Origin of the sequence: Streptomyces sp. NPDC051315, assembly GCF_044455165.1 — a bacterium.
Classification (GTDB): Bacteria; Actinomycetota; Actinomycetes; order Streptomycetales; family Streptomycetaceae; genus Streptomyces.
Window position 1 is genome coordinate 1 of record NZ_JBITEN010000001.1, and the last position, 55,312, is coordinate 55,312.

General features: G+C 73.3%; 54 protein-coding genes and 1 pseudogene (1 of these 55 cut by a window edge). 20 read left to right on the top strand and 35 right to left on the bottom strand.

Going from position 1 to position 55,312, the window contains the following annotated elements; all coding sequences use genetic code 11:
- The first annotated feature begins 345 nt into the window (after nt 1-345).
- The gene (locus tag ACIBBD_RS00005) at nt 346-1,233 is read left to right on the top strand and encodes a hypothetical protein (RefSeq protein ID WP_399416931.1); all 888 of its coding nucleotides are present in this window, start codon (nt 346-348) and stop codon (nt 1,231-1,233) included.
- Between the two features lie 5 nt (nt 1,234-1,238).
- Here the strand turns inward: ACIBBD_RS00005 and ACIBBD_RS00010 are convergent, their stop codons facing one another.
- Both ACIBBD_RS00010 and ACIBBD_RS00015 read right to left on the bottom strand, forming a co-directional pair.
- Nucleotides 1,239-2,144, bottom strand: a complete 906-nt coding sequence (locus ACIBBD_RS00010; RefSeq protein ID WP_399416932.1) for an SDR family oxidoreductase — start codon at nt 2,142-2,144, stop codon at nt 1,239-1,241.
- A gap of 1 nt (nt 2,145) precedes the next feature.
- Complete coding sequence (locus tag ACIBBD_RS00015; protein WP_399416933.1) at nt 2,146-2,886, bottom strand: SDR family oxidoreductase; 741 nt, start codon at nt 2,884-2,886, stop codon at nt 2,146-2,148.
- Nucleotides 2,887-2,940: 54 nt separating this feature from the next.
- On the opposite strand from ACIBBD_RS00015, the gene ACIBBD_RS00020 reads away from it, so the two are divergent.
- From ACIBBD_RS00020 to ACIBBD_RS00035, 4 genes are read left to right on the top strand one after another with little or no spacing between them, the layout of a single operon-like run.
- On the top strand, nt 2,941-3,687 hold the full coding sequence (locus ACIBBD_RS00020; protein ID WP_399416934.1) for an enoyl-CoA hydratase family protein: 747 nt from the start codon (nt 2,941-2,943) through the stop codon (nt 3,685-3,687).
- Nucleotides 3,684-4,535, top strand: a complete 852-nt coding sequence (locus ACIBBD_RS00025; RefSeq protein WP_399416935.1) for a CoA transferase subunit A — start codon at nt 3,684-3,686, stop codon at nt 4,533-4,535. Before ACIBBD_RS00020 ends, ACIBBD_RS00025 begins: the two co-directional genes overlap by 4 nt.
- Nucleotides 4,532-5,299: a CoA-transferase subunit beta gene (locus ACIBBD_RS00030; RefSeq protein WP_399416936.1), complete on the top strand. Its 768-nt coding sequence runs from the start codon at nt 4,532-4,534 to the stop codon at nt 5,297-5,299. The genes ACIBBD_RS00025 and ACIBBD_RS00030 overlap by 4 nt, the downstream gene beginning before the upstream one ends.
- Nucleotides 5,299-6,405 carry an NAD(P)H-dependent flavin oxidoreductase gene (locus ACIBBD_RS00035; protein ID WP_399416937.1) on the top strand — a complete coding sequence of 369 codons (1,107 nt, stop codon included), beginning with the start codon at nt 5,299-5,301 and terminating at the stop codon, nt 6,403-6,405. Before ACIBBD_RS00030 ends, ACIBBD_RS00035 begins: the two co-directional genes overlap by 1 nt.
- On the opposite strand, the gene ACIBBD_RS00040 is transcribed toward ACIBBD_RS00035, so the two are convergent.
- Genes ACIBBD_RS00040 through ACIBBD_RS00050 form a run of 3 tightly spaced genes read right to left on the bottom strand, consistent with a single transcriptional unit; the run spans nt 6,389 to nt 8,989 of the window.
- Nucleotides 6,389-7,546 (bottom strand): acetyl-CoA C-acetyltransferase, encoded by a 1,158-nt coding sequence (locus ACIBBD_RS00040; RefSeq protein ID WP_399416938.1) that lies wholly within the window; start codon nt 7,544-7,546, stop codon nt 6,389-6,391. The genes ACIBBD_RS00035 and ACIBBD_RS00040 overlap by 17 nt on opposite strands.
- A gap of 17 nt (nt 7,547-7,563) precedes the next feature.
- Entirely contained in the window at nt 7,564-8,175 is a 612-nt protein-coding gene (locus ACIBBD_RS00045) for a TetR/AcrR family transcriptional regulator (protein WP_399416939.1), read from the bottom strand.
- A 22-nt stretch (nt 8,176-8,197) separates the two neighbouring features.
- Nucleotides 8,198-8,989 (bottom strand): SDR family oxidoreductase, encoded by a 792-nt coding sequence (locus tag ACIBBD_RS00050; protein ID WP_399416940.1) that lies wholly within the window; start codon nt 8,987-8,989, stop codon nt 8,198-8,200.
- Nucleotides 8,990-9,049: 60 nt separating this feature from the next.
- On the opposite strand from ACIBBD_RS00050, the gene ACIBBD_RS00055 reads away from it, so the two are divergent.
- Entirely contained in the window at nt 9,050-10,189 is a 1,140-nt protein-coding gene (locus ACIBBD_RS00055) for an acyl-CoA dehydrogenase family protein (RefSeq protein ID WP_399416941.1), read from the top strand.
- On the top strand, nt 10,189-11,139 hold the full coding sequence (locus ACIBBD_RS00060; RefSeq protein ID WP_399416942.1) for an acyl-CoA dehydrogenase family protein: 951 nt from the start codon (nt 10,189-10,191) through the stop codon (nt 11,137-11,139). Before ACIBBD_RS00055 ends, ACIBBD_RS00060 begins: the two co-directional genes overlap by 1 nt.
- 7 nt (nt 11,140-11,146) lie before the next feature.
- On the opposite strand, the gene ACIBBD_RS00065 is transcribed toward ACIBBD_RS00060, so the two are convergent.
- From ACIBBD_RS00065 to ACIBBD_RS00080, 4 genes are all read right to left on the bottom strand, one after another.
- Nucleotides 11,147-11,875: a vWA domain-containing protein gene (locus ACIBBD_RS00065; protein WP_399416943.1), complete on the bottom strand. Its 729-nt coding sequence runs from the start codon at nt 11,873-11,875 to the stop codon at nt 11,147-11,149.
- Nucleotides 11,876-12,056: 181 nt separating this feature from the next.
- Nucleotides 12,057-13,520 carry a glutamate synthase subunit beta gene (locus ACIBBD_RS00070; RefSeq protein ID WP_399416944.1) on the bottom strand — a complete coding sequence of 488 codons (1,464 nt, stop codon included), beginning with the start codon at nt 13,518-13,520 and terminating at the stop codon, nt 12,057-12,059.
- Complete coding sequence (gene gltB, locus ACIBBD_RS00075; RefSeq protein WP_399416945.1) at nt 13,513-18,114, bottom strand: glutamate synthase large subunit; 4,602 nt, start codon at nt 18,112-18,114, stop codon at nt 13,513-13,515. Before gltB ends, ACIBBD_RS00070 begins: the two co-directional genes overlap by 8 nt.
- 394 nt (nt 18,115-18,508) lie before the next feature.
- A complete protein-coding gene (locus tag ACIBBD_RS00080; protein WP_399416946.1) occupies nt 18,509-19,240 on the bottom strand; it encodes a VIT1/CCC1 transporter family protein in 732 nt (243 codons plus the stop codon).
- Between the two features lie 270 nt (nt 19,241-19,510).
- On the opposite strand from ACIBBD_RS00080, the pseudogene ACIBBD_RS00085 reads away from it, so the two are divergent.
- The 7 genes and pseudogenes from ACIBBD_RS00085 to ACIBBD_RS00115 form a co-directional block, all read left to right on the top strand.
- A pseudogene (locus ACIBBD_RS00085) lies at nt 19,511-20,518 on the top strand (ADP-ribosylglycohydrolase family protein); the annotation flags it as partial.
- A 551-nt stretch (nt 20,519-21,069) separates the two neighbouring features.
- Nucleotides 21,070-22,587, top strand: coding sequence for an ADP-ribosylglycohydrolase family protein (locus tag ACIBBD_RS00090; RefSeq protein ID WP_399417560.1), 1,518 nt, complete (start codon nt 21,070-21,072; stop codon nt 22,585-22,587).
- An 8-nt stretch (nt 22,588-22,595) separates the two neighbouring features.
- Nucleotides 22,596-23,897, top strand: coding sequence for an ADP-ribosylglycohydrolase family protein (locus ACIBBD_RS00095; RefSeq protein WP_399416947.1), 1,302 nt, complete (start codon nt 22,596-22,598; stop codon nt 23,895-23,897).
- A complete protein-coding gene (locus tag ACIBBD_RS00100; RefSeq protein WP_399416948.1) occupies nt 23,885-25,252 on the top strand; it encodes an ADP-ribosylglycohydrolase family protein in 1,368 nt (455 codons plus the stop codon). The genes ACIBBD_RS00095 and ACIBBD_RS00100 overlap by 13 nt, the downstream gene beginning before the upstream one ends.
- The gene (rbsK, locus tag ACIBBD_RS00105) at nt 25,249-26,142 is read left to right on the top strand and encodes a ribokinase (protein ID WP_399416949.1); all 894 of its coding nucleotides are present in this window, start codon (nt 25,249-25,251) and stop codon (nt 26,140-26,142) included. Before ACIBBD_RS00100 ends, rbsK begins: the two co-directional genes overlap by 4 nt.
- The gene (locus ACIBBD_RS00110; protein WP_399416950.1) at nt 26,139-27,365 is read left to right on the top strand and encodes a CaiB/BaiF CoA transferase family protein; all 1,227 of its coding nucleotides are present in this window, start codon (nt 26,139-26,141) and stop codon (nt 27,363-27,365) included. The genes rbsK and ACIBBD_RS00110 overlap by 4 nt, the downstream gene beginning before the upstream one ends.
- A complete protein-coding gene (locus tag ACIBBD_RS00115; protein WP_399416951.1) occupies nt 27,362-28,177 on the top strand; it encodes an HpcH/HpaI aldolase/citrate lyase family protein in 816 nt (271 codons plus the stop codon). The genes ACIBBD_RS00110 and ACIBBD_RS00115 overlap by 4 nt, the downstream gene beginning before the upstream one ends.
- 57 nt (nt 28,178-28,234) lie before the next feature.
- Here the strand turns inward: ACIBBD_RS00115 and lgt are convergent, their stop codons facing one another.
- From lgt to hisI, 11 genes are all read right to left on the bottom strand, one after another.
- The gene (gene lgt, locus ACIBBD_RS00120) at nt 28,235-29,254 is read right to left on the bottom strand and encodes a prolipoprotein diacylglyceryl transferase (protein ID WP_399416952.1); all 1,020 of its coding nucleotides are present in this window, start codon (nt 29,252-29,254) and stop codon (nt 28,235-28,237) included.
- Between the two features lie 82 nt (nt 29,255-29,336).
- Nucleotides 29,337-30,113 (bottom strand): DsbA family protein, encoded by a 777-nt coding sequence (locus ACIBBD_RS00125; protein ID WP_399416953.1) that lies wholly within the window; start codon nt 30,111-30,113, stop codon nt 29,337-29,339.
- An 89-nt stretch (nt 30,114-30,202) separates the two neighbouring features.
- A complete protein-coding gene (gene trpA / locus ACIBBD_RS00130) occupies nt 30,203-31,021 on the bottom strand; it encodes a tryptophan synthase subunit alpha (protein ID WP_399416954.1) in 819 nt (272 codons plus the stop codon).
- Entirely contained in the window at nt 31,018-32,304 is a 1,287-nt protein-coding gene (gene trpB / locus ACIBBD_RS00135) for a tryptophan synthase subunit beta (RefSeq protein ID WP_399416955.1), read from the bottom strand. The genes trpA and trpB overlap by 4 nt, the downstream gene beginning before the upstream one ends.
- 135 nt (nt 32,305-32,439) lie before the next feature.
- The gene (gene trpM / locus ACIBBD_RS00140) at nt 32,440-32,613 is read right to left on the bottom strand and encodes a tryptophan biosynthesis modulator TrpM (RefSeq protein ID WP_399416956.1); all 174 of its coding nucleotides are present in this window, start codon (nt 32,611-32,613) and stop codon (nt 32,440-32,442) included.
- A gap of 21 nt (nt 32,614-32,634) precedes the next feature.
- Nucleotides 32,635-33,444, bottom strand: coding sequence for an indole-3-glycerol phosphate synthase TrpC (trpC, locus tag ACIBBD_RS00145; RefSeq protein WP_399416957.1), 810 nt, complete (start codon nt 33,442-33,444; stop codon nt 32,635-32,637).
- A 138-nt stretch (nt 33,445-33,582) separates the two neighbouring features.
- Nucleotides 33,583-34,029: a DUF2752 domain-containing protein gene (locus ACIBBD_RS00150; RefSeq protein WP_399416958.1), complete on the bottom strand. Its 447-nt coding sequence runs from the start codon at nt 34,027-34,029 to the stop codon at nt 33,583-33,585.
- A gap of 81 nt (nt 34,030-34,110) precedes the next feature.
- Complete coding sequence (locus tag ACIBBD_RS00155; protein ID WP_399416959.1) at nt 34,111-34,362, bottom strand: HGxxPAAW family protein; 252 nt, start codon at nt 34,360-34,362, stop codon at nt 34,111-34,113.
- Nucleotides 34,363-34,540: 178 nt separating this feature from the next.
- Nucleotides 34,541-35,188: a TIGR02234 family membrane protein gene (locus ACIBBD_RS00160; protein ID WP_399416960.1), complete on the bottom strand. Its 648-nt coding sequence runs from the start codon at nt 35,186-35,188 to the stop codon at nt 34,541-34,543.
- 52 nt (nt 35,189-35,240) lie between these two features.
- A complete protein-coding gene (locus ACIBBD_RS00165; RefSeq protein ID WP_399416961.1) occupies nt 35,241-36,728 on the bottom strand; it encodes an anthranilate synthase component I in 1,488 nt (495 codons plus the stop codon).
- 11 nt (nt 36,729-36,739) lie between these two features.
- The gene (gene hisI, locus ACIBBD_RS00170) at nt 36,740-37,186 is read right to left on the bottom strand and encodes a phosphoribosyl-AMP cyclohydrolase (RefSeq protein ID WP_399416962.1); all 447 of its coding nucleotides are present in this window, start codon (nt 37,184-37,186) and stop codon (nt 36,740-36,742) included.
- An 82-nt stretch (nt 37,187-37,268) separates the two neighbouring features.
- Here hisI and ACIBBD_RS00175 point away from each other — a divergent pair, with 82 nt between their 5' ends.
- The gene (locus ACIBBD_RS00175; RefSeq protein ID WP_399416963.1) at nt 37,269-37,904 is read left to right on the top strand and encodes a TIGR03085 family metal-binding protein; all 636 of its coding nucleotides are present in this window, start codon (nt 37,269-37,271) and stop codon (nt 37,902-37,904) included.
- 39 nt (nt 37,905-37,943) lie between these two features.
- Here the strand turns inward: ACIBBD_RS00175 and ACIBBD_RS00180 are convergent, their stop codons facing one another.
- The 10 genes from ACIBBD_RS00180 to hisD form a co-directional block, all read right to left on the bottom strand.
- Entirely contained in the window at nt 37,944-39,188 is a 1,245-nt protein-coding gene (locus tag ACIBBD_RS00180) for an MFS transporter (RefSeq protein WP_399416964.1), read from the bottom strand.
- Nucleotides 39,189-39,197: 9 nt separating this feature from the next.
- The gene (locus tag ACIBBD_RS00185; protein WP_399416965.1) at nt 39,198-39,788 is read right to left on the bottom strand and encodes an ArsR/SmtB family transcription factor; all 591 of its coding nucleotides are present in this window, start codon (nt 39,786-39,788) and stop codon (nt 39,198-39,200) included.
- Between the two features lie 123 nt (nt 39,789-39,911).
- Nucleotides 39,912-40,667: an imidazole glycerol phosphate synthase subunit HisF gene (gene hisF, locus ACIBBD_RS00190; RefSeq protein WP_399416966.1), complete on the bottom strand. Its 756-nt coding sequence runs from the start codon at nt 40,665-40,667 to the stop codon at nt 39,912-39,914.
- Nucleotides 40,664-41,068: a RidA family protein gene (locus ACIBBD_RS00195; protein WP_399416967.1), complete on the bottom strand. Its 405-nt coding sequence runs from the start codon at nt 41,066-41,068 to the stop codon at nt 40,664-40,666. Before ACIBBD_RS00195 ends, hisF begins: the two co-directional genes overlap by 4 nt.
- A complete protein-coding gene (gene priA, locus ACIBBD_RS00200; protein WP_399416968.1) occupies nt 41,065-41,790 on the bottom strand; it encodes a bifunctional 1-(5-phosphoribosyl)-5-((5-phosphoribosylamino)methylideneamino)imidazole-4-carboxamide isomerase/phosphoribosylanthranilate isomerase PriA in 726 nt (241 codons plus the stop codon). Before priA ends, ACIBBD_RS00195 begins: the two co-directional genes overlap by 4 nt.
- Nucleotides 41,787-42,437 (bottom strand): imidazole glycerol phosphate synthase subunit HisH, encoded by a 651-nt coding sequence (gene hisH, locus ACIBBD_RS00205; RefSeq protein WP_399416969.1) that lies wholly within the window; start codon nt 42,435-42,437, stop codon nt 41,787-41,789. The genes priA and hisH overlap by 4 nt, the downstream gene beginning before the upstream one ends.
- Nucleotides 42,428-42,592 carry a hypothetical protein gene (locus ACIBBD_RS00210; RefSeq protein WP_399416970.1) on the bottom strand — a complete coding sequence of 55 codons (165 nt, stop codon included), beginning with the start codon at nt 42,590-42,592 and terminating at the stop codon, nt 42,428-42,430. The genes hisH and ACIBBD_RS00210 overlap by 10 nt, the downstream gene beginning before the upstream one ends.
- A complete protein-coding gene (gene hisB, locus ACIBBD_RS00215; protein WP_399416971.1) occupies nt 42,589-43,182 on the bottom strand; it encodes an imidazoleglycerol-phosphate dehydratase HisB in 594 nt (197 codons plus the stop codon). The genes ACIBBD_RS00210 and hisB overlap by 4 nt, the downstream gene beginning before the upstream one ends.
- Entirely contained in the window at nt 43,179-44,288 is a 1,110-nt protein-coding gene (locus tag ACIBBD_RS00220) for a histidinol-phosphate transaminase (protein ID WP_399416972.1), read from the bottom strand. Before ACIBBD_RS00220 ends, hisB begins: the two co-directional genes overlap by 4 nt.
- Complete coding sequence (gene hisD / locus ACIBBD_RS00225) at nt 44,285-45,610, bottom strand: histidinol dehydrogenase (protein ID WP_399416973.1); 1,326 nt, start codon at nt 45,608-45,610, stop codon at nt 44,285-44,287. Before hisD ends, ACIBBD_RS00220 begins: the two co-directional genes overlap by 4 nt.
- Nucleotides 45,611-45,808: 198 nt before the next feature.
- On the opposite strand from hisD, the gene ACIBBD_RS00230 reads away from it, so the two are divergent.
- The 4 genes from ACIBBD_RS00230 (at nt 45,809) to ybaK (ending at nt 50,025) form a co-directional block, all read left to right on the top strand.
- Nucleotides 45,809-47,386 carry an oxidoreductase gene (locus tag ACIBBD_RS00230; RefSeq protein WP_399416974.1) on the top strand — a complete coding sequence of 526 codons (1,578 nt, stop codon included), beginning with the start codon at nt 45,809-45,811 and terminating at the stop codon, nt 47,384-47,386.
- Between the two features lie 319 nt (nt 47,387-47,705).
- Nucleotides 47,706-48,743, top strand: a complete 1,038-nt coding sequence (locus ACIBBD_RS00235) for a hypothetical protein (protein ID WP_399416975.1) — start codon at nt 47,706-47,708, stop codon at nt 48,741-48,743.
- A gap of 11 nt (nt 48,744-48,754) precedes the next feature.
- Nucleotides 48,755-49,495: an LON peptidase substrate-binding domain-containing protein gene (locus ACIBBD_RS00240; protein WP_399416976.1), complete on the top strand. Its 741-nt coding sequence runs from the start codon at nt 48,755-48,757 to the stop codon at nt 49,493-49,495.
- 26 nt (nt 49,496-49,521) lie between these two features.
- Nucleotides 49,522-50,025: a Cys-tRNA(Pro) deacylase gene (gene ybaK, locus ACIBBD_RS00245; protein ID WP_399416977.1), complete on the top strand. Its 504-nt coding sequence runs from the start codon at nt 49,522-49,524 to the stop codon at nt 50,023-50,025.
- A gap of 275 nt (nt 50,026-50,300) precedes the next feature.
- Here the strand turns inward: ybaK and ACIBBD_RS00250 are convergent, their stop codons facing one another.
- The 4 genes from ACIBBD_RS00250 to ACIBBD_RS00265 form a co-directional block, all read right to left on the bottom strand.
- On the bottom strand, nt 50,301-50,987 hold the full coding sequence (locus ACIBBD_RS00250) for an AAA family ATPase (RefSeq protein ID WP_399416978.1): 687 nt from the start codon (nt 50,985-50,987) through the stop codon (nt 50,301-50,303).
- 34 nt (nt 50,988-51,021) lie between these two features.
- A complete protein-coding gene (locus ACIBBD_RS00255; protein ID WP_399416979.1) occupies nt 51,022-51,846 on the bottom strand; it encodes an ABC transporter permease in 825 nt (274 codons plus the stop codon).
- Nucleotides 51,847-51,919: 73 nt separating this feature from the next.
- A complete protein-coding gene (locus tag ACIBBD_RS00260) occupies nt 51,920-52,894 on the bottom strand; it encodes an ABC transporter ATP-binding protein (protein ID WP_399416980.1) in 975 nt (324 codons plus the stop codon).
- A gap of 108 nt (nt 52,895-53,002) precedes the next feature.
- Nucleotides 53,003-54,223 (bottom strand): NYN domain-containing protein, encoded by a 1,221-nt coding sequence (locus ACIBBD_RS00265; RefSeq protein ID WP_399416981.1) that lies wholly within the window; start codon nt 54,221-54,223, stop codon nt 53,003-53,005.
- Between the two features lie 224 nt (nt 54,224-54,447).
- Here ACIBBD_RS00265 and ACIBBD_RS00270 point away from each other — a divergent pair, with 224 nt between their 5' ends.
- On the top strand, nt 54,448-54,615 hold the full coding sequence (locus tag ACIBBD_RS00270) for a hypothetical protein (protein WP_399416982.1): 168 nt from the start codon (nt 54,448-54,450) through the stop codon (nt 54,613-54,615).
- Nucleotides 54,616-54,796: 181 nt separating this feature from the next.
- On the opposite strand, the gene dnaE is transcribed toward ACIBBD_RS00270, so the two are convergent.
- Nucleotides 54,797-55,312 carry the final stretch of a DNA polymerase III subunit alpha gene (gene dnaE / locus ACIBBD_RS00275; protein WP_399416983.1) on the bottom strand. Its footprint extends 3,024 nt past the window's final position, so the window shows 516 of its 3,540 coding nt (coding positions 3,025-3,540); the start codon falls outside the window, past its right edge; its stop codon occupies nt 54,797-54,799.

A 55,312-nucleotide genomic window follows, 5' to 3' on the forward strand; every position in this document is an offset into this window, starting at 1 on the left:
CCCCCCCCCCCCCCCCCCCCCCCCCCCCCCCCCCCCCCCCCCCCCCCCCCCCCCCCCCCCCCCCCCCCCCCCCCCCCCCCCCCCCCCCCCCCCCGCTCCCGCCGTCTCGCGGGTACGGGCCGCGCCGCCACGGACCGCTCCCGCCGTCTCGCGGGTGCGGGACCGTTCGGGGCAAGCCCGACCGCTTTCGCCGTCTCGCGGGTGCGGGAGCGTTCGAGGGCGCGCCGAGTGCTTCCGCCGTCCTGCCGGTGCGGGGCGCTCGTGTCGGCCGGCTTTGGGGGGCGGGTCTTCTGCGGGGGCTCGTACAGTGGGTAGCGGGTTCGCGGGCGTCTTGGGGGTGCGGGCGTGGGCAGCGGTGGAGCGGTGGAACACGGGTATCCGCATCTGGAGACGGTGCGGGGCGCCATCACGGCGCTCTACCGGCGGTTGTCCTACGACACCGTCCGTCTGTTCGACACCAGCGTGGCGCCGGTCGACGTGGCGTTCTGCGACACCGACGATCTTCACTTGGGGGCGCAGCGGGTGGCGCGGGAGCTGGTGCGGCACTTCCGGCTGCCGGATGCCCGGCTGGTCGTCGGCTTCCGCGAGATGGAGCACGCGGCGAACGTCGAACTGGCGGCGGGGCCGGAGTACTTCGTGGAGCTGAACGACCGGTTCCGTAGGCATCGGCGGGACATCGGGGCGGCTCTGGCGCACGAGATCACGCATGTGTTCCTGCACCGGCTGGATCTGTCGTTCCCGGGCACGCGCGACAACGAGATCCTGACGGACACGGCGACGACGTATCTGGGCGCGGGGTGGCTGCTGCTCGACGCCTACCGGGAGGACGCGGACTCGTCGCAGAAGCTGGGGTATCTGACTCCGGAGGAGTTCGGGTACGTGCTGGCCAAGCGAGCGGTGCTGTTCGGTGAGGATCCGTCGGTGTGGTTCACCAGTCCGCAGGCGTACACGGCGTATGTGCGGGGGCGGGACCGGGCCCGGCTCGATGAGCAGCAGCCGCCGTTGACGGCAGCGGGATGGGCCGGCCGGCGGCGCTACTTCCGGGATCGCCGTCATGCGCAGGACCGCCGGCCCGTGGCGGACGCCGTGTACGCGTTCGTGCCGGACGCCCGGGGGCCGCTGCGGGTCACGTTTCCGTGTCCGACCTGTCATCAGCGGATCGGGGTGCCGGTGCGGGGGCGGGTGCGGGCGCGGTGTGCGCTGTGCAGGACGGTGCTGGAGTGTGACACGTAGGCGGCTCAGGCCCCGTGGACCGGTGCCGGCGGCTCGGCCTCGGCGAGGAGCCTGCGTGCGGTCTCGCCGGCTTGCGCCGGGGTCCGGCGGGCTGCCTCGTCGGCGGTGGGGCCCGGGCGCCAGCCCTCCATGACCGTGATGCGGCCGCCCTCCGCCTCGAAGACCCGGCCGGTGACGCCGGTGCTCGCCGGGGAGCCGAGCCAGACGACGAGGGGGGAGACGTTGTCGGGGGCCATCGGGTCGAAGCCGGTGGCGGGGGCGGCCATGGTCTCGGCGAAGGTGTGTTCGGTCATGCGGGTGCGGGCGGCCGGGGCGATCGCGTTGACCTGGACGCCGTAGCGGGCCAGTTCGGCGGCCGCGACGAGGGTCAGGGCGACGATGCCGGCCTTCGCGGCGCTGTAGTTGGCCTGTCCGAGCGAGCCCAGCAGTCCGGCGCCGCTGCTGGTGTTGACGACGCGGGCGGTGGGGGTGCGGCCTGCCTTGGTCTCGGCCCGCCAGTGCGCGGCGGCGTGCCGGAGGGGGAGGAAGTGGCCCCTGAGGTGGACGCGTACGACGGCGTCCCAGTCGTCGTCGGTGAGGTTGACCAGCATGCGGTCGCGCAGGAAGCCGGCGTTGTTGACGAGGGTGTCGAGCCGGCCGTACGTGCGCAGTGCGGTGGTCACGAGGGAGGCGGCGCCCTCGGGTGTGGTGATGTCGTCGGTGTGTGCCACCGCCTCGCCGCCCGCGCGGCGGATCTCCTCGGCGACGCGGGCGGCCGGGGTGTCGGGGTGGGGGGTGCCGTCGAGGCCGACGCCGAGGTCGTTGACGACGACGCGGGCGCCCTCGGCGGCGAAGGCGAGGGCGTGGGAGCGGCCGAGGCCGCGGCCGGCGCCGGTGACGGCGACGACCCGTTCCGCGCAGAGTGCGCTCATCTCAGTTCTCCCTGTTGGCGGTTGCCGCGTCCAGGAACGCGGGTCGTTCGCCGCCGCCGTGGACGAGCAGGCTCGCTCCGGTGATGTAGGCGGCGGCTCGCGAGGCGAGGAAGACGGCCGCGGCGCCGACGTCGGAGGGTTCGGCGAGGCGACCGAGCGGGACGGTGCGGGAGACGGCGGCGATGCCGTCGTCGTCGCCGTAGTGGAGGGGGGACCGCTCGGTGCGGACCATGCCGACGACGAGGGTGTTGACGCGGACGTCCGGCGCCCATTCCACGGCCATCGAGCGGGCGAGGTTCTCCAGTCCCGCCTTGGCCGCTCCGTAGGCGGCCGTGCCGGGCGAGGGGCGGCTGCCGCTGACGCTGCCGATCATCACGACCGAGCCCCGGCTGCGGCGCAGGTGGTCGTGGGCGGCGAGGGAGACGGTCAGCGGGGCGAGGAGGTTGAGTTCCAGGACGCGCAGGTGCCGTTCGGCGTCGGCGTGGGCGAGGGGGCGGTGGGGGGCGCCGCCCGCGTTGTTGACGAGGACGTCGAGGCGGGGCAGCGCGGTGAAGAAGTGCCGTACGGCGTCGGCGTCGCGGACGTCCAGCGGCTGGAACCGCGTTCTGGGCACGGGGGCGTCCGGCGGGCGGCGGGCGCAGACCAGGACCTGGGCGCCGGTCTCGGCGAAGGCCCGTGCGATGCCGGCGCCGACGCCCCGGGTGCCGCCGGTGACGACCACGACCCTCCCGTTCGGCTTCATTCGCCGCTACCCTTCGTCTAACAAACGTTTGGTGGAAAGGTAGCTGATGCTTCCATGGGTGTCTCCACCTCGTCCCCGGAAAAGGGGATGTCCGTCGTCACCGTCGACTTCCCGCCGGTGAACGCGCTGCCCGCGGACGGCTGGTTCGCGCTGGCCGACGCCGTGCGCGCGGCCGGCCGTGATCCGGAGGTCCGGTGCGTGGTGCTGGCGGCCGAGGGGCGGGGGTTCAACGCGGGCGTGGACATCAAGGAGATCCAGAGGCGGGGGCGGGCCGCGCTGGCCGCCGCCAACCGGGGCTGCTTCGCGGCGTTCTCGGCGGTGTACGAGTGCGAGGTGCCCGTGGTGGCGGCGGTGCAGGGCTTCTGCTTGGGCGGGGGCGTCGGCCTGGTGGGGAACGCGGACGTGATCGTGGCGAGCGAGGACGCCGTCTTCGGCCTGCCCGAGCTGGACCGGGGGGCGCTGGGCGCCGCCACGCACCTGGCCCGGCTGGTCCCCCAGCACCTGATGCGCGCCCTGTACTTCACCTCGCGCACGGTCACGGCGGCGGAGCTGCACCGGCACGGGTCGGTGTGGCGGGTCGTCCCGCGTGACGGGCTCGCGTCGGCCGCGCGGGAGCTGGCCCGCGAGATCGCCGCCAAGGACGGTGAGCTGCTGCGGCTGGCCAAGGCCGCGCTCAACGGCATCGACCCGGTCGACGTGCGCCGCAGCTACCGCTTCGAGCAGGGTTTCACCTACGAGGCGAGCGTCACCGGGGTGGCGGACCGGATCCGTGACGGGTTCGGGAGGGAGAGCGCCGGATGAGGGACAAGACGATGACCGCCGACGAGGTGGTCTCGCGGCTGGAGAGCGGGATGACCCTCGGCATCGGCGGCTGGGGCTCGCGCCGCAAGCCGATGGCGCTGGTGCGGGCCCTGCTGCGTTCCGCCGTCACCGACCTCACGGTCGTCTCGTGCGGCGGCCCGGACGTGGGCATGCTCGCGGCCGCCGGCCGGATCCGCGAACTGGTCACCGCCTTCGTCACCCTCGACTCGATCCCGCTCGAACCGCACTACCGGGCGGCACGCGAGCGGGGCGCCCTGGAGCTGACGGAGGTCGACGAGGCGATGTTCCTGTGGGGGCTGCGCGCGGCCGCCCACCGGTTGCCCTTCCTGCCCGTGCGCGCCGGGCTCGGATCGGACGTGATGCGGGTCAACCCCGGCCTGCGCACGGTGACCTCGCCGTACGAGGACGGGGAGACGTTCGTCGCGATGCCCGCCCTGCGGCTGGACGCGGCGCTGGTGCACGTGGGGCGGGCCGACCGGCGGGGCAACGGGCAGTACCTCGGTCCGGACCCCTACTTCGACGACCTGTTCTGCGAGGCGGCCGACGCGGCCTACGTCTCCTGCGAGCGGATCGTGGACACGGCCGAGCTGACGAAGGAGGCCGCGCCGCAGACGCTGCTGATCAAGCGGCACACGGTGACGGGCGTGATCGAGACACCGCACGGCGCGCACTTCACGTCCTGCGCGCCCGACTACGGGCGGGACGAGGTGTTCCAGCGGGAGTACGCGCGCCTGCCGTGGGCGGAGTTCACCGGCCGGTTCCTGGACGGCGGGGGCGAGCAGGGGTACCGGGCGGCCGTGCGGACCTGGCACGGGGAGCGGCCGTGACCGACGTCGACCGCCACGGGGTGGGCGCCCCCGCACCCGCCCCTCTCCCGCCGCCCACCCGGGCCGAGTACTGCGTGATCGCCTGCGCCGAGGCCTGGCGGGGCGCGGGCGAGGTCCTGGCGAGTCCGATGGGGCTGGTCCCGTCCATCGGTGCGCGGCTCGCCCGGCGTACCTTCGCGCCGGAGCTGCTGCTGACCGACGGCGAGGCGATGCTGGTGGACGCGGACGGCGCCGTGGAGGGCTGGCTGCCGTACCGGCAGCACCTGGCCCTGGCGGCCGGCGGGCGGCGCCACGTGATGATGGGCGCGAGCCAGCTCGACCGGTACGGCAACCAGAACATCTCCTGCATCGGCGACTGGGCGCAGCCGAGACGGCAGCTGCTCGGGGTGCGCGGCGCGCCCGTCAACACCCTGAACCACCCGACGAGTTACTGGGTCCCGAAGCACTCCCGGCGGGTCTTCGTCGAGCGGGTCGACATGGTGTGCGGAGTGGGCTACGACCGGGCCGGCGGCGCCCGCCACCACCGTCTCGTGCGGGTCGTCACCGACCTGTGTGTCCTGGACTTCGCCACGCCCGACCGCTCGCTGCGGCTGGCGTCGCTGCATCCGGGAGTGACGGTGGAGCGGGTACGGGAGGCGACGGGGTTCGCGCTCACCGTCCCGGACGAGGTGCCGTGCACCCGCGGACCGACGGCGCAGGAGCTGCGGCTGATCCGCGAGGTGCTCGATCCGCACGGCACCCGGGCCCGCGAGGTGCCGCACTGATGGAGACCGCGCTCACCCGGCTGGTCGGGGTCCGCCACCCGATCGTGCAGACCGGGATGGGGTGGGTGGCGGGCCCCCGTCTGGTGTCGGCGGCGGCGAACGCGGGCGCGCTGGGCGTGCTGGCGTCGGCGACCATGACCGTCGACCGGCTGCGCGAGGCGGTGCGGGAGGTGAGGTCCCGTACCGACGCGCCGTTCGGGGTGAATCTCCGCGCGGACGCGGGCGACGCCGGTGACCGGGTCCGGGTCATCATCGACGAGGGGGTGCGGGTCGCGTCCTTCGCGCTCGCCCCCTCCCGCGAGCTGATCGCCGAACTGAAGGCGGCGGGCGTCGTCGTCATCCCCTCCGTCGGCGCGCGCCGGCATGCGGAGAAGGTCGCCGCGTGGGGGGCGGACGCGGTGCTCGTGCAGGGCGGGGAGGGGGGCGGGCACACCGGTGAGGTGGCGACGACGGTGCTGCTGCCGCAGGTGGTGGACGCCGTGGACGTTCCGGTCGTGGCGGCGGGCGGGTTCTTCGACGGGCGGGGCCTGGTCGCGGCGCTGGCGTACGGGGCGGCGGGGGTCGCCATGGGCACCCGGTTCCTGCTGACGTCGGACTCGACGGTGCCGGACGCGGTGAAGGCGCGGTACCTGGCGGCGACGGTACGGGACGTGACGGTGACACGGGCGGTGGACGGTCTGCCGCACCGCATGCTGCGCACGGACTTCGTCGACTCCCTGGAGCGGACCGGGCGGGCCGGGGCGCTCGTCCGGGCGCTGCGCCACGCGTCCGGCTTGCGGAGGCTGTCCGGCCTCACCTGGCGCCGGATGGTGCGCGACGGGCTCGCCATGCGGCACGGCAAGGAGCTGTCCTGGAGTCAGGTGCTGCTCGCGGCGAACACGCCGATGCTGCTGAGGTCGGCGATGGTGGACGGCCGCACGGATCTGGGGGTGATGGCGTCGGGGCAGGTCGCCGGGGTGATCGACGACCTGCCGTCGTGCGCGGAACTGGTGGAGCGGATCGTGCGGGAGGCGGAGGGCACCTTACGGTCCCTCGGGGCGCAGGAGCCGCTGCGAGCAGGACACCGCGCGGCTGCGGCCGGTGCTCGCGTCAGACCCGCTCGATGATCGTCACGTTGGCCTGTCCGCCGCCCTCGCACATGGTCTGGAGGCCGAACCGGCCGCCGGTGCGCTCCAGTTCGTGCAGCAGGGTGGTCATCAGCCGGGCGCCGGTGGCGCCGAGGGGGTGGCCGAGGGCGATAGCGCCGCCGTTGGTGTTGACCCTGGCGGGGTCCGCGCCGGTCTCCTTCAGCCAGGCCAGGACGACCGGCGCGAACGCCTCGTTGATCTCGACGAGGTCGATGTCGTCGATCGTCAGGCCGGTCTTCCTCAGGGCGTGGGCGGTGGCGGGGATGGGGGCCGTCAGCATGCGGATCGGGTCCTCGCCGCGCACGCAGAGGTGGTGCACGCGGGCCCGGGGGCGCAGCCCGTGCGCGCGGACGGCGTCCTCGGAGGCCAGCAGCAGGGCTGCGGCGCCGTCGGAGACCTGCGAGGAGCAGGCGGCGGTGATCGTGCCGCCGTCGAGGACCGGCCTGAGCGCGGCCATCTTCGCCAGGGAGGTGTCCCGGCGCGGCCCCTCGTCGACGGTGACGTCGCCGTAGGGCACGGTCTCCCGTTCGAAGCGGCCCTCGTCCATCGCGCGGACCGCCCGCTCGTGGGAGCGCAGCGCGTACTCCTCCTGGTCCGGCCGGCTGATGCCCCACGTGGCGGCGATCATCTCGGCGCCGGCGAACTGGTTGACGGGGCGGTCTCCGTAGCGGGCCCGCCAGCCCTCGCTGCCAGCGAAGGGGCCCTGGGTGAGGCCGAGCGGCTCGGCGGCCTGCCGGGTGGCGAAGGCGATCGGGATCTGCGACATGTTCTGCACGCCGCCGGCGACGACCAGGTCCTGCGTGCCGGAGAGCACGGCCTGCGCGGCGAAGTGCACCGCCTGCTGCGAGGACCCGCACTGCCGGTCCACGGTCACGCCGGGCACCTCCTCGGGCAGTCCGGCCGCCAGCCAGCAGGTGCGGGCGATGTCCCCGGCCTGCGGCCCGACGGCGTCCAGGCAGCCGAGGACGACGTCCTCGACGGCGGCCGGGTCCACGCCGGTGCGGGCCATCAGTTCCTTGAGCACATGGGCGCCGAGGTCGGCGGGGTGCACCCCGGCGAGCCCTCCCCCGCGCCGCCCCACGGGCGTGCGGACCGCTTCGACGATGTAGGCCTCGGCCATGGCGACTCCCCAGTCGGTCAGGTACGTACGGCGATCCCGTCCAGCACCATCGACAGGTACTGCCGGGCGATCTCCTCCGGGCTGTGCTGTCCGCCGGGCCGGTACCAGGAGGCGGCGACCCAGACGGTGTCGCGGACGAACCGGTAGGTGAGCCGGACGTCGAGGTCGGACCGGAAGACGCGGGCGGTGACGCCGCGCTCCAGGGTGGACAGCCACGCCTGCTCGAACCGGCGCTGCGACTCGGCGAGGAACGCGAACCGGTCCTGCGCCACCAGCTGTCTGCTCTCCTTCTGGTAGATCGCGACGGCGGCGCGGTGCCGGTCGATCTCCCGGAACGACTCGGTGACCAGCGCCTCGAGCGTCTCGCGCGGCCCGAGGCCGGCGCCCAGGACGGTGTCGTAGCCGTCCCAGAGCTCGTCGAGGAAGGTGCGCAGGATCTCCTCGAGCATCGACTCCTTGGAGTCGAAGTGGTAGTAGAGGCTGCCCGCGAGCATGCCCGCGTGGTCCGCGATCCGGCGCACGGTGGTGGCGTTGTAGCCCTGCTCGGCGAAGACCTCGGCGGCGGTGTCGAGGAGTTCGCGGCGGCGGGCGGGCGCGGCGGTCACCTGGGGTTTCTTCTTCGTAGGCACGCGCACATTGTCGCCCCCCGGCTCAGGCCCGCTGGCTGCTGACCGACACGGTCTCGCCGGTCATGTACGAGGAGTAGCCGGACGCCAGGAAGACGATCACGTTGGCCACCTCCCAGGGCTCGGCGTGGCGCCCGAACGCCTCGCGCGCGGTGAGCTCCTCCAGCAGCTCGGGCGTCGTCACCTTCGCGAGGTGGGGGTGCAGGGCGAGGCTCGGTGAGACGGCGTTGACCCGTACGCCGTGGGGTGCCGCCTCGACGGCGGCGCAGCGGGTCAGTGCCATCACGCCGGCCTTCGCCGCCGCGTAGTGCGCCTGCCCGGTCTGGGCGCGCCAGCCGGCGACGGAGGCGTTGTTGACGATCACGCCGCCGCGCGCCTGGTCGCGGAAGTGCCGCAGGGCGGCCCGGGTGCAGCGGAAGGTCCCGTTGAGCGTGACGTCCAGGACCCGGGACCACTGCTCGTCGGTCATGTCGACGAGCGTCGCGGTGCCGCCGAGTCCGGCGTTGTTGACGACGACGTCCAGGCGCCCGTGCGCCCGTACGGCCGCGTCGAACAGCGCCCGCACCTGGGCCTCGTCGGTGACGTCGCAGGCGGCCGCGGTGACCGACGCCTCGCCGAACTCCCGGGCCAGGGCCGCCCGGTGCTCCGTCAGCCGCCGTGTGTGGGCGTCGCTGATCAGTACGCGTGCGCCCTCCTCCAGGAAGCGCCGCGCGGTGGCCCCGCCGATGCCCGCGCCGGCCGCCGCCGTGATGACGGCGGTGCGTCCGCTGAGCAGCCCGTGTCCGGGGACGTACGCCGGACCCTCGACGTCTGTCATGACAGCACGCTAACCTACCAAACACTTGTTAGGGAAGGACGCCCGCGAAGGACGGTGACCGTGGACCTCTCGCTCTCCCCCGCGGACGAGGCGTTCCGGGCCGAGGCCCGCGCCTGGCTCGCCGAGCACGTGCCCGCCGCCCCGCTGCCCTCCCTGGAGACCGCCGAGGGCTTCGCCGCGCACCGCGGCTGGGAGGCCGAACTGGCCGCGGACCGCTGGTCGGTGGTCGACTGGCCGGCGCGGTACGGCGGCCGGGCCTCGGGTCTGGTCCGCTGGCTGCTCTTCGAGGAGGAGTACTACGCGGCCGGAGCCCCCGGACGCGTCAACCAGAACGGCGTCGCTCTGCTCGCGCCCACCCTCTTCGGCCACGGCACCGAGGAGCAGCGCGCCCGCGTCCTGCCGCCCATGGCCACCGGCGAGGTGATCTGGGCGCAGGCCTGGTCGGAGCCCGAGGCCGGCTCGGACCTGGCGTCCTTGAGGTCCAGGGCGGTCCGCACGGACGGCGGCTGGCTGCTCAGCGGCCAGAAGACCTGGTCCTCCCGGGCGGCCTTCGCCGACCGCGCCTTCGGCCTGTTCCGCAGCGAGCCCGGCACGCCCGAGCCCCACCAGGGCCTGACGTACCTGATGTTCGGCCTGCGGGACCCCGGCGTCACCGTCCGGCCCATCGGCCGGCTCGACGGGAAGCCGGCGTTCGCCGAGGTGTTCCTGGACGAGGTGTTCGTGCCCGACGAGGACGTGATCGGCGAGCCCGGCCAGGGCTGGCGGATCGCGATGTCGACGGCCGTCGACGAGCGCGGGCTCACCCTCCGTTCCCCGGGGCGGTTCCTCGCCTCGGCCGGCCGTCTCCACGCCCTGTGGCGGGCCCAGGGCAGCCCCCGGTGCGCCGGGAGGGGCGTCGCCGACGCCCTGATCGACGCCCGCGCCTACCAGCTGTTCACGTACGCCGCCGCCTCCCGCGTCCTGGCGGGCGAGGCGCTCGGGCCGGAGTCCAGCCTGAACAAGGTCTTCTGGTCCGAGTACGACATCGCGCTGCACGAGACGGCCCTGGACCTGCTGGGCCGGGACGGCGAGACGGCGGACACCGACTGGTCGCAGGGGTACGTCTTCTCCCTCGCCGGCCCCATCTACGCGGGGGCGAACGAGATCCAGCGCGACCTCATCGCCGAACGCCTGCTCGGCCTGCCGAAGGGACGCCGCTGATGCGCTTCCTCCTCGACGCCGACCAGCGGGCCTTCGCCGGCGCGTTGCACGCGATGCTCAGGTCCGCGGACACGCCCTCGGCGGTACGGGACTGGAGCCGCGGCGACCCCACGGGCGGCCGCGCGCTGTGGTCCCGTATCGCCGAGGCCGGTGTCTTCGGCCTGGCGGTCCCGGAGGAGTACGGGGGAGCGGGCGCGCGGCCCGTGGAACTCGCCGTCGCCTTCGTCGAACTGGGGCGCCACGCGGTGCCGGGACCCCTCGTGGAGACGGTGACGGCGGCCGTGCTGCTCGCCGGGACGCCGCACGCCGGACGGTTCCTGCCGGGGCTCGCGGCCGGCGAGGCGATGGCGACGCTGGCGCACGGCGACGCCTACGCCGTGGACGCGGACCTGGCGACCCACCGCTTCTCCCTCACCCCCGACGGCCTCCACCTGGCCGCCGGCCACGGACCGGTCCGCCCCTCCCTCGACCCCGCCCGCCGCCTCGCGCCCCTTCTCGCGGGCGGCGAACTGCTCACCGCGCGGCCGCCCTGGCCGCACGCCCTCCGCTGGGCCCGGCTCGCCACCGCCGCACAGGCCCTCGGTGTGGGGCTCGCGCTCCTCGACCGGACCGTGGCCCACGTCCTGCGGCGGGTGCAGTTCGGGGTTCCCACCGGCTCGTTCCAGGCGGTCAAGCACCGGCTGGCGGACGCCACGATCGCGCTGGAGTTCGCGCGCCCCCTGGTTCTCGGCGCGGCGCTGACCATGACTGCGGCCGACGTGGCCGCCGCGAAGGCCCGCGCCTGCGAAGCCGCGTACACCACGGCCCGTACGGCGCTGCAACTGCACGGCGCGATCGGCTACACGGCGGAGTACGACCTGTCCCTCTGGCTGACCAGGGCCCGCGCGCTGCGCACCGCGTGGGGCAGCCCCGACGAGTGCCGTGCGGAGGTGCTCGGCGCCCGCGTCTGACCGCGCGTCACGCGCCCGGCCGGACGATCCCCTGCGCCCGGGCCGCCACCAGCCACGTGGGGAACTCCCCCACGAGCCGGTCGTACAGCTCCGCGTCCGGCACCCTCCGGGGGTCCTGACCGGCATGGAAGAAGCCGGCGTTGTCGACGACGCGCCGGTCCGGCACGGACAGCTCGTCGAGCTTGCGCAGGTAGTCGAACTGCCGGCTGCCCGGGTCGCCGAAGCCGATGAACTGCCAGAACAGCGGTAGCCGCGCCGCCTTGCACAGGTACCGCTCCGCGGCGAGCTTGTTGACCGGGCCGCCGTCGGTCTGGAAGACGACCAGGGCGGGCGCGGTGGAACCGCTGTCGAGGTAGTGGTCGATGACGGCGTCCATCGCGAGGTGGTAGCTGGTCCTGCCCATGTGGCCGAGGCCCGCCACGATCCGCTCGATCCGCCCCCGGTGGTCGGCGAGGGCGATGTCGGTGACGGCGTCGACGTCCGTGGAGAAGAACACGACCGGCACCCTGCCGTCGTCGTCCAGGTGCGCGGACAGCCCCAGCACGCGGTCGGCGAGCGCCTGCACACTGCCGTCCTGGTAGTACGGCTTCATGGACCCCGAGTAGTCGACCACGAGGTAGACGGCGGCCCGCAGTCCGTCCAGGCCGTGCTGGGTGAGGGAGACACCGGCGGTCTTGTACAGGCTGACGAGCGCGGGCGCCGTCTCCTGGACCTTGCTGAGACTGATCGCGACCATGGGGCACACCCTCCCACACCCGGACATGTGACAGCGCCTGCCCGGTCGTCCGGTCGGGGACTGTGGGGCAGGCGCCGTCTGGGGGGAGGCCCGGGGAGTGCATCCCCCCGGGCGTCCCGCCCGTACGCCGTTGTACGGGGCGTCTGTGGGTGACCGTCAGGTCACGGGTCCGTCGGGACCGTCAGACCATCAGCGCGCGGTCCGTCGGCCGGATCGGGGCCGGCAGGTCGCTGGTGCCGGTCAGGAAGCGGTCGACGCCGCGGGCGGCCGAGCGGCCCTCCGCGATCGCCCACACGATGAGGGACTGGCCGCGGCCGGCGTCACCGGCGACGAACACGCCCGGCACGTTGGTCTGGAAGTCGGCGTCGCGGGCGACGTTGCCGCGTTCGTCGAGCTCCAGGCCGAACTGCTCCACCAGGCCGTTCTCACGGTCCGTACCGGTGAAGCCCATGGCCAGCGTCACCAGCTGGGCGGGGATCTTGCGCTCCGTGCCCGGCTTCGGGGTCAGCCTGCCCTCGACGAACTCCACCTCGGTGAGGTGCAGCCACTGGACGTTGCCGTCCTCGTCGCCCTCGAAGTGGGTGGTCGAGACCGAGTAGACCCGCTCGCCGCCCTCCTCGTGGGCCGAGGTGACCTTGTACAGCATCGGGAAGGTCGGCCACGGCTGGGAGACCGGGTTCCGCTCGTCGTTCGGGCGGGGCATGATCTCCAGCTGCGTGACGGAGGCCGCGCCCTGGCGGTGGGCGGTGCCCACGCAGTCCGCGCCGGTGTCGCCACCGCCGATGACGACGACGTGCTTGCCCTCGGCCGAGATCGGGGGCGCCACGAAGTCGCCCTCCTGGACCTTGTTGGCCAGGGGCAGGTACTCCATGGCCTGGTAGACGCCCTTGAGCTCGCGGCCCGGCACCGGCAGGTCGCGGGCGGTCGTCGCGCCGGCGGCGATGACGACCGCGTCGTACCGCTTCTTCAGGTCGGTCGCCTTGAGATCGCGGCCGATCTCGACACCGGTGCGGAAGCGGGTGCCCTCCGCGCGCATCTGCTCGATGCGGCGGTTGATGTGCCGCTTCTCCATCTTGAACTCGGGGATGCCGTACCGGAGGAGGCCTCCGATGCGGTCCGCGCGCTCGTAGACGGCGACCGTGTGGCCGGCCCGGGTCAGCTGCTGGGCGGCGGCCAGGCCCGCCGGGCCCGAGCCGATGACCGCGACCGTCTTCCCGGACAGGCGCTCGGGGATCTGCGGGGCGACGTCCCCGGTCTCCCACGCCTTGTCGATGATCGAGACCTCGACGTTCTTGATGGTGACCGGCGGCTGGTTGATGCCCAGCACGCACGCCGACTCGCAGGGCGCCGGGCACAGCCGCCCGGTGAACTCCGGGAAGTTGTTCGTGGCGTGCAGGCGCTCGGAGGCGGCGCCCCAGTCCTCGCGGTAGGCGTAGTCGTTCCACTCGGGGATCAGGTTCCCCAGCGGACAGCCGTTGTGGCAGAAGGGGATGCCGCAGTCCATGCACCGGCTGGCCTGCTTGCTGATGATCGGCAGCAGCGAGCCGGGTTCGTAGACCTCGTTCCAGTCCTTCAGGCGCACCTCGACCGGGCGGGACTTGGCGACCTCGCGGCCGTGGTTGAGAAAGCCCTTGGGATCAGCCATTGGTCGCCGCCTCCATCATCTTCTCGGTGATCTCGGTCTCGGAGAGACCGGCTCGCTCGGCGGCGTCCTTGGCGGCGAGCACTGCCTTGTACGTGCTGGGGATGATCTTGCTGAAGCGCGCCACGGACGCGTCCCAGTCGGAGAGGAGCTTCTCGGCGACCGTCGAGCCGGTCTCCTCGGCGTGGCGGCGCACCACGTCGTGCAGCCACTGCTTGTCCGTGTCGTCCAGCGCCTCGATCGCGTCGAGGTTGCCGACGTTGACGTTGTCGCGGTCCAGGTCGATCACGTAGGCGACACCGCCGGACATGCCGGCCGCGAAGTTGCGGCCCGTCTCGCCGAGGACCACCGCGTGACCGCCGGTCATGTACTCGCAGCCGTGGTCGCCCACGCCCTCGGAGACGACCGTCGCGCCGGAGTTGCGGACGCAGAACCGCTCGCCGGTCCGGCCGCGCAGGAACAGCTCACCGCCGGTCGCGCCGTACGCGATGGTGTTGCCCGCGATCGTGGAGTACTCGGCGAGGTGGTCGGCGGCCCGGTCGGGACGGACGATCACCCGGCCGCCGGACAGGCCCTTGCCGACGTAGTCGTTGGCGTCGCCCTCCAGGCGCAGCGTGACACCGCGCGGCAGGAAGGCGCCGAAGGACTGGCCCGCGCTGCCGGTGAAGGTGATGTCGATGGTGTCGTCGGGCAGACCGGCCCCGCCGAACTTCTTCGTCACCTCGTGGCCGAGCATGGTGCCGACCGTGCGGTTGATGTTGCGGATGGAGATCTGGGCGCGCACCGGCTGGGCGTCAGTCGCCGAGTCGGCGGCCAGGGCGTCGGCGGCGAGCTTGATCAGCTCGTTGTCGAGCGCCTTCTCCAGGCCGTGGTCCTGCTCGATCAGCTGGTGGCGCACCGCGCCCTCGGGCAGCTCGGGCACGTGGAACAGCGGAGCCAGGTCGAGGCCCTGCGCCTTCCAGTGGTCGACGGCGCGCGCGACGTCGAGGACCTCGGCGTGGCCGACGGCCTCCTCGATCGAGCGGAAGCCCAGCTCGGCGAGGAGCTCGCGGACCTCCTGCGCGATGAACTCGAAGAAGTTCACCACGTACTCGGCCTTGCCGGAGAACCGGTCGCGCAGCGTCGGGTTCTGGGTGGCGATGCCGACCGGGCAGGTGTCCAGGTGGCAGACGCGCATCATGACGCAGCCGGAGACGACGAGCGGCGCGGTCGCGAAACCGAACTCCTCGGCGCCGAGCAGCGCGGCGATGACCACGTCGCGGCCGGTCTTCAGCTGGCCGTCGGTCTGCACGACGATGCGGTCGCGCAGGCCGTTGAGCAGCAGCGTCTGCTGGGTCTCGGCGAGGCCGAGCTCCCAGGGGCCGCCCGCGTGCTTGAGCGAGGTCAGCGGGGAGGCACCCGTACCGCCGTCGTGGCCGGAGATGAGCACGACGTCCGCGTGCGCCTTGGACACACCCGCCGCGACCGTGCCGACACCGACCTCGGAGACCAGCTTCACGTGAATCCGCGCCTGCGGGTTCGCGTTCTTCAGGTCGTGGATCAGCTGGGCCAGGTCCTCGATGGAGTAGATGTCGTGGTGCGGCGGCGGGGAGATCAGGCCGACGCCGGGGGTGCTGTGCCGGGTCTTGGCGACCCAGGGGTACACCTTGTGGCCGGGCAGCTGGCCGCCCTCGCCGGGCTTGGCGCCCTGGGCCATCTTGATCTGGATGTCGTCCGCGTTGACCAGGTACTCCGAGGTCACGCCGAAGCGGCCGGAGGCGACCTGCTTGATGGCGCTGCGGCGCGCCGGGTCGTACAGGCGGTCCGGGTCCTCGCCGCCCTCACCGGTGTTGGACTTGCCGCCCAGCTGGTTCATGGCGATGGCGAGGGTCTCGTGCGCCTCCTTGGAGATGGAGCCGTACGACATGGCGCCGGTGGAGAAGCGCTTGACGATCTCGGAGACCGGCTCGACCTCGTCGATGGAGATCGGCTGACGGTCCTCGCTCTTGAAGCCGAACAGGCCGCGGAGCGTCATGAGGCGCTCGGACTGCTCGTTCACGCGGTCCGTGTACTTCTTGAAGATGTCGTAGCGGCCGGTGCGCGTGGAGTGCTGGAGGCGGAAGACCGTCTCCGGGTCGAACAGGTGCGGCTCGCCCTCGCGGCGCCACTGGTACTCGCCGCCTATCTCCAGCGCGCGGTGGGCCGGCGCGATGCCGCTGGCCGGGTACGCCTTGGCGTGGCGGGCGGCGACCTCCTGGGCGACGACGTCGATGCCGACGCCGCCGATCTTGGTGGCCGTACCGCTGAAGTACTTGTTGACGAACCCCTCGTCGAGGCCGACGGCCTCGAAGACCTGGGCGCCGCGGTAGGAGGCGACGGTCGAGATGCCCATCTTGGACATGACCTTCAGGACGCCCTTGCCGAGGGCGTAGATCAGGTTGCGGATGGCCTTCTCGGGCTCGATGCCGGGCAGGAACGTCCCGGCGCGGACCAGGTCCTCGACGGACTCCATCGCCAGGTACGGGTTGACGGCGGCGGCGCCGAAGCCGATGAGCAGGGCGACGTGGTGGACCTCGCGGACGTCACCGGCCTCCACCAGCAGGCCCACCTGGGTGCGCTGCTTGGTGCGGATGAGGTGGTGGTGGACGGCCGCGGTGAGCAGCAGCGACGGGATCGGCGCGTGCTCGGCGTCGGAGTGGCGGTCCGACAGGACGATCAGCCGGGCACCGTTGTCGATGGCGGCGTCGGCCTCGGCGCAGATCTCGTCGATGCGCGCGGCGAGGGCGTCACCGCCGCCGTGCACCCGGTACAGGCCGGACAGGGTCGCGGCCTTGAAGCCGGGCATGTCGCCGTCGGCGTTGATGTGGATGAGCTTGGCCAGTTCGTCGTTGTCGATGACCGGGAACGGCAGGGTGACGGTCCGGCACGACGCGGCGGTCGGCTCCAGCAGGTTGCCCTCGGGGCCCAGCGACGAGCGCAGGGAGGTGACCAGCTCCTCGCGGATCGCGTCCAGCGGCGGGTTGGTGACCTGCGCGAACAGCTGGGTGAAGTAGTCGAAGAGCAGGCGCGGGCGGGAGGACAGCGCGGCGATCGGCGAGTCGGTGCCCATCGAACCGATCGGCTCGGCGCCGGCCTTGGCCATCGGCGCGAGGATGACGCGGAGCTCTTCCTCGGTGTAGCCGAAGGTCTGCTGGCGGCGGGTGACCGAGGCGTGGGTGTGCACGATGTGCTCGCGCTCGGGCAGGTCGCACAGCTCGATCTCGCCGGCCTCGAGCCACTCGGCGTACGGCTTCTCGGCGGCGAGCTGCGCCTTGATCTCGTCGTCCTCGATGATGCGGTGCTCGGCGGTGTCGACGAGGAACATCTTGCCGGGCTGCAGGCGGCCCTTGCGGACGACCTTGGCGGGGTCGATGTCGAGGACGCCGACCTCGGAGCCGAGGACGACGAGGCCGTCGTCGGTGACCCAGTAGCGGCCGGGGCGCAGGCCGTTGCGGTCGAGCACGGCGCCGACCTGGGTGCCGTCGGTGAAGGTGACGCAGGCCGGGCCGTCCCAGGGCTCCATCATCGTGGAGTGGAACTGGTAGAAGGCGCGTCGGGCCGGGTCCATGGAGTCGTGGTTCTCCCACGCCTCCGGGATCATCATCAGCACGGAGTGCGGGAGCGAACGGCCGCCGAGGTGCAGCAGTTCGAGCACCTCGTCGAAGGACGCCGAGTCGGAGGCGTCCGGCGTACAGACCGGGAAGATGCGCTCGATGGCCTTCTCGTCGGTGCCGAACAGGTCGGAGACGAGCTGCGACTCGCGGGCGCGCATCCAGTTGCGGTTGCCCTTGACGGTGTTGATCTCACCGTTGTGCGCGACGAAGCGGTACGGGTGGGCGAGCGGCCAGCTCGGGAAGGTGTTCGTGGAGAAGCGCGAGTGGACCAGGGCGACGGCCGAGGCGAAGCGGCGGTCGGACAGGTCGGGGAAGAACGGCTCCAGCTGACCGGTGGTCAGCATGCCCTTGTAGACGATGGTCCGCGCGGACAGCGACGGGAAGTAGACGCCGACCTCGCGCTCGGCGCGCTTGCGCAGCACGAACGCCTTGCGGTCGAGGGCGATGTCCTTGCTCGTGCCGTCGGCGACGAAGACCTCCCGGAAGAGGGGCATCGTCGAACGCGCGGTGGCGCCGAGGAGCTCGGGCGCGACGGGGACCTCACGCCAGCCGAGGACCGTGAGGCCCTCCTCGCCGGCGATCGACTCGATCTGCGAGACGGCCTCGGCCGCGGTCTCCTCCGGCAGGAAGGCGATACCGACGGCGTAGGCACCGGCCTCGGGCAGCTCGAACCCGGCCACCTCGCGGAAGAAGGCGTCGGGGACCTGGGTGAGGATGCCCGCACCGTCGCCGGAGTCCGGCTCGGAGCCGGTGGCGCCGCGGTGCTCGAGGTTGCGCAGAACGGTCAGCGCCTGCTCGACCAGCGTGTGGCTCGCCTCGCCGGTGAGGGTGGCCACAAAGCCGACGCCACAGGCGTCGTGCTCGTTGCGGGGGTCGTACATACCCTGCGCAGCAGGGCGAGCATCCATGAACGACCAGTTCTGGCCATTCGTGGAGTGCTGGGACGGCTGGCGCGGCGTACGCATCGGCTCTCCCGTCGTCGTCAAGTGGCATATGCAGATTGCCGAGGGACGACGTTGGCCCTCTGCGTAGGTGCAAAATTTCGTGCAGGTTACATGATGGAGCGGTTCTCGGGAACCGGATACTCCGTTCCAACATGCGGACGCCGCGGGGTGGCGACGGGGGGCGCCGCGGGGTAGCGGCAAGCGCCGCACACAACGGCTTGAAGTATGTGGGGACCGAACGGGACAGATCAGTGTCCGTCGGTCCGAATCGGCGGGGAGGGCGACGTCGTCCACCCCGCGAGTGCGCCGCAGGCGTCATTGCCCACAGCGCTTACGGCTCATGCCCGGTGGTTAAGCGCTCGAAACCAGCGAGTAACGGCTACTTATACGGCCCATCGCATAAGTAGCAGGCGGCTTATCCTACGGCCGTTCCGAAGAAACTGCCCAGGGCGTACGTCACACCGGCCGCCGCACCTCCGAGGAGGAGCTGCCGCAGACCGCTGTACCACCAGGTGCGCGCGGTCACCCTGGCCACGACCGCACCGCACAGGAAGAGCCCGAGCAGCGCGAGCAGCACGGCCGGCCACAGCGCGGTCGCCCCCAGCAGATACGGCAGGACGGGCAGCAGGGCGCCCAGCGCGAAGGAGCCGAAGCTGGAGACGGCGGCGACCAGCGGCGACGGCAGATCGCCGGGGTCGATACCCAGCTCCTCGCGGGCGTGGATCTCCAGCGCCTGCTCGGGATCGCGCGACAACTGCCGGGCGACCTGCCGGGCGAGCAGCGGCTCGACGCCCCGCGCCTCGTACAGCGCGGCGAGCTCGGCCTCCTCGTCCTTGGGGTGCTTCCTCAGCTCCCGCCGCTCGACGTCGAGCTCGGCCTCGACCAGCTCGCGCTGCGAGGCCACGGAGGTGTACTCACCGGCGGCCATGGAGAAGGCGCCGGCGGCGAGGCCGGCGAGGCCGGTCAGCACGATGGTCTGCTGGGCGACCGACCCGCCCGCGACACCGGTCATCAGGGCGAGGTTGGAGACGAGGCCGTCCATCGCGCCGAAGACGGCGGGGCGCAGCCAGCCGCCGCTCACGTCCCGGTGCGTGTGGTTGTCACGGTGCGCCTCATGCAGCGCGGCCTCGGTTTCGATGATCACCATGCGTCCCCCAATGAAGCTAAGCCACAGCTAAGTCTGGACTGGTTCTACTTTTCGACAACACTCAGAATACGTCCGCACATTCCCGCCCGCCAGCAAGGAAAGGCTGGGCTAACCTGCGGTTTTCCCGCTCTTCGCTCATACGATCGCCAGGCCGCACAGATGTCGACCGGGTGACATGAGGGGCTGCCAGGCTCGGGTCAACCGCCGACGGTGGGACACATCCGCAAAGGGCTCCGCGCCCGTGCGGAACCCCCGGAGGAGAGGCCCCGTATGGCATCGATCGCCTGCATCCCCCCGGTTCCGGCGCCCGGGGACGCCGCCGAACTCCGCGAACGGGCCCGTGGCGCACTGCTCGGACTCGCCGTGGGGGACGCCCTCGGAGCACCGGCCGAGAACATGAAGCCCTCGCAGATCCGCGCCCGCTGGGGCCGCATCACGGGCTACGTCACCGAGAAGCCGGCCGGGACGGACGACACCGAGTACGCGATCTTCTCGGGCCTGCTGCTGGCCCGCCACGGCTCCGCGCTCACCCCCGCCCACGTGGAGGCGGCCTGGCACGAGTGGATCGCCGACCGCGCCGAGGGCCCCTTCCGCGGAGCCGGCTTCAGCGAGCGGGGCACGCTGGAGAACCTCCGCCGGGGCCTGGCCGCCCCCATCTCCGCCCAGCACCGGCACGCCTGGAGCGACGGCCTCGCCATGCGCGCGGCCCCCTTCGGCGTCTTCGCCGCCGGCCGCCCCGCCGAGGCGGCCCGCCTGGTCGCCATCGACGGCTCGGTCAGCCACGACGGGGAGGGCATCTACGGCGGTCAGGCGGTCGCGGCGGGCGTGGCGGCGGCGATGGCGGGCGCGCCCACGGTCGCGGTGGTCGCCTCGGCCCTCGCCGTCGTCCCCGACGACTCCTGGACGGCCCGCTCCCTGCGCCGCGCGGTGGCGGTGGCCCACCGGGGTGAACGCGCGGTCCGCTCGGCGGTCGTGATCGGCGGCTACCCCTGGACCGACCTGGCCCCCGAGGCGGTCGCCCTCGCCTTCGGCGCGTACGCGGCGGCCGACGGCGACTTCACCCAGGCCGTCCTCACCGCCGTGAACATGGGCCGCGACGCCGACACCACGGCGGCGGTGGCCGGCGCGCTGGCCGGCGCGACCCAGGGCGAGTCGGCCATCCCGGCGGAGTGGGCCGCCGCCATCGGCCCCGCCCGGGGCAGCTGCCTGCCCTCGATGGCCGGCCACCACGTCCTCGACGTGGCAGAACTGCTGACGCCCGGCGAAGACGGGAGGTGGAGACCGGTGGGAAGAGCGGCGGGATCGGGGGGACAGAGGGGACTGGTGCAACTGGAGGGGTTGGAGGGACTGAAGGGACTGGAGGTACAGGCACTGGAGGGACAGGAGGGACCTGCGCGACCAGCAGGACCGGCGGGAGCGGAGCCCGGGAGACCGTCAGGGCGGGGAGGACCGGGAGGACCGGGAGGACCAGCGAGACACGTGGGACTGCGGGGATGCGGGAAACCGGCGGGACTGGGGGCATCGGCGGGACGAGGGGCATCGGCGGGATGGGAGGGACCACGGCGCTTCGTACCGGCGGAGATGCCGGTACGCGGTGAGTCCTCGGCCCCACACACCTCCGAGGCCCACTCATGAGGCCACCGGGACCGTGGGAGGACGGAACGGCGGTCGGCGCGAGCGAGCTTCGGCTCACCGGCGATCCCGACGATCCGACGGCCACGGCGGAACCGGACGGACTCGGGACGGCCGCAGAGCCGGACGGGCCCGGGACGGCCGCAGAGCCGGACGGGCCCGTGATCCTGGTCGCGGCGGAGCCGGACCGGCTTGCGATGTCGACGGCCACGGCGGAGCCGGAGGGGCCGGTCGTCCTGGTCACGGTGGAGCCGAAGGCGGCAGCGGTCGCGGCGGAGCGGGACGGGTCGACGGCCACGGCGAAGCCGGACGGGCCTGCCTGCACGACGCTCACGGCGGAGCCGAAGGCTGCGACGGCCACGGCGAAGCCGGACGGGCTCGCCGTCGCGACGGTCACGGCGGAGCCCCACGCGGCAACGGTGACGGCGGAGCCGGACGGGCCCGCGGTCGCCGGCGGCGGGGACGCCCCACAAGGGCCACCCGCGCCCGACGACGACGGCCGCACGGGTGGTGCGGGTGGTGCGGGTGCGAAACATCCCCTGGCCGAGGGCGGAGCCGAGGCCGCAGCGCAGGCCGCGGCCACACCCCACCCGCACAGCCACCCCCGCCGCACCGAGGGCCTCCTGCTCGGCCTGGCCGCGGGCGACGCCGCCGGCTGGCCCGCCGCCCGTCATCGAGCGGCTCGTATGCCGGACTGGACCCGCCGCCTCACCCGCGAGCTGGACACCTTCGCCGAGCAGAACGCGACCACCACCCTCCCCGTCCCCATCGCCCTCAACCAGCCCCCCGAACCCCTCCGCCTCGGCCCCTCCGACGACGCCGAGTGGGCCGCCTTCGCCGCGGAGGCCGTCCTGCGCGCCGGCGACGACAGCGCCCTCGGCGACCTGAGCCGCGACCGCCGTACCCGCGCCGCCATCGACCTCACCTGGAACGCGATCGCCGGCGAGGTCGCGGCGGCAGCCGACCGCGCCCCCGAGATCGAGTCGGCCGTACTGCCCCTGCGCGCCCGCATCTCCGTCCGCGCCGGTCTCGGCAACCTCGCCGCCGGCCTGCGCCCGCCCGCCACCGGCCACGACAACCCGCACTACTTCGACGACGCGGCCTGCGTACGCGCCTGCGTGCTGGCCGTGGCCCACCCCGGCGACCCCGGACGCGCCGCCGGGCTCGCCGAGTTCGACGCCCGCTACACCCAGGACGGCGACGGTGTGCACGGCGCCCGGGCGATGGCGGCGGCACTGGCGCTGGCCCTCGTCGGCGCGGACGCCGAGACCTGCGTGGCGGCGGCCCTCGCCGAACTGCCCGAGGAGACGGAGATCGGCCGCAACGCCCGCCACGCTTTGAAACTGGCCGGCGCCGCCGAGAGCGCGTTCGCCCTGGTCCCGCTGCTGGAACACCAGATCGTCGACCACGTCTACAGCTACGGCATCGCCGCCGCCGAGACGGTCCCCGTCGCCCTGGCCCTCGCCATGGCGTCCGGCGGCCGCATCGCCGAGGCCGTACCGGCGGCGGCCTGTCTGTCCCGGGTCGCGGACTCCGCTCCCGCCCTCGTCGGCGCTCTGACCGGCGCGCTGGGTGGCGGCGGCGCGATCCCGGACACCTGGCGCGACACCTGCCGCACCCTCTCCGGCTGCGCCCTCCCCCGCCTCACCGGCACCGACCTGGTGGAACTCGCCGAACTCCTGGAAGCCGCACAACCGGCCCCACCAGGAGGATGATTCGGGGCATGACGCGCAAAACAGAAGAACGCCACGGAAGGCCCGGAGGCACAGGGGACACCGGTAGAGCAGGGGGCCGCGAAGGAGCGGAGGGCCGAGGAAGAACGGAGGGCGCCGAAGGAGCACAGGACACAGGGGGAGCCGGAGGAGCCGGAGGGACCGCGGGCACCCTCGAGGATCGCGTCACCGCCGCCCTGGTCGGCGCGGCCGTCGGCGACGCCCTCGGCGGCCCCGTCGAGGGCTACTCCCCCGACCAGATCCTCCAGCGCCACGGCGGCCGCGTCCACGGCGTCGTCGGCCCCTGGAACGGCGACGCCTGGCGCACCGCCCGCCCCATCGCGCCGTACCACAAGGGCGACGGCCACGTCACCGACGACACCTTGATGACCCACGCGCTGGTCAGGGTCTACGCCACGGTCCGCGACCACCTGGACGCGTACGCGCTCGCCGACCACCTGGTCCCCGACCTGATGACCACCCCCCGCTGGATCCCGGAGCTGGAGGCCGAGGCACTCCCCCTGCACCGCGTGTTCCTGGCGGAGAAGTGGCTGGTGACGAGGCTTCACTACGGCCATGTCGACCCCCGCGAGGCGGGCGTCGGAAACATCGTCAACTGCGGTGCGGCGATGTACATGGCCCCGGTGGGACTGGTCAACGCGGCCCACCCGGCGGCCGCCTACGCCGAGGCGATCGACCTCGCGGGCGCCCACCAGTCGTCGTACGGCCGGGAGGCGGCGGGGGTCTTCGCGGCGGCGGTGGCGGCCGCCTGCGTCCCCGGGGCGACGGCCGACTCGGTGGTCACGGCGTGCCTGGCCCTGGCCAAGGACGGCACGCGCACGGCGATCGAGAAGGTCTGCGAAGTCGCCTCCCGCCACACGGACTTCGAGTCGGCCCTGACGCCGCTGCGCGAGGCGGTGGCCCCCTACGACACGGTGGGCCCCGACTACCGGCAGCCCTCGCTCGCCGCCCGCCGCCCCTCCCGTCTGCACGCCATCGAGGAACTCCCCGTCGCCCTGGGCATGTTGCTGGTCGCCGACGGCGACTACCGCCACTGCGTGCTGGGCGCGGTGAACTACGGCCGTGACTGCGACTCGATCGCGACGATGGCCGGCGCGCTGGCCGGCGCCCTCGGCTCCCCCGCCCCCGACGCGTGGTCGAAGCAGGTGGCACAGGCCAGCCGCCTGGACCTGTGGGCGCCGGCGCGCACCCTCACCGAGGTGACCCGGGAGATCTTCGAGAAGGACCTCGGCCGTCGCAGGGCCCACGAGCGGGCGTTCACCGGGCTCGGGGGTCACGGATGCTCCGACTGACCTGGGTCCAGCCGGAGGACCTCCTCGGCCACGAGCTGCGCCAGGCGGCCCAGGACGGCCGCGAACCGTCGGCGATCGCCTCGCGCTGGAAGGCGGCGGGCGGCTGGGAGGCCCCCGGCAGAGCGGGCGCCTCCCCCGAACGCGCCTCCCGTTACCTCCGCCTCCTCGCCGAGGACCTCCTGGACGAACTGGCGGACCTGCCGAGCAGCCTGGCGGAGGACGAACCGACGGATTTGGAGAAAATCAGGTCACGGTGCCCCGGATGGCCGGGGCAGCCGCGCGTCCGCCGGGAAGCGCCGGCCCGCGCCGCCCTGGAAGCCGCCTGGCTGGGCCGGGCGGTCGGCTGCCTGCTGGGCAAGCCCGTGGAGAAACTCCCGTTGGACGGCATCCGAGCCCTCGCCAGATCCACCGGCAACTGGCCCCTCACCACCTACTTCACCGCCCAGGGCGTCCCTGCGGACATCCTCGCGGCCCACCCCTGGAACCGCCGCTCGGCCGGGACCTCGCTCGCCGAGAACATCGACGGCATGCCCGAGGACGACGACCTCAACTACCCCCTCCTCAACCTCCTCCTGCTCCGCCGCCACGGAAGGGACTTCACCACCACCGACGTGGCCCGGGTCTGGCTGGACGAACTCCCGGCGGGGCGCACCTTCACCGCCGAGCGCGTCGCGTACCGCAACCTCCTCTCCGGCATCGAACCCCCGCACACCGCCCGCCACCGCAACCCCTTCCGCGAATGGATCGGCGCCCTGATCCGCGCCGACGTCCACGGCTGGACCCACCCGGGCGACCCGGCCGCCGCCGCGGAGCAGGCCCACCGCGACGCCACCCTCACCCACACCGCGAACGGCGTCTACGCCGCGATGTTCACGGCGGCCGCCATCGCCACCGCGGCCACCGGCAGCCACGACGTCCACGCCTGCCTCCGCACCGGCCTCACGGTCGTCCCGCCCCGCTCCCGCCTGGCCCGGGCCATCACCCACGCCATCCGGCTCGCGCAGTCCCACGAGGACTTCGACACCGTCGTGGACGAACTCCACGCCACCTACGCAGCGACCCACCACTGGGTGCACGCCATCCCCAACACGGCCCTCATCGCCGCCGCCCTCACCCACGCCGACGGCGACTTCACCGGCTCCGTCTGCCGCGCCGTGTCCGGGGGTTGGGACACCGACTCCAACGGCGCCACCGCCGGCAGCGTCGCCGCCCTCCTGGCCGGTGACCCCGCCGCCCTCCCCGACCGCTGGACGGCCCCCCTCAAGAACCGCCTCGCCACCTCCGTCGCCGACCTCGACGGCACCGGCTTCGACACCCTCGCCCGCCTGACCCACCGGGAGGCATCCCGCCCATGACCGACATCGTCGTGCTCGGCAGCACGAACATGGACCTCGTCGCCTACGTCGAGAAGGCCCCGCAGCGCGGGGAGACCGTGACGGGACGGGAGTTCCGTACGATCCCCGGCGGGAAGGGCGCCAACCAGGCGATCGCCGCCGCCCACGCGGGCGCCACCGTCTCGATGATCGGCGCGGTGGGCAACGACTCCTTCGGCACCCGTCTGCGTTCCACCCTGGAACACTCCGGGGTGAACACCGACCACCTGCGCACCGTCGAGTTCCCCTCGGGCACCGCCCACATCGTGGTGGACGACGAGGGCGGCAACGCGATCGTGGTCGTCCCCGGCGCGAACGGCACCGTCGACCACCTCGTCCCCGGCGACGAGGTCCTCATCGCCTCCGCCGACGCCCTGCTGCTCCAGCTGGAGATCCCCCTGGCGGCGGTCGTCGCGGGCGCCCGGGCCGCCCGCACACACGGCGTCCGGACCGTCCTCACCCCCGCCCCCGCCCAGCACCTGCCACCCGAACTCCTCGACACCACCGACCTGTTGGTCCCCAACGAGCACGAGGCCACCACCCTCACCGGCCGCGCCGACCCGCGCCAGGCCGCCCTCGCCCTCCTCGACAGCGTCCCGCAGGTCGTCGTCACCCTCGGCGCCGCCGGCATCCTGTACGCGGCCCGCGACACCGAACCGCTGACCGTACCCGCCCCGCACGTCACCGCCGTCGACTCGACCGGCGCGGGCGACACCTTCGTCGGCGCCCTCGCCGTGGCCCTCGGCGAGGAACGCCCCGTGCGGGAGGCGCTGGCCTGGGCGGCCGCGGCGGCGGCGCTGTCGGTCCAGCGGCCCGGCGCGTCGGCCTCGATGCCGTACCGCTCCGAGATCGACAAGCAGTACGCGTCATGACCGGGACGACCAGGATCACGCGAACGCCCCGTTCGGCCCCCGCCCCCCTGCACGGCCTGCGCGTCCTCGACCTGGCCACCCTCTTCGCCGGCCCCCTCGCCGCCACCATGCTCGGCGACTTCGGCGCGGAGGTCGTCAAGGTCGAGCACCCGCAGCGGCCCGACCCGTCCCGCGGCCACGGCCCGTCCAAGGACGGCGTCGGCCTGTGGTGGAAGATCCTCGCCCGCAACAAGCGCACCATCACCCTGAACCTGTCCCGGCCCGGCGGCCGCGCCACCCTGCTGCGCCTCGCCGCCACCGCCGACGTGGTCATCGAGAACTTCCGCCCCGGCACCCTGGAGAAGTGGGACCTCGGCTGGGAGGAACTGTCGGCGGCCAACCCCCGCCTGATCCTCACCCGCGTCACCGGCTTCGGCCAGTTCGGCCCCTACGCCCACCGCCCCGGCTTCGGCACCCTCGCCGAGGCGATGAGCGGCTTCGCCGCGATCACCGGCGAACCGGACGCACCCCCCACGCTCCCGCCGTTCGGCCTCGCCGACTCCATCGCGGGCCTGGCCACGGCGTACGCGGTCATGACGGCCCTCGCCGCCCGCGACCGCACGGGCGAGGGCCAGGTCGTCGACATGGCGATCATCGAGCCCATCCTGACCGTCCTCGGCCCCCAGCCCCTCTGGTACGACCAACTGGGTTACGTCCAGGAGCGCACCGGCAACCGGTCCGCCAACAACGCCCCGCGCAACACCTACCGCACGGCGGACGGCACATGGGTCGCCGTGTCGACGTCGGCCCAGTCGGTGGCGGAGCGCGTGATGCGGCTGGTCGGCCGCCCCGACCTGATCGACGAGCCGTGGTTCGCGACGGGCGCCGGCCGGGCCGCCCACGCCGACGTCCTCGACGAGGCGGTCGGCCGGTGGATCGCCGGCCGCACCCGCACCGACGTCCTCGCCGCCTTCGAGAAGGCGGAAGCGGCCGTCGCCCCGGTCCAGGACGTGCGGGACGTGATGACGGACCCCCAGTACCAGGCCCTCGACACGGTCACCACCGTCGACGACCCCGAACTCGGCCCGATCCGCATGCAGAACGTGCTCTTCCGCCTCTCCTCCACCCCCGGCGCGATCCGCTGGGCCGGCCGCCCCCACGGCGCGGACACCGAGGCGGTCCTCACCGAACTGGGCCTGACCCCCGCCGAACTGGCCGCCCTGCGCGCGGAGGGCGCCCTGTGACCTTCCCGCTGACCTGGCTGTACGTCCCCGGCGACCGTCCGCACGTGGTCGCCAAGGCCCTGACCTGCGGAGCGGACGTCGTCGTGATCGACCTGGAGGACGCGGTCGCCCCCGACCGCAAGGAGTACGCCCGCGCGGCCACCGCCGACCTGCTCCGCGAGGAACAGCCGGTGCCGGTGCACGTCCGGATCAACGCCCTGGACGGACCTCTCGCCGCCGCCGACCTCCGGGCCGTGGCGGCCCTCCCCGGCGTGTCCGGCCTCCGTCTTCCGAAGGTGACGTCACCCGCCCAGATCACCGGCATCGCGAGGAACACCCGCAATCCGCTCTACGCCCTCCTGGAAACGGCCCTCGGCGTCGAACACGCCTATGCCATCGCCGCCGCGCACCCCTCGCTCCGCGGCGTCTCGCTGGGCGAGGCGGACCTCCGTGCCGATCTGGGCATCCGGGAGGACGCGGGCCTGGACTGGTCCCGCTCCCGGGTGATCGTCGCCGCACGGGCGGCCGGTTTGGCGCCGCCGCCCCAGTCCGTCCACCCCGACACCCGTGATCTGGAGGGCCTGGCGGCCTCCTGCGCCCACGGCCGCACCCTCGGCTTCCTGGGCCGCGCCGCCATCCACCCCCGCCAGCTCCCGATCATCGAACGGGCCTACCTGCCCACACAGCGGGAGTTGGAGGAGGCGGAGACGATCGTCAAGGCGGCGGCCACCGAACCGGGCGCCCAGGCCCTCCCCGACGGCCGCTTCATCGACGCGGCGGTGGTGGCCATGGCCCGGCGGACCCTGACACTGGCCCGCCGGTCCGACCCCTGACACACGGCGAGGGCGCCCGGCGGGTGCCGGGCGCCCTCTTCGTCGTACAGCCGGCCGTCAGCTCTTCTTGGCCGCCGACTCGGACTCGGACTCGGCCTTGTCCTTGTCGTCCGCCTCCGCGGCTGCCGTCGCGTCGTCGTCCTCGGCGTCCTTCGCGGTGTCCGCGTCCGCCTTCGCCTCGGAGGGCCCGGCGCCGTCCTTCGCGTCGGACTCGGCATCGGCCTTGGTCCCACCGTCGGCTTCCGCGTCACCGCCGGGAGTGGTGTCCGGCTCGACGACCGCCTCGCGCCCCGGCCGCTTCTTCGCCGACACCACGAAGTAGGTGACCGCGAGCAGGAACACGATCAGGGCGGTCCAGTTGTTCAGCCGCAGGCCCAGGATGTGGTGGGCGTCGTCGACGCGGAGGTACTCGGTCCAGAAGCGCCCCGCGCAGTACGCGGCGACGTACAGGGCGAACGCCCGGCCGTGGCCCAGCTTGAAGCGGCGGTCGGCCCAGATCACCAGCAGCGCGACGCCGACGCACCACAGCGACTCGTACAGGAAGGTCGGGTGGTAGTAGCCCGGCACCCGGCCGTCCGCGGAGGACGTGATGTGCAGGGCCCAGGGGAGGTCGGTCTCCTTGCCGTACAGCTCCTGGTTGAACCAGTTGCCCCAGCGGCCGATCGCCTGGGCGAGGGCGATGCCGGGCGCGACGGCGTCGGCGTAGGCGGGCATCGGGATGCCGCGGCGGCGGCAGCCGATCCACGCGCCCAGCGCGCCGAGCGCGATCGCGCCCCAGATGCCGAGGCCGCCCTCCCAGATCTTGAAGGCGTCCACCCAGTCGCGGCCCTCGCTGAAGTACAGCTCGTAGTCCGTGATCACGTGGTAGAGACGGCCACCGATCAGGCCGAAGGGCACGGCCCAGACCGCGATGTCGGCCACCGTGCCGGCCCGCCCGCCCCGGGCGATCCAGCGCCTGTTGCCGAGCCAGACCGCGGCGAAGACGCCGATGATGATGCAGAACGCGTAGCCGCGCAGCGGGACGGGGCCGACGTACAGCACCCCGCGCGACGGGCTGGGAATGTAGGCAAGTTCCATGGCAAGGTTGACGCTACCCTGCCGCACCGGGCCCAGGGCAGGCAGCCCGGCTACGGCTCCATAACGGGCCGGTGAGCCGAACTCACCCCTGGTCGGCCTCCTCCACCATCTGCTTGAGCTTCGCCGGCGTCATCGTCCGGTCCTGGTAGATGTTCTTGCCGTTGAACAGCACGGTCGGCGTGCCGGTGAAGCCGCCTTTCTGGAAGGCCTCGTTGGACTTCGCGACCCAGCTGTTGTGCGTGCCCTTCTCGACGCAGGTGCGGAAGGCGGGCGTGTCGAGGCCCTCGACCTTGCCGGCCAGCTCCAGGAGTCTGCTGTTCTGCGCGAAGGCGTCGTCGGTCTCGGGGGGCTGGTTCTGGTACAACACGTCGTGGTACGCGGTGAATTTGCCGGCGTCCTGGGCACAGGCCGCCGCGTTGGCCGACTTGCGGGAGCCGGTGCCGCCCATGTTGCCGTCGATGATGGTGGCCAGGTGGTACTCCACCTTCAACTTCCCGGCGGCGGTCAGCTCGTGGATCGTCGAGCGGTAGGCGTCCTCGAAGGCCTTGCAGGCCGGGCAGCGGAAGTCCTCCCACACCGTGAGCGTCGACTTGGCGGCGTCCTCGCCGGCCGGGATGGCGAGGGCGTCCTCGCCCTGTGCGCCGGAGGGCGCGACGACCGGGCCCGCGCTGTCACTGTCGTCGTCCTTGCCGACGTTCGCCGCGACGATGCCGATGACCGCCGCCAGTCCCAGCACGCACACGACGCTCGCGCCGACGATCAGCGTCCGGCGCCGCCGCTCCGCGGCCTTCTGCTTCTCGCGCTCGACCGCCAGCCGCTCCCGGGCGGTGCGCTTCCCTTCACGATTCTTCTCGCTCACACCCCCAGAACGAACCGGGGAGGCGCAGCGCGCCTCCCCGGTCCCAGGTCCACTCGTTCGAGTGACCGATTCTTCCGTTGCCCGGGCGGCTACGCCTGCCCGCGCACGCCCTTCGCCAGCTCGCCGGCGAGCGCGCGCACGGCCTCGAGGCCCGCCGCGTGGTCCGGCGCGTCCAGCATCCGCTTCACGAAGGCCGAGCCGACGATCACGCCGTCGGCGAAGCCGGCGACCTCGGCGGCCTGCTCGGCGTTGGAGACGCCGAGGCCGACGCAGACGGGCAGGTCGGTGCCGGTGGCCCGGGTGCGCTCGACCAGGTCCTGGGCCTGCGCGCCCACCGACTCACGGGTGCCGGTGACGCCCATCAGCGAGGCGGCGTAGACGAAGCCGCTGCCCGCCGCGGTGATCTGCGCGAGCCGCTCGTCCTTGCTGCTGGGCGCCACGACGAAGACCGTCGCCAGGCCGTGCTTGTCGGCGTGCTCCCTCCACAGCGCCGACTCCTGCACCGGCAGGTCGGGCAGGATCGCCCCGGCCCCGCCCGCCTCCGCGAGCTCGGCGGTGAACCGCTCGACGCCGTAGCGGTCGATGGGGTTCCAGTACGTCATGACGAGCACCGGCTTCCCGGTGGCCCGGTGGGCCTCCCGGACGGTGCGCATGACGTCGGCGATCCGCACGCCGCCGCGCAGGGCGATGTCGTCGGCGGTCTGGATGACCGGGCCGTCGAGGACGGGGTCGCTGTGCGGCAGACCCACCTCGACGACGTCGGCGCCGCCGTCCAGGACGGTCTTGATCGCCTCGATGCCGCCGTCGACGGTCGGGAACCCGGCCGGGAGGTAGGCGATGAGGGCGGAGCGTCCCTCGGTCCGGGCGGCCTCGAGGGTGTCCGACAACAGCTGGATGTTCCCGCTCACTTGGCGTCCCCCTCGATCTCGGCGGTGTCCGTGTCCGCGTCGGCGGCCACGGACGCGTCGGTGTCGTACAGGCCGAAGTAGCGGGCGGCCGTGTCCATGTCCTTGTCGCCGCGGCCGGACAGGTTGACCACGATCAGGCCGTCCTTGCCCAGCTCCTTGCCGACCTCCAGGGCGCCGGCCAGCGCGTGGGCGGACTCGATGGCCGGGATGATGCCCTCGGTGCGCGACAGCAGGCGCAGCGCCTGCATGGCCGCGTCGTCGGTGACCGCGCGGTACTCGCCGCGGCCGGAGTCCTTGAGGTAGGAGTGCTCCGGGCCGATGCCCGGGTAGTCCAGGCCGGCCGAGATGGAGTACGGCTCGGTGATCTGGCCCTCGTCGTCCTGGAGGACGTAGGACCGTGAGCCGTGCAGGATGCCGGGCTCGCCGGCGGTGAGGGTGGCCGCGTGCTCGCCGGTCTCGACGCCGTGGCCCGCGGGCTCGCAGCCGATGAGGCGGACGCCCTCGTCGGGGATGAAGGCGTGGAAGAGGCCGATGGCGTTGGAGCCGCCGCCGACGCAGGCGACGGCCGCGTCGGGCAGCCGCCCGGCGCGCTCCAGGATCTGGCGGCGGGCCTCGACGCCGATGACACGGTGGAAGTCGCGGACCATCGCCGGGAAGGGGTGGGGTCCCGCGACCGTGCCGAACAGGTAGTGGGTGTGGTCGACGTTGGCGACCCAGTCGCGGAAGGCCTCGTTGATGGCGTCCTTCAGCGTGCGGCTGCCGGACTTCACCGCGACGACCTCGGCGCCCAGCATGCGCATGCGGGCCACGTTGAGGGCCTGGCGCTGGGTGTCGATCTCGCCCATGTAGATGGTGCACTCGAGCCCGAACAGCGCGCAGGCGGTGGCGGTGGCGACGCCGTGCTGGCCGGCGCCGGTCTCCGCGATCACGCGCGTCTTGCCCATGCGCTTGGTGAGCAGCGCCTGGCCGAGCACGTTGTTGATCTTGTGGGAGCCGGTGTGGTTGAGGTCCTCGCGCTTGAGGAACACCCGGGCGCCACCGGCGTGTTCGGCGAACCGCGGCACCTCGGTGAGGGAGCTGGGGCGGCCCGTGTAGTGGACGAGCAGTTCGTCGAGCTCGCGGGCGAACTCGGGGTCCTGCTTGGCCTTGTCGTACTCGACGGCGACCTCGTCCACGGCGGCGACGAGCGCCTCCGGGATGAACTTGCCGCCGAACGCGCCGAAGTAGCCCTCGGCGCTGGGGACCCGGCCCTCCGGGTCGGGGATGAAGAACTCGCTGGGCATGCGGAAACCTCACGGTGAGTGTGTGTGAACCGACACTGATCGCCGTGGGGCGGGGGGTCGGACGGCCTCAGGCCGTCTGTGGCGTGTCGCACCCACGCAGCGCAGCTGCGTGTTCGGGCACTGCCCCGCGCCCCTCTAGGCCCGCCGCTGCCATCGCATGCCGTTGACCTGCCCCGGCTCGTCCCCGATGACGTACCGCACCCGGCGGCCGTGCACCCGGCGTGCGGGCGCGCGGCAGCCACGGGGCCGGCAGCCGCGCGCGAGGCGGGCGTACGGGTCCCTGGCCGCCAGGGTGAGCGTGGGAGTCATCGCCGTCAGCCTACCGGGAGGTCAGCTCCGGCCGTGCCGCAGTGCGGGGTGTTCGCCGGCCGCCACCAGGTCGGCGACCGCCGTCTTCGGGTCGCGGCCCGTCACCAGCGACTCGCCGACGAGTACGGCGTCGGCGCCGGCGTTGGCGTACGCGATCAGGTCGTGCGGGCCGCGGACGCCGGACTCGGCGACCTTGACGATACGGTCGGGGATCTCGGGGGCGACTCGCTCGAAGGTGCCCCGGTCGACCTCCAGGGTCTTCAGGTTGCGGGCGTTGACGCCGATCACCTTCGCGCCCGCGTCCACCGCGCGCTCGACCTCGTCCTCGTCGTGCACCTCGACGAGCGGGGTGAGACCGATGGAGACGGCGCGCTCGATCAGCGACTCCAGGGCCGACTGGTCGAGGGCGGCGACGATCAGCAGCGCGAGGTCGGCGCCGTACGCGCGGGCCTCCCACAGCTGGTACGAGGTGACGATGAAGTCCTTGCGCAGGACGGGGATGTCCACGCGCGCGCGGACCGCCTCGAGGTCGGCGAGGGAACCGCCGAAGCGGCGCTGTTCGGTGAGGACGGAGATGACGGCGGCACCGCCCGCCTCGTAGTCCGCGGCCAGCCCGGCCGGGTCGGCGATCGCGGCCAGCGCGCCCTTGGAGGGGCTGGAGCGCTTGACCTCGCAGATCACCTTGACGCCGTCGCCCTTCAGCGCGGCCACCCCGTCCTTGGCGGCGGGGGCCTTCGCCGCGCGCTCCTTGAGCTCGTCGAGGCTGACGCGCGCCTGCCGCTCCGCGAGGTCGGCACGGACTCCGTCGATGATCTCGTCGAGCACACTCACGCGAGCGGCCCCCTTCCAGACGGTTGGCGGTTCCAGCGGCAAGTGGGAACCGGTGGTCACTGCGATGGTATCCGCAGGAGGCCGAAGGCCTCGCATCCGGTTGACGCCGGTCCCACTACCTGGACGTTCGTCCGCCGATCAAGGACGCAGCCAGCCACCGAACGGCAGGTTCCGGACAACGGTGAAGACCAGCAGCAACGCGCCGAGCGACCACAGGTGCACCGGCTGCGGGTCGAGGCGCAGCGGGCGCCCGCGGGCGGCGCGGACCACCCAGACGGTCCACAGCACGGCGAAGCCGAGGTAGGCGACGACGGCCGGCGCGTTGGCCTGCAGGGCGGTCGTGAGGTCCCCGTGCACGAAGGCGTGCGCGCTGCGCAGTCCGCCGCAGCCGGGGCAGTAGACGCCGGTCTGGCGCAGGAGCGGGCAGACCGGGTAGTGGCCGGGCTCGTTGGGGTCGACGGCTCCGACGTAGGCGAAGGCCCCGGCGACGGCCGCGAGGATGCCGGCGGGCACGGCGAGCCGGCTCAGGACGGTTCCCGGGGAGGTCGGTGGCACGCTCTGGCGGTCGGAGGTCACGCCTCGCATTGTGCCCCGCGCGGGCCTTGACGCGCGCGAGAGGGGCGGCCGGTCGTCACCGGCCGCCCCTCGGCGCAGTCGTGCGGGGTCTCAGCCCTCGACGCTCGCCGGCTCGCGCGTGGCGGTCACCTGGTGCACCGGGTGGACCTCCTTCGGCTGACCCAGGCCCATCGCCCGCATGATCATGCCGACGACACCGCCGAGGACCACGATCGCCATGCCGGCCCAGAAGCCGAGCGGCTCGGCCATGACCATGAACGCGCCCGCGACGCAGAAACCGATGAAGGCGATGGTGACACCGGTCCAGGCGGCCGGGGTGTGTCCGTGGCTGCTGCCCGCCATGACTTGCTCCTCGTTGCTGTCTACGTTTCGTACGTGCTGTACGTGTCCCGAGCCATCGGGCTCGTCGACCATTGTCCCGTACGCGCGCCCCCGTCGTGTGCGGGGGTCGGTTCCCGTCGACGTCTGATTCACCACATCGGGAGACGGACGGTCACCTCGGGGCCGGGCGGTGACCGCGTCAGGCGGGGTCCGCGCCGGTGGGGTCCTCGCCCCGGTCCAGGGCCTTCCACATCTCCTCGGGCCGGTCGGGGTCGGCGGGCCGCGGGCCGCGCCGGGGCCGGGGGGCGCCGCCGCGCTCGTACCGGCCTGACATGCCGGGCCACAGGCGGCCGTAGCGCAGGGCGAGCAGGCCGGCCAGGAGGATCAGGGCGCCGCCCACGGCCGCGGCGTACGGCCAGGCGGTGTGGGTGAGCGAGGCGACGGTGGCGGAGGTGTCGCCGGAGGCCTGGGCGGCCTTCTCGTCGAGCGCGGAGCTGTCGTGGGCGCCGAACAGGGCCGCCGCGACGGTGCCGGCGCCGGAGAGCGCGAGGAGGGCGGAGACCGCGAGGCGGCCCGCCCTGCGGACGGCGAAGACGGCGACGAGCGCGGCGAGGCCCACGATGGCGAGCGCCGCGGGGACGCCGGTGACGTCGCTGCCCTTGGCGGTCAGGGGGAAGGCGCCGCCGGCGATCGTCGCCGTGCCCTCCGACCAGCGCTGCCGGGTCGAGAGCAGGGCCACGGCCGCGCCCAGCGCGCCGCAGAGCAGGGCGAGCGCGAGGCTCCTGCGGCCGGACCGGGCGGTGGCGGCTTCGGGACGGGGGTGAGGTACAGCAGTCACGTACTCCACTATCGCGTGAACCCGGGGCGAACCGGCACCCGGGGCTCACGTGAGACTCGTCCTAGTCGGCGGGGCCGCCCAGCCGGTTGGCGGTGTGGACCGCGCGCAGTACGGCCGCGGCCTTGTTGCGGCACTCCTGGTCTTCGGCGACCGGGTCGGAGTCGGCGACGACGCCGGCGCCCGCCTGGACGTAGGCGGTGCCGTCGCGCAGCAGGGCGGTGCGGATGGCGATGGCGGTGTCGGAGTCGCCGGCGAAGTCGAGGTAGCCGACGCAGCCGCCGTACAGGCCGCGGCGGGACGGCTCGAGTTCGTCGATGATCTGCATGGCGCGGGGCTTGGGGGCGCCGGAGAGGGTGCCGGCCGGGAAGCAGGCGGTGAGGACGTCGAAGGCGGTGCGGCCCCGGGCGACCTTGCCGGTCACGGTGGAGACGATGTGCATGACGTGGGAGTACCGCTCGATGGACATGAAGTCGACGACCTCGACCGAGCCGGGTTCGCACACCCGTCCGAGGTCGTTGCGGCCGAGGTCGACGAGCATGAGGTGCTCGGCGCGCTCCTTGGGGTCGGCGAGGAGTTCGTCGGCGAGGGCCTGGTCCTCCTGCGGGGTCGCCCCGCGGTGCCGGGTCCCGGCGATGGGGTGCACCATGGCCTGCCCGTCCTCGACCTTGACCAGGGCCTCGGGGGACGAGCCGACGACGTCGAAGCCGTCGAAGCGGAACAGGTACATGTACGGCGACGGGTTGGTGGCCCGCAGGACCCGGTAGACGTCCAGCGCGCTCGCCGTGCACGGTGTCTCGAAGCGCTGGGAGGGCACGACCTGGAAGGCCTCGCCCGCGCGGATGCGCTCCTTGATGTCCTCGACGGCCCGCTGGAAGTCGGGGCCGCCCCAGAGCGCGGTGTACTCGGGGAGCTCGGAGGGCGGGAGGACGGCGGGCGGCTGGGCCACGGCGCGCGAGAGGTCCGCCTCCATGGCGTCGAGGCGGGCGACCGCGTCCGCGTACGCCTCGTCGACGCCGGTGTCGAGGTCGTTGTGGTTGATCGCGTTGGCGATCAGCAGGACGGAGCCCTCCCAGTGGTCCATGACGGCGAGGTCGCTGGTGAGGAGCATGGTCAGCTCGGGGAGCCCGAGGTCGTCGCGCTCGCCGGGGCCGATCTTCTCCAGGCGGCGCACGATGTCGTAGCCGAGGTAGCCGACCATGCCGCCGGTGAAGGGCGGCAGGCCCTCCTGATGGGGGGTGTGCAGGGCCTCGATGGTGGCGCGCAGGGCGGCGAGGGGGTCGCCGTCGACGGGGACGCCGACGGGCGGGACGCCGAGCCAGTGGGCCTGGCCGTCGCGCGCCGTCAGGGTCGCCGCCGACCGCACGCCCACGAACGAGTACCGGGACCAGGAGCGGCCGTTCTCCGCGGACTCCAGCAGGAAGGTGCCGGGGCGCTCGGCGGCGAGCTTGCGGTAGAGGGCGACCGGGGTGTCGCCGTCGGCGAGGAGTTTGCGGGTGACCGGGATGACACGGCGGTCGGTGGCCAGCTTGCGGAACGTCTCGAGGTCCATGGCGGCTGACCTTACTGATGCGAGGCCGGTACGCCGGAATCGGCGCCGCTGTCGCCGTCCTGGAGCAGCACGTCGGCGTCGAAGCAGGTGCGGGCGCCGGTGTGGCAGGCGGCGCCGACCTGGTCGACCTTGACCAGCACGGTGTCGGCGTCGCAGTCGAGGGCGACGGACTTCACCCACTGGAAGTGGCCGGAGGTGTCGCCCTTGACCCAGTACTCGCGGCGGCTGCGCGACCAGTAGGTGCAGCGGCCGGTGGTGAGGGTGCGGTGCAGCGCCTCGTCGTCCATCCAGCCGAGCATGAGCACCTCACCGGTGTCGTACTGCTGGGCGATGGCGGGGACGAGCCCGTCGGGGCTGCGCTTGAGGCGCGCGGCGATCTCCGGGTCGAGGCGACCGGATCGAGCACTGTGGTGCGGAGCGCCGTGACGGGGGGCGGCGGGCGGGGGCGTGCTGGTCATGGGGCCATTGTGCCGCGCGGGACCGACCGGGCCGGGCCGGTGTCCACTGTCCGGACCCGCTACGCGGTCGTAGGCTGACCGCATGTCGACTTTCGCCAAGCGTGAACGACTCCTGCTCGCCGACCTCTTGGAAACCGCCGGGCCGGAGGCCCCGACCCTCTGCGAGGGCTGGCAGACCCGCGACCTGGCCGCGCACGTGGTGGTGCGCGAGCGTCGGCCCGACGCCGCCGGGGGTCTGCTGATCAAGCAGCTCGCGCCCCGCCTGGACAAGGCGATGGAGGAGTTCGCCGCCAAGCCGTACGAGGAGCTGGTCCAGCTGATCCGTACCGGCCCGCCGCGTTTCTCTCCGTTCCAGCTGAAGCAGATCGACGAGGCGTCGAACACGATCGAGTTCTACGTCCACACCGAGGACGTCCGCCGCGCGCAGCCGGAGTGGACGCCCCGCGAGCTGGACCCGGTGTTCCAGGACGCCCTGTGGTCCCGGCTGGAGCGCACCGCCCGCCTGATGGGCCGCGGTACGCCGACCGGCCTGGTCCTGCGCCGCCCGGACGGCCGTACGGTGGTCGCCAACCGCGGCACCCCGGTGGTGACGGCGACCGGCGAGCCGTCGGAGCTGCTGCTGCTCCTGTACGGCCGGCAGAGCGCCGCCCGGGTGGACCTGGCCGGCGACGAGGACGCGATCGAGAAGCTGCACGGCAGCAAGCAGCTCGGGTTCTGAGCGGACCGGTGGCGCGGCCGGCGCGGGAGAGGGGGTGGGTCAGCGGGGCAGTTCGGCGCGCCGCAGGCTCCGCGAGCCCAGCGTGACGGCGCCGCTCAGGGCGCACACCGCCGCGCAGGCGGTGAAGACCGGGGCGGTGCCCGCCGCGCCGACGGCCCAGCCGACCACCGGGAAGGTGAGCGGGGCGACGCCGAAGCTGACCAGGGTGGAGACCGAGGTGACGCGGCCGACGTAGGCGCTGCCCGCCCGGCTCTGGAGGAGCGCCCCGGCCAGGGCGCCGGAGAGGCCGGCCAGCGCTCCGAGCAGCAGGGCCGTACCGGCGGCGCCGGCCACGGACGGCACGTGCGCGAGGGCGGCGATCGCCGCACCGCTCGCGACGCCGGTCACCCCCGTCACGCGACCGGCGTGCGGGATCCGGCCGCGCCAGGCGAGCAGGAGGGAGGCGGCCGCGGCGCCGACGCCGAACCCGGCGAGGACCAGGCCCATGCCGGAGGATCCCCAGCCGCGTTCGCGGGCGAGGAGGGTGAGGCCGAGGTTCATGGGACCGACGAACCCGAGGTCGGCCAGGGCGAGGGCGAGCACCAGAGGGCGCAGGACGGGATCACGCCGGATGTGCCGCAGTCCGTCACCCAGGTCGGCCAGGACACTGCCGCGGCCCTTCGCGTCGTCCGGGGGCAGTGGGCCCACCCGCACGGTCAGCAGCACCGGCAGCGACACGCCGATCAGCAGCGCGGCGAGCCCGAAGGCGCCCGCCGTGCCGCCGAGGGCCACGCCCAGGCCGCCGAGCGGGCCGCCCAGGACGCTGGCCAGCCGCACGCCCAGGCCCCGCATGCCGTGCACGCGCGCGAGCTGTCCGCGGTCGGTGATCCGCGCGGGCAGGGCGCCCGCGGCGGGCAGGAAGACGGCGTCGACGATCCCGAAGAGGACGGCGACCGCGCCCAGCGCCCAGAGCCCGGGACCGGTCGTCAGCAGGAGCACGGCCGCCGTCAGCGCCAGCAGACAGCGGACTCCCGTGCTTCCCAGGACGACCCGGCGCGGTCCGTGGCGGTCGGCGACCACTCCCCCGCCGAGCAGGAGTAACGCGCGCGGTACGGCGCTGACGGCGGTCACGACGCCGGCCTGCGCGGGGGTGCCGGCCTGGACGGCGGCCCAGGACAGGGCCAGGTAGTAGACGTTGTCGCCGATCGCGGACGAGGTGTAGCCGCCGAGCCAGCGCAGTACGTTGCCGTCCCGGTGGGCGGGGCGCTCGGTGACGGGGGCCGCGGGCAGCGGGGTCGGCGGCATCGGGGCCTCTCAGATCCGGAACGGGAAGGCGTACGTGTGCACCGCGACGTTCTCGCGGCCCTCGAGGTCGCCGGCGGCGTCGGCGGCCGCGCCGCGCTCGTCGTACCGGCGGATCAGGACGAGCATCTCCTTGTTGAGCTCGGCCAGTTCGGCCGGTGTGAGCCGCAGGGTGGCCTCGGAGGACCCGGCCGCGGTGTTCCAGGCCTCGCCCCAGTGGGCGCGCTCGTCGAGGAAGCGGCGGTACATGTCGGCGCGCTGCTCGAAGAAGAGACGGCTGGCCGCGGTGTGCGCCGCGGCCTTCTCGGGGGCGTCGCGGAAGTCCTCGTCGCGGATGCTGACGCCGTCGGAGGAGGGCTGCCACCAGCGCTCCCGGCCGTCCGCGCTCCGCGGCTCGGCCTCCTCGATCAGCCCGTGCTCGGCGAGCTTGCGCAGGTGGTAGCTGACCAGCGAGACCGCCTCGTCGACCTGCTCGGCGAGCTGGGAGGCGGTGGCGGCGCGGGCGATGGTCAGGCCGCGGTACAGCTGCATCCGCAGGGGGTGGGCGAGGGCCTTGAGTGTGCCCAGGTCGGTGATCCGGCGGTCTCTCTCCTTGCCTGTCATGCCTTCACGGTAGATACGAAGGGAAAGTTGCGCAATCTTTTTTGCGCAACTTTCCTTTCGCGTCTGGCCGTGAGAACGCCCCGGCCGCAGGCGGCCGGGGCGTGCGTCAGCTCATGGAGGGCGTCACCGCACCGGGTGTCCCGCCTCCTTCAGCGCCTGCTTCACCTCGCCGATCCGCAGGTCCCCGAAGTGGAAGACGGAGGCGGCCAGGACGGCGTCCGCGCCCGCCTCGATGGCCGGCGGGAAGTCGGTGAGCCGGCCGGCACCGCCGGAGGCGATCACCGGGACCGTCACGTGCTTGCGGACGGCGGTGATCATCTCCAGGTCGTAGCCGTCCTTGGTGCCGTCGGCGTCCATCGAGTTGAGCAGGATCTCGCCCGCGCCCAGCTCGGCGGCCCGGTGCGCCCACTCGATCGCGTCGATGCCGGTGCCCTTGCGGCCGCCGTGCGTCGTCACCTCGAAGGAACCCGACTCGGTACGGCGGGCGTCGACCGACAGCACCAGCACCTGGCTGCCGAAGCGCTCGGCGATCTCCTTGATCAGCTCCGGACGGGCGATCGCCGCCGTGTTGACGCCCACCTTGTCGGCGCCGGCCCGCAGCAGCTTGTCCACGTCCTCGGCGGTGCGCACCCCGCCACCGACGGTGAGCGGGATGAACACCTGCTCGGCGGTGCGGCGCACCACGTCGTAGGTGGTCTCGCGGTTGCCCGACGAGGCGGTGATGTCCAGGAACGTCAGCTCGTCGGCGCCCTCGGCGTCGTACACCTTGGCCATCTCGACGGGGTCGCCCGCGTCGCGCAGGTTCTGGAAGTTGACGCCCTTGACGACCCGGCCGTTGTCCACGTCCAGGCAGGGGATGACTCGGACCGCCAGGGTCATGACTTCACGGCTCCTCTGAATGCTTCCAATTCCACTGAGACCAGGACGCGCGGGTCGATGAAACCCTCCACGACCAGCAGGGTCGCGGCCGGGCGCACGGCGTCGAAGAACTCCTTGTGGGCCCGGCCCACCTCGTCGACGTCCCGTGGATGCGCCAGGTACATCCGGGTCCTGATCACCGATCCGGGCCCCAGCCCGAACTCGGCGATCGCCTCGAGAGCGCTGGTGAAGGCCACCTTGGCCTGCTCGTACGGGTCGCCCTCCCCGTACAGCACGTCGCCCCTGAAGGCTGTCGTGCCCGCCACCAGCACACGGTCGCCCGCCGCGACGGCGCGTGCAAAACCGAGAGTCTCTTCCCAGGGATTTCCACTCTGCACGCGCCGTACGGCTTCGGACGTCATGACGACACAGCCTCCAAGGCCTCTTCCAGGGTGAACGCCTTCGCGTACAGCGCCTTCCCGACGATGGAGCCCTCGACACCGAGGGGCACCAACTCGGCGATGGCCCGCAGGTCGTCGAGGGACGACACGCCACCGGAGGCCACGACCGGGCGGTCCGTCGCGGCGCAGACGTTCTTCAGCAGCTCCAGGTTGGGGCCCTGCAGCGTGCCGTCCTTGGCGATGTCGGTCACCACGTAGCGGGCGCAGCCCTCCTTGTTGAGGCGCTCCAGCGTCTCGTAGAGGTCGCCGCCGTCGCGGGTCCAGCCGCGCCCGCGCAGGGTGGTGCCGCGGACGTCGAGACCGACGGCGATCTTGTCGCCGTGCCGGGCGATGACCTCGGCGACCCACTCGGGGGTCTCCAGCGCGGCCGTGCCGAGGTTGACCCGGGTGCAGCCGGTGGCGAGGGCCGCGGCGAGGGTGTCGTCGTCGCGGATGCCGCCGGACAGCTCCACCTTGATGTCCATCGCCCCGGTGACCTCGGCGATCAGCGCGCGGTTGTCGCCGGTGCCGAAGGCGGCGTCCAGGTCGACCAGGTGCAGCCACTCGGCGCCCGCCCGCTGCCATGCGAGGGCGGCCTCCAGGGGGGAGCCGTAGGAGGTCTCGGTGCCGGACTCGCCGTGCACGAGGCGGACGGCCTGGCCGTCGCGGACGTCGACGGCGGGGAGGAGTTCGAGCTTGCTCACAGGGTTCCGATCCAGTTGGTGAGGAGCTGGGCTCCGGCGTCGCCGGACTTCTCGGGGTGGAACTGGGTGGCCCACAGGGCGCCGTTCTCCACGGCCGCCACGAACGGCTTGCCGTGCGTCGACCAGGTCACCTTCGGGGCGAGCAGGGTCGGGTTGTGCGTCTCCAGCAACCAGTCGTGGACGGCGTAGGAGTGCACGAAGTAGAAGCGCGCGTCCGCGTCCAGGCCGGCGAACAGCTCGGAGTCGGCCGGGGCGTCCACGGTGTTCCAGCCCATGTGGGGGACGATCTCGGCCTGGAGCGGCTCGACCGCGCCGGGCCACTCGTCGAGACCCTCGGTCTCCACGCCGTGCTCGATGCCCCGCGCGAAGAGGATCTGCATGCCGACGCAGATGCCCATCACCGGGCGGCCGCCGGACAGCCGCCGGTCGACGATCCAGTCCCCGCGCGCGTCGCGCAGGCCCTTCATGCAGGCGGCGAAGGCGCCGACGCCCGGCACCAGCAGGCCGTCGGCGTTCATCGCCCTGTCGAAGTCACGGGTGATCTCGACGTCGGCCCCGGTGCGCGCCAGGGCGCGCTCGGCGGAGCGGACGTTGCCGAAGCCGTAGTCGAAGACCACGACCTTCTTGGATCCGGTGCTCAATTCCACACCTCCAGCCGCATGACGCCCGCGACGAGACACATCGCGGCGCCGATGGAGAGCAGCACGATCAGGCTCCTGGGCATCTCCTGCTTGACGAAGGAGATGATGCCGCCGACCAGGAAGAGGCCGACGACGATGAGGACGGTCGACAGGCCGGTCACAGCGCGCCCTTCGTGGACGGCAGGATGCCGGCGGCCCGCGGGTCGCGTTCCGAGGCGTACCGCAGCGCCCGCGCCAGCGCCTTGAACTGGCACTCCACGATGTGGTGCGCGTTGCGCCCGTAGGGCACGTGCACGTGCAGCGCGACCTGGGCCTGGGCGACGAAGGACTCCAGGATGTGCCGGGTCATCGTGGTGTCGTACTCGCCGATCATCGGCGCCATGTTCTCGGGCTCGGTGTGCACGAGGTAGGGGCGGCCGGACAGGTCGACGGTGACCTGGGCGAGGGACTCGTCCAGCGGGACCGTGCAGTTGCCGAAGCGGTAGATGCCCACCTTGTCGCCGAGGGCCTGTTTGAAGGCGGCTCCCAGCGCGAGGGCGGTGTCCTCGATGGTGTGGTGGGAGTCGATGTGCAGGTCGCCCTCGGTCTTCACGGTGAGGTCGAACAGACCGTGCCGGCCGAGCTGGTCGAGCATGTGGTCGTAGAAGCCGACGCCCGTCGCCACGTCCACCTTGCCGGACCCGTCGAGGTCGATCTCGACGAGGACCGACGTCTCTTTCGTCACTCGCTCCACGCGTCCCACGCGGTTCATGAACCCTGCTCCTTCTTGATCTCACGGACCGCGTCGAGGAACGCGTCGTTCTCTTCGGGGGTGCCGGCGGTGACCCGCAGCCACCCGGGCACGCCGTTGTCCCGGACCAGGACGCCCCGGTCGAGGATCTTCCGCCACACGGCGTGGGCGTCGGCGAACCGCCCGAACTGCACGAAGTTGGCGTCCGAGGCGGTCACCTCGTAGCCGGCCGCCAGCAGTTCGGCCACCAGCCGGTCCCGCTCCGTCTTCAGCTGCTCGACGTACTTCAGCAGCGTGTCGGTGTGCTCCAGGGCGGCCAGCGCGGTCGCCTGCGTGACGGCGGAGAGGTGGTACGGCAGCCGGACGAGCTGGACGGCGTCCACCACCGCCGGGTGCGCGGCGAGGTAGCCGAGACGCAGGCCGGCCGCGCCGAAGGCCTTCGACATCGTCCGCGAGACGACGAGATTCGGCCGACCTTCGAGCAGCGGCAGCAGCGAGTCGCCGTGACTGAACTCGATGTACGCCTCGTCCACGATCACCATGGACGGCCTCGCCGCCTGCGCGGCCTCGTACAGCGCGAGGACCGTCTCGGCGGGGACGGCGGTGCCGGTGGGGTTGTTGGGGGTCGTGATGAAGACGACGTCCGGCCGGTGTTCCGCAATCGCCTTCTCGGCCGCCGCCACGTCGATCGTGAAGTCCTCGTGGCGCGGGCCGGAGAGCCAGCCGGTCCCGGTGCCGCGCGCGATGAGCCCGTGCATCGAGTACGAGGGCTCGAAGCCGATCGCGCTGCGGCCGGGCCCGCCGAAGGTCTGCAGCAGCTGCTGGATGACCTCGTTGGAGCCGTTCGCCGCCCAGACGTTGGCCGGGCCGACCCGGTGACCGGAGGTGTCCGTCAGGTACTGGGCGAGCCGGGTGCGCAGCTCGACGGCGTCCCGGTCCGGGTAGCGGTTGAGGTGGCGGGCCGCCTCGCGCACCCGCTCCGCGATCCGATCGACCAGCGGCTCGGGCAGCGGGTAGGGGTTCTCGTTGGTGTTCAGCCGTACCGGGACGTCCAGCTGGGGCGCGCCGTAGGGGGACTTGCCGCGCAGCTCGTCCCGTACGGGGAGATCGTCGATTCCGAAGCTCACTTGCTCGTCGGTACCTTCCACCCGAACCTCGCCTTGATCGCCGCGCCGTGCGCGGGCAGGTCCTCCGCCTCCGCCAGCGTCACCACGTGGTGCGCGACCTCGGCCAGCGCCTCCCGCGTGTAGTCGACGATGTGGATGCCGCGCAGGAAGGACTGGACGGACAGGCCCGAGGAATGGCAGGCGCAGCCGCCGGTGGGCAGGACGTGGTTGGACCCGGCCGCGTAGTCGCCGAGGGAGACGGGCGCCCACGGCCCGATGAAGATCGCGCCGGCGTTCTTCACCCGGTCGGCCACGGCGGCCGCGTCCGCCGTCTGGATCTCCAGGTGCTCCGCGCCGTAGGCGTCGACGACCCGGAGGCCCTCCTCGACACCGTCGACGAGCACGATCGCGGACTGCCTGCCCTTCAGCGCCGGCACGATCCGGTCGTCGATGTGCTTGGTGGCCGCGACCTGCGGCTCCAGCTCCTTCTCCACCGCGTCCGCCAGCTCGACGGAGTCGGTGACCAGGACGGCGGCGGCCAGCGGGTCGTGCTCGGCCTGGCTGATCAGGTCGGAGGCGATGTGCACCGGGTCGGCCGTGGAGTCCGCGAGGACCGCGATCTCGGTGGGGCCGGCCTCCGCGTCGATGCCGATCTTGCCGGTGAAGTAGCGCTTGGCGGCGGCGACCCAGATGTTGCCGGGCCCGGTGACCATGTTGGCGGGCGGGCAGGACTCGGTGCCGTAGGCGAACATCGCGACCGCGGTCGCGCCGCCGGCCGCGTAGACCTCGTCGACGCCGAGCAGGGCGCAGGCGGCGAGGATCGTCGGGTGCGGCAGCCCGCCGAACTCGGCCTGCGCCGGGGAGGCGAGCGCGATCGACTCGACGCCGGCCTCCTGCGCGGGCACGACGTTCATGACCACGGAGGACGGGTAGACCGACCGGCCGCCGGGAGCGTAGAGCCCGACGCGCTCGACCGGAACCCACTTCTCGGTCACGGAACCGCCGGGCACGACCTGGGTCGTGCGGGTCGTGCGGCGCTGTTCGCGGTGGACGAGACGGGCGCGGCGGATGGACTCCTCCAGGGCCGCGCGCACGGCCGGGTCGAGTTCCTCCAGGGCGCGGGTGAGGGCCGCGGCGGGCACGCGCACCTGGTCGAGCCGGACGCCGTCGAACTTCTCGGCGAAGTCGATCAGCGCCGCGTCGCCCCGATGATGCACGGCCTCGCAGATCGGACGCACCTTCTCGAGGGCGGCCTGAACGTCGAAGTCGGCTCGGGGCAGCAGGTCGCGCAGGGCGGGGCCCTCGGGAAGGGCGTCGCCGCGCAGATCGATTCGGGAGATCACGCCGTCAATTCTCTCAGACCGGGATCGGACGTCGTTCGCGCGTATCAATGGCTGATACAGAACGTGGCCGGATCCGGAAGGTCGGGGGCGCCGCGAGGGTGTCCTCGGGCAAGGTACGGCACGGTGGGCGTTCGGGGCGTTACGCAGCGGGCATGAACGGTCGTACGAAACACCTGTGCAGGAGGAGGAGCGAACAGCGTGACGGAGGGGACCGGCTTCCACGCCGGGGACCTGCCGGACGACCTGACAGCCGCCGAGGCCGGCATGTGGCAGGCCTTCCGCAACGGCAGTGTGTACGACCTCAGCAGCGGGGACGCGGTCGTCGACGACCCGCACGGCGGGCATCCGTGGGGCGAGGCGCGGACCGTGCGGGCGCGGATCGTGGCCTGGCTGCTGCTGGACGGGCCGCCCCCACTGGCCGGCCGGGTGTCCTCGCTCAAGCTCGTCGGCGTGCAGATCGACGGCACGCTCGACCTCGCGGGCGGCACGGTCGAGCCTTACCTCGAGCTGAAGCGCTGCCGGTTCGAGCGGGACGTACTGCTGCCGGAGGCGCGGGTGACGACCGTGCGCATGGTGGACTGCTCGGTGCCGCGGCTGGAGGCGGCCCGGCTGCAGACCGAGGGCGACCTGCACCTTCCCCGCTGCCGGTTCCACAACGGCGTCCGGCTCACCGACGCGCACATCGGCACGGACCTGCTGCTCAACCAGGCGATCGTCTACCGCGACCGCACCGGCCGTTCGATCTCCGCCGACGGGCTGACCGTCGGCCAGGACCTCCAGGCGGAGATGCTGGAGTCGCACGGTGAGCTGAGGCTGCGCAGCGCCAAGATCGGCGTCTCACTGAGCCTGCGCGGCGCCCGGCTGACCAACCCGTACACCCGGTTCGCGCTGAACGCGCCCCAGCTGACCGTGGAGCGCTCCCTGTACCTGACCCCGGCCGGCCTCGGCGCCCAGGCGCTGAGCGGCACGACGCCCGCGCGCGGGACGCGCGTCCAGCGCTTCGAGTGCCGGGGCGGGGTGCGGCTGGACGACGGGCGGTTCGGGGACGCCGTCGACCTGGAGCGGGCCCGGTTCGTCTTCACCGATGAGCAGGAGCTCTCGCTGCGCCGGGTGCAGACCCCCGAGCTGCGTTTCCTCGGGGAGCAGCCGCAGCGCGGCAAGGTGGTGCTGTCGGGCGCCCGGGTGGTCAACCTGGTGGACCGCGCGAGCGCCTGGCCGGGCCCCGGCCGCCTGCACATGGGGGGCTTCACCTACGAGAACCTGGTGCCGCAGGGCCCGTTCTCGCTGGCGGAGCGGCTGGAGTGGGTGGCCGCCGCGACCGCCGAGTACAACCCGGAGCCGTACGAGCGGCTGGCGGCGGTGCTGCGGGCCGGCGGGGAGGACGAGGACGCCCGTGAGGTGCTGCTCGCCAAGCAGCGCCGCCGCCGCGAGACGCTGCCGCCGGCCGCGAAGCTCTGGGGGTACGCGCAGGACTGGACGGTCGCCTACGGCTACCGGCCGGGCCGGGCCGCGGTGTGGATGGCGGTGCTGTGGGCGGTGAGCACCGTGGCCTTCGCGCGCGCCGACCATCCGCCGGTCAGCCGCGAGGGGCATCCGCCGTGGAACCCGGCCCTCTTCGCCCTCGATCTCCTGCTGCCGGTGATCGACCTGGGGCAGGCCGGGCAGTGGCGGCTGTACGGCGGCTGGCAGTGGGTGCAGGCGGCGATGATCCTGCTGGGCTGGATCCTGGCGACGACGGTGGCGGCGGGAACGACCCGGCTGCTGCGGCGCAGCTGACACCGGGAGGGCACGGGAGGGCGGCGGCGAGCGGGCCGCCTCGGGGGCTCGTCCCGGCGGGGGGCAGGCCGTCCGAAGGCGCCGGTCCCGGCGGGGGGCAGGCCGTCCGAAGGCGCCGGTCCCGGCGGCGGGAGCAGGCCACCCGAAAGCCGCGCCCCCGGCCGGCGGGCGAGCAGGCCGCCCCAGGGCATCGCCCCGGCGGCGAACAGTTGTCGAACAGTTACCTTTTACCTGTCCTTGACTCGGCGGCGTACAACTTTCCACAGGTTGGCCCCGCCCCCTGGCGCATCGTCCACCTGCGGCTTTCAATGGCAAAACCATGGCTCTGCTGCCCCCCTTCATCCGGGCCTCCCGGACGGTCACGTCCCGGCAGGCGCGGATCGCCGCCCCCCACCCCGTCGCAGGGCTCCCGGCCGACGACGAGGTGCTCCTCGACGTGCCCGACGACCGCCTCGGACCCGCGCTGGTCGCGGCCGGGCGGGGCGGGTACGAGGCCGCCGCGGACCTGCTGGCCGGAACCCGCGAGCGGGCCGAGTGGGAGTACCACGACCGGTACACCCGGCGCCTGGCGTCCTTCGCGGGCGCGCGTCCGGAGTGGTTCGAGGAGTGGCGCGCCGCCGCCCCCCGCCACCCGGACGTCCTGCTGGTCGCCGCCCAGCTCGCGGTGGACCGCGCCTGGCGCTCGCCCGCCCGGGCGGAGCTGCTGCGCGAGGTCAGTCCGCTGATCACGGCGGCCGCGCAGAGCGACGTCCGTGACCCGGTGCCGTGGCGGATCGCCCTGGACCACGCACGCGGGGCGCACGCGGGGCACACGTACTTCCAGGAACTGTGGTCGGCCGCGGTCCGCCGCGCCCCGCACCACTACGGCTGCCATGTGGCCGCCAAGCGCTACCTGGCCGAGTCCTGGCACGGCTCCCACCGCGAGTGCTTCGACTTCGCCGACCGGGCCGCGCAGGACGCCCCGGCGGGCTCGCTCGTGCAGGCGCTGCCGGTGCGGGCGGCCTTCGCCTACCTCACCGACGGCTGCGGCCCCGAGGTGCCGCGCGAGCGCCTCGACGCGGCCGCCGACCGGGCGGTCGACCTCTCCGCCCGCTTCCCGGCCGCCGACCCCTGGCCCGCCGAGATCCGCAACCTGCTGACGTACGTCCTGGTCCGTCTGGAGCGCCGTGAGGAAGCCCTCGTCCAGCTGCGTCTGATCGGCCCGTACGCGACGTCCTTCCCCTGGGGGCGGCTGTCGGACGACCCGCTCGGGCACTTCCTGGCGGTGCGCGAGGGCGTCTGCTCGGGACTGCCCGGGCAGACCCTGGGGCATCCACGGACTGGGCACGGGGAACGGATGTACCCCGGGGACCACTAGGCTTCTGCGCCGTGACCACCGTCCGGCTGCCTCTCTTCCCCCTGAACTCGGTGCTGTTCCCGGGGCTAGTGCTCCCGCTCAACGTCTTCGAGGAGCGTTATCGCGCCATGATGCGCGATCTGCTCAAGTCCCCCGAGGAGGAACCGCGCCGGTTCGCCGTCGTGGCGATCCGCGACGGCCACGAGGTGGCGCCCAGCGCACCGGGGATGCCCGACCCGACGGCGCTGCCCCGGCGCGGTCCGGCCGCCGGCTTCGGCGACGACCCGGCCAAGGCGTTCCACGGGGTCGGGTGTGTCGCCGACGCGGCGACGATCCGGGAGCGGGCCGACGGCACCTTCGAGGTGCTGGCGACCGGGACGACCCGGGTGCGGCTGCTGTCGGTGGACGCCTCGGGCCCCTACCTGACGGCGGAGCTGCAGGAGCTGCCGGAGGAGCCGGGCGACGAGGCGGGCGCGCTCGCGGAGGGCGTGCTGCGGGCCTTCCGCCAGTACCAGAAGCGGCTCGCGGGCGCCCGGGAGCGCTCGCTGACCACCGGGGCGGACCTGCCGGACGAACCGTCGGTGGTGTCGTACCTGGTGGCGGCCGCGATGATGCTCGACACCCCCACCAAGCAGCGGCTGCTCCAGGCCCCGGACACCGCCTCCCGGCTGCGTGACGAGCTGAAACTGCTGCGCGCCGAGACGGCGATCCTGCGTAGCCTGCCCTCGCTGCCCGCGGCGGACCTCACGCGCGGGCCGACGAGTCTCAACTGACGCACACCGAAGGCCCGAGAGCACAGATGGCGAAGAAGTCGAAGAAGCAGCAGCAGTCCGGCGGCACGCCCGCGACCGTCGCCCTCACCGCGGCGGGCGTGGACTTCACGGTCCACGCCTACGACCACGACCCGACCCACCCCTCCTACGGCGAGGAGGCGGCCGAGGCGATGGGCGTCTCCCCCGACCGGGTCTTCAAGACCCTCGTCGCGGACGTCGACGGCACCCTGACCGTGGCGGTGGTCCCGGTCGCCGGCTCGCTGGACCTGAAGGCGCTGGCGTCGGCGGTCGGCGGCAAGCGCGCGGCCATGGCGGACCCGGCCCTGGCGGAACGCACCACGGGCTACGTCCGCGGCGGTATCTCCCCGCTGGGCCAGCGCAAGAAGCTGCCCACGGTCCTCGACGACTCCGCGAGCGCCCACGCCACCATCTGCGTCTCGGCGGGCCGGCGCGGGCTGGAGGTCGAGCTCTCCCCCACCGACCTCGCCGAGCTCACGGACGCGGTCCTGGCCCCCGTCGGGCGCGCCTGACCCGTCGGCAGGGCGCGGCGGGGGCCGCGGGCCGGGGGCCCGTCGGGCGGATCAGGTCGCAGGAGACCGGCGATCACTCATCGGCGCGGGTGAGCGGGGATCGGTGCGTCCAGGCGCACGGAGGAGGGCGTCGACGCGACGGGAGTCCCTCCCGCGCGAGCGCAGCCGAGCGTGGGTGAGCCGGCAGCCGAGCGCTGGGGAGCCGGCGACCGACGACGACTCCGCGGAGGGGCGCGCCGGTCCCTGCCTCTGCGCATGATCCGCCGGACAGGCCCCTAGGAGGGCGGCGCGTCGTACGGCTTGGGGTACGGGCCCTGCTGTCCGTGTCCGTACCCCTCCACATCGCGCGGTCCGAACAGGGCCATGAGGCCGAGGTGTACCGCCAGCGCGGCCACGGGCCAGGCCAGCAGCGCGCCCTTCGCGCCCAGCTTCAGGGGGGCGGAGAACGTCGCGCCCTTGCCCGCCGCCTTCGCCTGGGCGAGCACGTCGTCGACGGAGCCCAGCCACACGCCGAGGCGCCAGGCCACCACGGAGCCGAGCAGGCCGCCCAGGGCCAGCGCCACCACCAGGGGCACGCTCCCGCGGCGCCGCAACACGAACGCCGCCAGCGCGCTCACGGCGCCGAAGGCCAGGGCCAGCAGAGTGAAGATCCCGTCCACACCGATGGCCTGCTCGCCCTCGGTGTCCTTGAAGTAGACGACCCAGTCGCCGTCCACCACGTCCCCGACGAGCGGCACCCGCGGGGCGAGCCACACCCACAGCAGTCCGAGCAGCACCCCGGCGAGCGCGACCAGCACCGTGACCACGGCGGCTTCCCGCAGCTCGGTCCTCATCCCGGGTCCGTCCTGTCCGTACGTGACGTGGGACGCGGCCACACCCGGGTACCCGCCCGGCGCCGACGGCCAGGAGCCGTGGGGGGACGGTTCGTGCGGGGGCGGAGGGGGAGTCAGCGGTGCGGTCACCCTGACATCGTGCCAGGCCCGCCCGAGCGGCGCGTCACCGGACGGCGGCCCGGCGATACGCCCAGGTGGCGACGGCCAGTGACACCACGCCGACGCCCGCGCAGACCGCGAGGTCACCGAGGACGAATGCCCAGTCGGGGCTCGCCCGGAAGGTCCGCGCGAACGCCTCGACGCCGTACGTCGACGGCAGCAGGTCGCGCGTGAAGCGCACCGGCTCCGGCATCCGGTCGGGCGGCAGCACGCCCAGCAGCAGCGCCGCCGACATGCCCAGCTGTCCCAGGACCGTGGCCAGCTCCGGGCGGGGCGCCAGCAGCCCGAAGGCCGCGCCGAGCCCGGACAGCGCGGCACCCGCCAGCGGGATCACCAGCGCCAGCACCCACAGGTGGGTCAGCGGCAGCCCGAACAGCACGCAACCGAAGACGGCCGTCACCAGCGTCCCCGGCACGGTGAAGGACGCGTACGCGCCCGCCGCGCCCAGCACCACGGCGGCGGGCGGAACCGGCAGGGTCGCGTAGTGGTCCAGCCCTCCGCTCGCCCGCAGCTGCCCGAAGTACTGCGCGAGGAGGTTCAGCGCGACGAAGGCGACGACGAGGACCGCCGAACCGGCCACCACGGCCTCCGCCTCCCTGCCGCCGTCCACGACGCCGCGCATCATGACCAGGATGCCGACCGACTGGAAGGTCGCCACGAACAGCAGCGGGATGCGCGCCACGCGCGCGCGGGACAGCTGCGCCCGGTACACGGCCACGAGCGACGGCCACAGCCGCGCGCGCGGCCCCAGCTCGGCCACCGCCCGGGACGGCTGCTCGTCGGCGGCCAGGACGCTGCCCGGCAGAACCTCTGCGGGTACGACACTCACGTCGCGTTGCTCTCCCTCTCGGAGTTCACTCCGTCAGTCGTCCTGTTCGGTACGGATGCGGTGGCCGCCGTGCTCAAACCCTCACCAGCCCCTGCCGCGCGGCGCCGCCCAGCGCCAGGTAGACGTCCTCCAGGCTCGGCGTGGCCAGGGTGAAGTCGTCCAGGGCGGCGAAGGCGGCCCCGCCGGTGACGGTGGCGACGACCGTGCGGGCCTCCTCGGGGGCCAGCCGCAGCGTCCAGCGGCGTCCGGACTCCGCGGCCCGCTCGCGCAGCGCGGCGACCTCGGGCACGTCCAGCGGCGCCCGCTCCCGCCACACCAGCTCCACCCGCACCTCGCCCGCGACCTGCTCCTTGAGCCCGGCGGGCGTGTCACAGGCGATGACCCGGCCCCGGTCGAGGACGGCGACCCGGTCGAGCACGGTCTCCGCCTCGATGACGTTGTGGGTGACGAGGAGCACGGTCGTCCCGCGCTCCGCCCGCCGCCGGTCCACGGCGCCCCACACGGCCCGCCGGGCCACGGGGTCCATGCCCGTGGTCGGCTCGTCCAGCACCAGCAGCGGCCGCTCCCCCACCAGCGCGGTCGCGAAGCAGGCCAGCCGCCGCTGTCCGCCGGACAGCTTCCGCAGCGGCCGCCCGGCGAGCGGGGTGAGCCCGAGTTCCTCCAGCACGGCGTCCCGCTCCCGGCGGGCCTGCCGTACGTCGAGGCCGCGCAGGCGTCCGGTGGTCTCGGCGGCGAGGGAGACGGTGAGGTCGTCGAGGGCGGTGGACTCCTGGCCGAGGTAGGCGAGGATGCGCGCGGCCCGCTCGGGATGGCGCACGATGTCGTGTCCGAGGATCTCCACGCTGCCCGTGTCCGGCCGCATCAGCCCGGTCACCTGCCGGACGAGGGTGGACTTGCCGGCCCCGTTCGGCCCGAGCAGGCCGAAGATTTCACCGCGCCGGACGTCCAGTCGCACGTCGTCGGTGGCGCGTACCTCGGGCGTGGCGGGGGCGCCGCGCCGGCCGCGTACCGCCGGATAGGTCTTGGTCAGGCCGCGCACGGCACACACGACCTCGTCCCTGTGCCGAATTGCCGGTGCCGCGCGCGTACTCACAAGGGACGAGACTACGGGGTCGGCGCCTCCCGCTCGCCGTCGGGGGCGTCCCGGGTGCCCGGTTCAGTCCCCCGCGGGCGCGTGCTCGGCGGCCGTGCGCACGTCGATCTCCCGCCAGAACCCCGCCCGGATGGCGTAGCGGTCGTGCTCGTCGATCTGGTCGTCCTTGTGCGCGAGCAGCCCGAAGCGGGCCGCGTACCGCAGCAGCTCGCCGTCGATGCGGTGCGGGATCCGCGGATACATCCCGGACAGTTTCTGCAGGTGGCTCTGGTCGCCGAGCCGCTCCATCCACCGCCGGGCGAAGACCTGCCCCACCTCGAACGGGTCGCCGCCGACGGTGGTGATGTCCTCCTCGCGGTCGGCCCAGCGCTGCTCGGCCGTGGTGAGCTGGGCGAGCGTGGGCATGGAGGCGGCCTCGGGGGGCTCGGCGGGGGCGCCGGGCCGGTCCACCCAGCCCTTGTCGGAGGACCAGCGCAGGGTGGCGGTCGCGGGGTGCTGGACGGTCTGGGCCCCGGGTGCGCGCAGGGCGGCGAGGTCCTTCGGCGTGGGGACGCCCTTGGGTGCGGGGACCTGTTCCCGCGGGGCGTCGCCGTCGGCCGAGGCGGCGGGCGTGTGCTCGCTCCCCTCGCTCGCGCGTCCGTCCGCGTGGCCGAGTCCCGAGTCGGGCAGCGGCGCGGAGAGGATCGCGGCGATCTCGGGCCGGGGCGCGGGCGGCGGCGCGCAGGTCCCGCCGAGGTCCTTGGCGCGTACGGCCTTGGTGATCCAGGTACGGTCCAGGACGCGCCGTTCGTCGGCCTCGGCGACCAGGTCCTCGGACTGGTTGTAGTCGCCGTCGGCGGCCTGCACGGCCCACAGGTGGACGGCGACGCCGTGTTCCTTGGCGGCCATCATGCCGGGCAGCAGGTCGCCGTCGCCGGTGACGAGGACGACGTCCGAGCAGGCGCGGTTGCGGGCCAGCTCGGTCAGCTCGGCGTGCATGGCGGCGTCGACGCCCTTCTGCGCCCAGCGGCCGTCGCTGCGGGTCAGGGCGCCCAGGCGGACGGTCACCCGGGGCATCACGCGCAGCCGACGGTGCTCGGGCTGGGGGACGCGGTCGGGGGCGCCGTCGAACCAGTAGATGCGCAGCAGGGGCCGTTGCGTGTCGGACTCGGCCTGTTCGCGCAGGCCCTGGACGAGGGCGGAGTGGTCGACGGTGATCCGGGACCGCGACGGCTCTCCCGCCAGGAGGCTCGCGGCGGCCCCCAGCAGATACCCGGCGTCCACCAGGACGATGCAGCGGTCCACACGACTCACCCTCTTCCTGGGAGGTTTGCTTCGGGCCTGCTTCGAGTCTGCCCGACGGCGCGGAGGTTAACGGCCCGAACTCGATCTTCGGCGTGGCGTTTCGGGGGCCGCCCGCTCCGACGCGCCTGTCACAGACGGTAATTATCCGAAATGCGCCGCGTGTCAGCCTATGTGAATCTGGTCCCGGCCCTGGCCCCTAGACCCCCAACAGGAGGCAGATCCCCATGGCCAAGAACAAGAACCGTGACCGTAAGCAGTCGCACGCCGAGCGCACCCCGCAGACGGCGCAGCCGTCGACGATGGAGCCGCAGGACGAGCAGCACGTGACGCAGGTGAACCCCGGTGAGGCCGGCCGCGGCAAGGGCCGCGGCAAGCGCTTCGGTCACAACTAGCATCTGTGTGACGGGCCCTTGAAAGCCCGGCGCATGCCGAGGGGCGCACCCGGTGTCGGGTGCGCCCCTCATGCGTGCGCGCGCTGCGGCCTCTTCGGTGCGGGCACCTCAGCGCAGTACCCGCAGCGTGGGTCCCTCGGTGCGGGAACCTCGGCGTGGGTTGCCCGGTGTGGTCGCTCGCTCAGCCCGCCAGGCAGGACGGGCCGAGCAGCACCTTGAGGTCGCCGAACAGCGCCGGGTCGGGCTTGACCCGGTGCCGGTCGAGGCGGAGCACGGTCGTCTTCGTCGGGCCCTGGAGCCTGATCCGGACCTCGCTGTCGCCCCTGTGGTGGGTGAGGATCTCGCCGAGGCGGCTGACCATCGGCGGGGTGACCTTCACGGCCGGGATGGTCAGGATCACCGGCGCGTTGGTGCCCGCGGTGGACAGGTCCGGGACCATCAGCTCCATCGCGACGAGGCGCGGCACGTCCTCCCGCTTGTCGAGGCGGCCCTTGACGAACACCACGGCGTCCTCGACGAGTTGGGTGGACACCAGCTGGTAGGTCGCCGGGAAGAACATGCACTCGATGGAGCCGGCCAGGTCCTCGACGGTGGCGATCGCCCAGGCGTTGCCCTGCTTGGTCATCTTGCGCTGCAGGCCCGAGATGATGCCGCCGATGGTCACCACCGCGCCGTCCGCGTGCTCGCCTCCGGTGAG

What these genes read in the sequence shown, in the direction of transcription:
- ACIBBD_RS00010 (WP_399416932.1), bottom strand. Translation starts at nt 2,144, where the DNA reads ATGAGCGCACTCTGCGCGGAACGGGTCGTCGCCGTCACCGGCGCCGGC.
- ACIBBD_RS00015 (WP_399416933.1), bottom strand. Translation starts at nt 2,886, where the DNA reads ATGAAGCCGAACGGGAGGGTCGTGGTCGTCACCGGCGGCACCCGGGGC.
- ACIBBD_RS00020 (WP_399416934.1), top strand. Translation starts at nt 2,941, where the DNA reads ATGGGTGTCTCCACCTCGTCCCCGGAAAAGGGGATGTCCGTCGTCACC.
- ACIBBD_RS00025 (WP_399416935.1), top strand. Translation starts at nt 3,684, where the DNA reads ATGAGGGACAAGACGATGACCGCCGACGAGGTGGTCTCGCGGCTGGAG.
- ACIBBD_RS00035 (WP_399416937.1), top strand. Translation starts at nt 5,299, where the DNA reads ATGGAGACCGCGCTCACCCGGCTGGTCGGGGTCCGCCACCCGATCGTG.
- ACIBBD_RS00040 (WP_399416938.1), bottom strand. Translation starts at nt 7,546, where the DNA reads ATGGCCGAGGCCTACATCGTCGAAGCGGTCCGCACGCCCGTGGGGCGG.
- ACIBBD_RS00050 (WP_399416940.1), bottom strand. Translation starts at nt 8,989, where the DNA reads ATGACAGACGTCGAGGGTCCGGCGTACGTCCCCGGACACGGGCTGCTC.
- ACIBBD_RS00060 (WP_399416942.1), top strand. Translation starts at nt 10,189, where the DNA reads ATGCGCTTCCTCCTCGACGCCGACCAGCGGGCCTTCGCCGGCGCGTTG.
- ACIBBD_RS00065 (WP_399416943.1), bottom strand. Translation starts at nt 11,875, where the DNA reads ATGGTCGCGATCAGTCTCAGCAAGGTCCAGGAGACGGCGCCCGCGCTC.
- ACIBBD_RS00070 (WP_399416944.1), bottom strand. Translation starts at nt 13,520, where the DNA reads ATGGCTGATCCCAAGGGCTTTCTCAACCACGGCCGCGAGGTCGCCAAG.
- gltB (WP_399416945.1), bottom strand. Translation starts at nt 18,114, where the DNA reads ATGCGTACGCCGCGCCAGCCGTCCCAGCACTCCACGAATGGCCAGAAC.
- ACIBBD_RS00080 (WP_399416946.1), bottom strand. Translation starts at nt 19,240, where the DNA reads ATGGTGATCATCGAAACCGAGGCCGCGCTGCATGAGGCGCACCGTGAC.
- ACIBBD_RS00090 (WP_399417560.1), top strand. Translation starts at nt 21,070, where the DNA reads ATGTCGACGGCCACGGCGGAGCCGGAGGGGCCGGTCGTCCTGGTCACG.
- ACIBBD_RS00095 (WP_399416947.1), top strand. Translation starts at nt 22,596, where the DNA reads ATGACGCGCAAAACAGAAGAACGCCACGGAAGGCCCGGAGGCACAGGG.
- ACIBBD_RS00100 (WP_399416948.1), top strand. Translation starts at nt 23,885, where the DNA reads ATGCTCCGACTGACCTGGGTCCAGCCGGAGGACCTCCTCGGCCACGAG.
- rbsK (WP_399416949.1), top strand. Translation starts at nt 25,249, where the DNA reads ATGACCGACATCGTCGTGCTCGGCAGCACGAACATGGACCTCGTCGCC.
- ACIBBD_RS00110 (WP_399416950.1), top strand. Translation starts at nt 26,139, where the DNA reads ATGACCGGGACGACCAGGATCACGCGAACGCCCCGTTCGGCCCCCGCC.
- lgt (WP_399416952.1), bottom strand. Translation starts at nt 29,254, where the DNA reads ATGGAACTTGCCTACATTCCCAGCCCGTCGCGCGGGGTGCTGTACGTC.
- trpB (WP_399416955.1), bottom strand. Translation starts at nt 32,304, where the DNA reads ATGCCCAGCGAGTTCTTCATCCCCGACCCGGAGGGCCGGGTCCCCAGC.
- trpM (WP_399416956.1), bottom strand. Translation starts at nt 32,613, where the DNA reads ATGACTCCCACGCTCACCCTGGCGGCCAGGGACCCGTACGCCCGCCTC.
- ACIBBD_RS00150 (WP_399416958.1), bottom strand. Translation starts at nt 34,029, where the DNA reads ATGCGAGGCGTGACCTCCGACCGCCAGAGCGTGCCACCGACCTCCCCG.
- ACIBBD_RS00155 (WP_399416959.1), bottom strand. Translation starts at nt 34,362, where the DNA reads ATGGCGGGCAGCAGCCACGGACACACCCCGGCCGCCTGGACCGGTGTC.
- ACIBBD_RS00165 (WP_399416961.1), bottom strand. Translation starts at nt 36,728, where the DNA reads ATGGACCTCGAGACGTTCCGCAAGCTGGCCACCGACCGCCGTGTCATC.
- hisI (WP_399416962.1), bottom strand. Translation starts at nt 37,186, where the DNA reads ATGACCAGCACGCCCCCGCCCGCCGCCCCCCGTCACGGCGCTCCGCAC.
- ACIBBD_RS00175 (WP_399416963.1), top strand. Translation starts at nt 37,269, where the DNA reads ATGTCGACTTTCGCCAAGCGTGAACGACTCCTGCTCGCCGACCTCTTG.
- ACIBBD_RS00180 (WP_399416964.1), bottom strand. Translation starts at nt 39,188, where the DNA reads ATGCCGCCGACCCCGCTGCCCGCGGCCCCCGTCACCGAGCGCCCCGCC.
- ACIBBD_RS00185 (WP_399416965.1), bottom strand. Translation starts at nt 39,788, where the DNA reads ATGACAGGCAAGGAGAGAGACCGCCGGATCACCGACCTGGGCACACTC.
- hisF (WP_399416966.1), bottom strand. Translation starts at nt 40,667, where the DNA reads ATGACCCTGGCGGTCCGAGTCATCCCCTGCCTGGACGTGGACAACGGC.
- ACIBBD_RS00195 (WP_399416967.1), bottom strand. Translation starts at nt 41,068, where the DNA reads ATGACGTCCGAAGCCGTACGGCGCGTGCAGAGTGGAAATCCCTGGGAA.
- hisB (WP_399416971.1), bottom strand. Translation starts at nt 43,182, where the DNA reads ATGAACCGCGTGGGACGCGTGGAGCGAGTGACGAAAGAGACGTCGGTC.
- ACIBBD_RS00235 (WP_399416975.1), top strand. Translation starts at nt 47,706, where the DNA reads ATGGCTCTGCTGCCCCCCTTCATCCGGGCCTCCCGGACGGTCACGTCC.
- ybaK (WP_399416977.1), top strand. Translation starts at nt 49,522, where the DNA reads ATGGCGAAGAAGTCGAAGAAGCAGCAGCAGTCCGGCGGCACGCCCGCG.
- ACIBBD_RS00270 (WP_399416982.1), top strand. Translation starts at nt 54,448, where the DNA reads ATGGCCAAGAACAAGAACCGTGACCGTAAGCAGTCGCACGCCGAGCGC.